Genomic DNA, 57,671 nt, shown 5'->3' with positions numbered 1-57,671 from the left:
TTGACCTTTCATCAAGATTTACTTCCCAATTTAATATTATCTTTATAAGCTCCTCATATGTACTGAAACTTTTAACTAGAAGAGGATATTGGGTTTCAAATTCTCTCACAACTTCAATATCATTTCCGATAAAAGGAGTTCCTAATGATAGTGAATCTATTATTGTTCCTGAAGACCTAGCGTAAAAATCTAGCGAAAAGAAACGCAAAAATGAATCGCTTTCGGAAATTATATTTTCATATTTTGAATCAGGTAAAAAGCCGCTAAAGATTTTTACATAGCCATCATCGTATTCATTTGAATTATCTTTGATAATAATCTTTATGTCATTTTTTTTGAAAATTTTTCTCTTCTCTTCGTCTTCAATTAATTCGTGGACCCACTTTTTCTCGTTTGTTTCGCTTATAGAAACTATTTTTTTGATTTTTCCAACACTACGCTTTATATGCTTTATCTCTCTTGTGATGGGGAGATTCATTAAAAATATGTTTTCTCCTGCAAAATCACTTAATTGAGAAATTAGATATTTTTTTATGAATTCATGAAAAACAATATGTCTACATAGCATGAAAGTTCTGTGATATTTTGCTTTAAAAAAGTAAGTGCCAAATTTCTTAAAATCACGATCAATATCATTATGATGAAAAGCTATCACTTCTGTCCTTTTTGATATTTTATTAATAAAAAACGAAAGACTTCTATACTCATATGACAATAGCAAAACTTTGTCTATTTTTTGTTTTTTAACAATTTTCAAAATTAAAAATGTAGTACAAAGAAACCCTATTATTCTACTAAACTTATTGGATTGTTGGTTGTAATTACTTGTGTTTATTTTTGTACCTTCTATGTAGTCAAATATTCCATACTTATTATCAATGAAAACAAGATCATAATCATTTACTAACCATGAAACTATTTTCTTGTTAAGCACTTTGTGTGCTTTAATAAATTCGGTGTCTACAACTAAAACAGTCGGTTTCATTTGATAGCTATCCTCCGCAAAAAAATTCCTTTTCATTTTTAAAGCAATCAATGTTTTTTGAATTTCTCAACTATATTTTCTTATGATGGGTAAAATTTTGATCGCATCATTCAAGTATCTTTTTATCAATCTATTTGGTTCTTGAGAAATTCTATACATCCATTCAAATCCATGATCACACATCCATTTTGGTGCGCGTTTAACATTTCCAGCTTCAAAATCAATCGTTGCGCCGATTGACATACTTATTGGAACATTTAGCTCATCTAAATAATTATATATAAATTTTTCCCCCTTAGGAGATCCTAGAGAGACAGCCAATATGTCTGGAGAATTACTTTTTATATTTTCAATGATTGCCTCTACTTCTTCCTGATTTTCTTCAAACCCGTATCTTGGAGAATATGTCCCGACAATTTTTAAATCTTTATATTTTGCACAAAGATTTTCACCTGCTTTATCAGCAACACCTTCAGCTGCTCCTAGGATGAAAATAGAGTAGCCCTCTTTCGCTGCCATTTCACAAATCTTTGGAAACAAATCTGATCCAGAAATTTTTTCGATAATTGGATTTTTTTTAAACTTAGAAATCCATATTAGCGGCTTTCCATCAGCTAAAACTAAAGACGCATTCTTATATATGTCACGGAATACATCATCTTCTTCTAATAAAACTATATGATCTAAATTGGGAGTAACCAAATACTTCGCTTCTTTTTTATCTATCAATTTTTTTACTTCTTCAACAGTTTGTTCCAACGTCAAATTATCGATATTAGTATTCAAAAAGTTTATCTTAGGCATTGTTCTCCTCCGCTTCGAAGCTATTTTTCATCGAGATAATACTCATACATTTCTCTCAGAGCATTGAATACAGTATAATTGGGTTGCCAACCTAATTCTTTTTTTATTAAACTTGTATCAGCTTGTATTACAGGGGTGTCTACAACACGAATTCTATCTAAATTTTTTTTAACCGTTATCTTTCTTGAACTCATGCCTATTATAAAGCTTAGTAATTCCTCTAATTCATAAGCTACTCCAGAACCTACGTTATAAATCGTATTAAAATTTTCATTTTCTATAATCAACCTATAAGCTCTAACTATATCCTTTACATGGCTGAAGTCTCTTCTAATAGAAATATTCCCTACTTCAATTACACCGTTTGAATTACTTTTTTCAATTTCAGCTATCTGTTTACAAAAACTTGGTAACACAAAAGTTTCCTTTTGTCCGACACCAGTATGATTAAAGGGGCGTACTTCATATACTTTAATGCCATATTGTTCTCTGTAAAGGGAAATAAAATTGCCTTGAGTAATTTTTGAAATACCGTATGGATTATTTGCATTTAGACGATTTTTCTCTGTTATCGGACCTTCGTTCGCTTCATATTCCTCACTGGATCCAATGAACATTATTTTAGGATTATTATTGCTACTTCTCACAGCCTCAAGTATATTAATAGTCCCCAAAACATTGACTACCACAGTTGTTTGTGGATTATTCCAAGAATAACCCACGCTACTAATTCCCGCTAAATTTACGATCATTTCTGGTTTTATTTGAGTTATCACCTTCAAAACTTCTTTTTGATTTGTAATATCTGCTTCAAAAAACGGAACCGTATCTTGTAACAACCGAGGTCTCTTTAAGTCAGTTCCATATACCGTATATCCAGCATCTAAAAATTCTTGTGTTAAGTACGAACCTACGAAACCACCTATTCCAAATATTAGAATCTTTGCCATTATTTACGCTTCCTCCTTTATACTTGTATTTAGCTCTATGCAAAAATGAACACAAGCTTTTTATGTAATATATAAGAAGGTGAAACTATACTTATTTGTACAGTTTCACCAGCAAAAAAGATATTAAATAGATCTTATTTAAAATGATCTTCAGCTTCTTTTTTTGCAATATTCAAATCATGTTCTGCCATGATACTGCATAATTCCTCATAACTAGTCTGAAGTGGGTTCCATCCTAAAACTGTTTTAGCCTTGTTTGGATCACCCCACAAGTTTACAACATCAGTAGGTCTGAAAAATTCAGGGCTAACACAGACAATCATCTTCCCAGTCTTTTTATCATATCCCTTCTCATCCATTCCAGTACCTTTCCATTCAATTTCTATTCCATTATGTGCAAAAGCTAAAGTAGTAAATTCTCTAACCGTATGTTGAACTCCAGTAGCAATAACAAAATCATCTGGTTTATCTTGTTGTAGCATTAACCACATACATTCTACGTAATCTTTTGCATAGCCCCAGTCACGTAGAGAATCTAGATTCCCTAGTTCAAGATATTCTTGTAGACCTGTAGCAATTCTACCTGCAGCTAAAGTAATTTTTCTCGTAACAAAATTTTCTCCACGCCGTTCAGATTCATGATTAAATAAAATACCATTACATGCATACATGTCATAAGCCTCTCGATACTCTTTCACTATCCAAAAACCATATTGCTTTGCAACAGCATATGGGCTGTATGGATGAAACGGGGTGTCTTCATTCTGAGGACACTCTTCAACTTTCCCATAAAGTTCTGAAGTAGAAGCTTGATAAATTCGACATGATTCAGTTAGATTCAACATACGAACAGCTTCTAAAATACGTAAAACACCTAGTGCGTCTACATCACTAGTATATTCTGCAGCATCGAAACTAACACCCACGTGGCTTTGAGCTGCTAAATTGTAAATTTCATCAGGTTTTACTTCTGCAATAATTCGTATGATACTTGATGAATCAGACAGATCTCCGTCATGAAGAATCACTAAGTTTCTATCGATAAGATGCTGTATACGCTCTGTTGTTGAGACGGATGCTCTTCTAATAATTCCGTGTACCTCGTATCCTTTTTCGATTAGTAACTCAGCTAAGTAAGATCCATCTTGCCCGGTAATTCCAGTAATCAAAGCTCTTTTCATATATCTCATACCCCATTCTTATTAATTTTATTTTTTATAATCTAAGTTCTATACATCATTGTATTCGAGTTTATGTTTTCTTTTGTCCACAACGCTGATTGAGTTACCTAATTGAACTTCAATCAATTCTAAATCGGGACTATTCGCTACTAACGAATGCTTCATCCCTCTAGGTATTTCTAATGTATTTCCCTTTTTAAGGACATATTCAATGCCTTCAACAATTGCCATACCTTCTCCAGAAATAATCGTCCATACCTCATCCCTGTTGTCGTGACTATGGTAACTCATTGATTCGCCACATCGCATTGATATTTTTATAGTCATAGAATCACTTTGCATGTCAATAACCTTATATGTACCCCACGATTTTTCTGCAAACATAGTACCGTGTCTAAGATTTTCAACAAATGGTTTCATATACCCACTTCGTTCTTTATCAGAAACCAATATTCCATCGTTACTTGCAGCTATGACCATATCTTCGCAACCTAAAGCAATAATAGGAACATCTAACTCATTGATTATCTGTGTATTCTTACAATAATCATCCATAACAGCTTCACCTTTTATGTTGTCAGCCATTACTTCTGTCATCATATTCCAAGTTCCGACGTCTTTCCAATCACCGTTGTATCGTATTACTTCAATATTTGTTTCTTTTTCAACAACTCCATAGTCAAAACTTGTCTTTTCAATGGTTTCATATTTATCGTACAATTCTTCATATGTCTTGAAGTCTACTAGTTCATGAGCTATATCAACTAAGTAACCAAGTTTAAACGCAAAAATGCCAGCATTCCATAAAGCATTTTGATTAATATACTTTTCAGCAGTTTTGGTATCTGGTTTTTCTTTGAACTCGTTTACTTTACTTACGGAAGATGGTGAGTTTGGAATTATATATCCATATTTTTCACTTGGATAAGTAGGTTCAATACCTAGCAAAGTTAAGTTCGATTCATTTTTGTTGACATTTTCTTCTATTTTCTTAAAAGCTTCAAAATATGAAATATCTACATATGGATCTACTGGACAAACAATTACATTTTCATCTTTAGGTATTTTTTTCTTCTCCTTCAGATATACCGATGCCAATAATATTGCCGGAAAGGTATCCCGTCGGCATGGTTCCACGCATATTGACACTTTGTCTCCTAATTGATTTTTTATAGCACTTGCTTGAGATTTACTTGTTGCGATAGTTACGTTTGTTTCCGGATTAACTAATTGTATCTGTCTATAGACACGTTGAACCATTGACTCATATTGGTCATTATCATCTTTGAACAATTTGATAAATTGCTTACTCCTTACATCATTCGAGAGAGGCCAAAGCCTTTTTCCACTTCCACCGGAAAGTAAAATAATATTCATTCTATAACCCCACACTTTTTTCTAATTTCTTCATCAGACATTGACGAACACTCTCCAGTTTAACTACAGCGCTATTCTTGTCTGAACTTTTTATGCTATAGTATACCTTGATTTTGGGCTCTGTTCCTGAGGGTCGAATTGCTATCCATGATTCATCCTCTAAGACAAATTTTAGAACATTTGAAGAAGGTAACGCACCAAAAAGAATATCTTCTTCTACCCCAACTAAATAGTCGATCTTTCTCTCAATATCTTTGAACGGTGAAGGTTCGTTTCTAAGTGTATACATCAGCTTATCAATTTGCTCACTGCCTTCTTTTCCTTCAAAGGTAATACTATCTAAAAAATCTAAATAATAGCCAAATTCAGAATATATTTCCTTCAATCTTTCAACTAAAGAAATACCTATATTTTTATAAAAAGCAGCCATTTCACAAATCAGAATACAGGAAACTACTGCATCTTTGTCTCTAGAATGAGAACCAGTAAGGTATCCATATGACTCTTCATATCCAAAAAGGAAGTCGAAATCGTAGTTAGGATTTTTGTTAGTTTTAGCTGTTTCAAATTGTGTGATTTTTTCTCCTATAAATTTAAATCCTGTTAGTGTTGAAAAAACATTTACACCTTTTTTCTTTGCAATTTCAGCTCCCAAATCTGAGGTAACAATTGTTTTTATTACAGCTGGATTAACATAGTCTTCCAAGTTCGTAGTAGACAAAATATAATCCATTAATAGCGCACCAATTTGATTTCCTGATAGTAATTGATATTTATCACTTTCTACCCTTATTGCCACCCCCACACGATCACAATCAGGGTCAGTTCCCAGAACTATGTCTGCATCAACCGATTTAGCAAGATCAATACCTAAAGTTAGTGCAGCTCTATCTTCTGGATTTGGAGAAGAAACTGTCGGAAAATCTCCATTTTCATCAGTTTGTTTTTGAACTACACTCACTTTTTTAAATCCATCTTGCTCTAAACCCACTGTTATTGGGATATAACCAGTACCATGTAAAGGTGTATAAACTATACTCAAATCTTCCTTTGAATTATTTTCACTGAATCTGCTTTGTTTTAAGACAGCATTTACAAACTCTTTAGTATCATCAAAAGTTACTATATTATTTTCATTTGAATCAAATTTTATTGTTCGATAATCTACTACTTCATTTACATATTTAATCACTTCATTTGCGACTTCAGGAACTAATTGACAGCCAAATTCATCATATACTTTGTATCCATTGTATTGTTTAGGGTTATGACTTGCCGTGATGACTATACCAGCCAGGCAATTATTTCTCTTTACAGAGAAACTAACTTGAGGAGTAGGTCTTGGCTCAGAATACAGGTATACTTTGAAACCCATAGCGCTAAATACACCTGCAACAATTTCCCCGTATGTTTTACTATTATTTCTTGTATCATATCCAATTGTTACTCCTCGTTCATTACACTCACTAATTCCAAAAGTATTGATAAGATAATTACCGAGACCTTTTGTTGCTTTTCCAATAGTATACTTATTAATTCTATTTGTACCTGCTCCCATAAGCCCTCTCAGGCCACCGGTACCAAATTCTAACTCTTTGTAGAATCTATCCTCGATCTCAGAAGTCTCTTTTATCCCTAACAACTCCCTTTGTGTATCCGCATCAAAGAAAGAGTCATTTATCCATTGTTCATATTTCTTTAAATATTCCATCCTATATTCTCGCCAAGCTTTCTATAAAATTTATCTATATATATTAATCAAAAAAAACTTAATTAAATAACATAACGCCGGATTATAAGTAATAAAGCACTCTGCGCAACTAAGCTCAAAGCACTTTATAAAAACAGATAAATGTTTCTATCAAATTTTGTTATTACACATCATCTTTTTATGTCTATTAAAGTGCTTAGCCCACATAATCCTTTAATACGCACCATTTGGCTTAACCATCACTTTGACAGTCTTCCAAATAATCGCAATGTCGTTCATCAAACTTTGTTCCTTAATATACTGAATATCCAGCTCTACCATCTCTTCAAAGCCCGTTTCATTTCGACCACTAACTTGCCATAAACCAGAACAACCTGGCTTAACTAATAGCCGCTGCATATCATATCGACTATATTCTTTAACCTCTCTAGGCAGAGGCGGCCTTGGTCCAATCAGGCTCATGTCTCCTCTAAGAACATTTAGTAATTGAGGCAGTTCATCGATACTCTTACGACGAATGTATTTCCCAATCTTTGTTACTCGGGGATCATCTTTCATCTTGAACATGGCACCTTCAATTTCGTTTTTAGATAATAATTCTTCAAGCTTTTCTTCTGCATCGACACACATTGAGCGGAATTTATACATAGTGAACTCTTTGCCATTTTTTCCAACTCTTACTTGATTAAAGAAGATCGGGCCATTAGGCTCTTCTTTCTTCATCAAAATTGCCACAATCAAAAATACCGGACTTAGACACACTAATCCCACTGCACTTAACACAATATCGATTATGCGTTTCACACATTGATAGCCAATACGATTGTTAACCTCATCTACATCTACCCAAACTGTTTTTACTTTGCCAACAGGCGGAACGTCTTCTTTTGCCACATGTTTGTCCATCTTCATTGCTCCTTCACATTAACTCCTAGTAATTAAAAGGTGGATCATTGTTCTTACTTCCCCCAACACATCTGATCCCAATTTTTCTAACAGTTCTTCCCCAAAATGCTTTTTTATGTACTCTATCCTTTAGTTAAAATCCCGAACCTAAAAACGTAAGACCTCATCCTAGCCGTAATAATAGCCGAGCGATTCTGCATTTTTCTTCCCGTTGTAAACAACACCTAGGATATTCGCTTTCGCTCGTGTTAACAGCTCTTTTGCTTTGATTACTTCTTGTTTTTTTGTCTTTCGCTCACGAACTACTAACAGCGTTCCGTCGGTGTGAGCAGCTAAAATCTGTGCGTCAGTCACTGCTGCGACCGGTGGCATATCATAGAGGATCACATCGAATTCTTCTTCCATAAACCGCATAAGATCTATCATGCGCTGTGAACCCAATAACTCGGATGGATTAGGCGGTTTAGGTCCACTGGTCATGACATACAAGTTCTCAATCTCACTTGTTTGATAATAGTCGTCAATCGCTGCTTCACGATTCGTTAATAGATTGCTTAATCCATTTACGTTGGACAAACCAAAGCTAATTGCAATACTTGGCTTTCGTAAGTCTGCGTCCACTAACAGAACTTTGCTTCCGGCTTTTGCAAAAACAATCGCTAAATTCGCTGCGGTTGTCGATTTCCCTTCATCTGGACCTGATGAAGTGATCACAAGCGTCTTGATTGCTTTGTCTGCAGACGAAAAGTTGATATTGGTCCGAATCGTCCGATATTGCTCAGTAGTAGTCGAGAAGCTATTGGTTGCTGCCACAAGCGCAACTGGTAAAATTTCATTTTTCTTCTTTGCCATAGCTTCCTCCTACACTCGACGTCGCGCTTTTCGTCGGTCATACTTCTGGTCAACAGGGATTACTGGTATTTCTACCTGCGAACTTTGAATGCTCCGACTGGCAGTTAATTCTTTCTTGCTCATTTCCATTACTTGTCCCAAGATTGGCAAGTCCAGTGTCTCGGCAACAAAGCGTTCATCTTTAACCGTCTTATCTAAAAGTTCTAGTAAGAAAGCAATTCCTACACCTAACATGATTCCAATTGCCGCTCCAATTAATAAGTTCAACTTATTATTAGGAAAGACTGGATTCGTTGCTGTTTGAGCGTTAGAGGTAATCGTTACTTTACTGACTCCTAAAACTTCTTGGGCTTTTTCTTGAAAAATCTGTGAGACTTTATTTGCGATCACCGCAGCCTCTTGTGGATGTTCCGCCGTTACGACAACTTGAAACATCTGTGAGTTTTGCGATTGTTCGATCGTCACCATATCCTTGAGCTGCCCACTTGTTAGACTATAACTATTTTCTGCCTGTAGCTGATCACGAGCAGTGTCCATGACAAGATCACCCATAATCATATCTTTGTATGTATTAATCAGCAGAACATTTCCATTGATATCATTTTGTAAATTAGTAGTTTGACTCTCACCTACATTTGATTGCACAATCATCTGTGTTGAAGCATTGTATTGAGGCGTAATAATGAAAAACGTGACCATTCCAGCAATTAAAATCCCTGCTAACATAGTCGCTAGAATCATACCCGCACGCTTTTTTAAAATACCGAATATTTCCCCTAAGCTAATTGTTTCTTCCATGCTATTCTCCCTTTAACTGACTAACAATTTTTGCGGTATAAGATTTTACTGCTAAAACTAGTGTGAACACTAAGTAGTAGAAGTTAAACCAAGACCTTCGATTAGCTAGTGATGTAGCGTTGCCTATCTTCAAACATACGCTTTATTCAGTCAATTCCCTCAGTGAACCAGGTGTCCACAGCCCTGTTCGTCTAAGTAATTAGATTCCCATTGGTGTAGTTCACTGTTGTTTCTTGGCTTTCGGTTTCTTTCATGAATAGTTACATCTACAATGCTAAAAGTATTATTAATCCTAACACATATTACAAAGGTTACAATACCACTAGAACAATTAATAACGTATATATGATACTTTCATTTAGAGATCAATATTTCTAATATTTCCACTTTTGGTTAATCCAGCAGAAAACCTTGTCAAAACCTGTTATTTTAAAAAAACTGTTTTTGATGGTTCTTATGATTTGAAAACGGAAGAACTGGCTTTTTTTATGGTTTCTGTATTCCCGCTTAAGTTAATTACCTGCCGCGGTTAACCCTCGTGCTATCTGCTTCAATCAAGCTACTAGCAGCTTTTTTTACAGAACGATCTTTTACTCTAACAAGATTGGGTACTTTAACCTATTTGATGTGCAAAACAACAAAAAATATCAGAATCAACAGTATTTTCATAACGAACCCGCTTGACCGATATCGGGATGTTTTAACTATTGTTTAACTATCATTATTATAAAAAAATAACGTTTTTTAAATAGCGTGTTGAAATCAAACAAATCGTTTTTTTATACAAAAACGGCATATTTAAGGTTAGTCAAATGCCTTTTTGATATATATAATAAAAAAACGAAAAATTTTTTTGCCCTCTTTGGCAAAAATATAGCGAAAATCGTTTTTTATTATTTTCATTACTTTCAGCCTTAGTTTCGAACTCTTGCCTTGTCGTTTTCAGTAAAGTTAGAAGTTCGTTGCATGCTTTCCTACCCTAAATTAGCTCCCGATAATTAAAAGGGTCTACTGGATCGCCGTTCACTACATCTCTGCTCATCTGGTCCATTTGTTCCCAGTGTTTTTCCCCGAAATGTTTGATTATGTATTCGGAAGCTTCCTTCAAATAAAAATCCCGCTGCTTCAAGCGGTGTGCGTCTGAGGCAACCATCTGCACAAGTCCACTTTCAACGAGTTGATGGCTCAGCTTTTGCACAGATTTTCCAAATATTCCTACGATACTTGGTGCGGTTAATTGGGCTAAACAGCCCATATTCAGAAAACTTAATAACTGATTTGGCTCTGCTTGAAAACCAAGATTGCGCTCTGGATGTACAATGATTGGTACGTGCCCCAATTGACATAACTCATACAACACAGACTCTGCATAATAAGGAATCTCTGCTGTTGGAAATTCAATTAGTAAGTATCGATCCGTTACATCCACGAAAAGAATACGATCCTCTTCAATTTCTTGGACCAATTGATCATGTATTCGTACTTCTTGTCCTTCAAACAAAGTCAAAGGAATACCTTGCTCCTCCAAGATGGTTTGTAACTCCTCGACCGCAGGAATTATCTCAGCCTTCGGATTTTGATAACGCCTGTTATGGTGAGGGGTGCAAAGGATGTGGGTGATTCCTTGCTTCACAGCTTTCTTTGCCATTTTGATACTGTCATCCACCGTTTGGGCGCCATCATCGACTCCCGGTAGAATATGACAATGTAAATCCAACATCCTTGTTCCTCCTAGCCGTAATAATAGTAACCAGCCGAATCGCCTTTTTTCTTTCCGTTATACACAACGCCTAAGATATTTGCGTTCGCCCGTGTTAATAATTCCTTTGCTTTGACGATATCTTGCTTTTTCGTTTTGCGTTCGCGAACCACTAGCAAGGTTCCATCGGTGTGAGCTGCCACAATTTGCGCATCGGTAACTGTTACCACCGGCGGCATATCAAAGATAACTACATCGAAGCTTTCCCGCATGGTATTCATCAGGTCCACCATCCGTTGTGAGTCTAGAAGCTCAGAAGGATTTGGCGGTTTAGGACCACTAGTCATCACATACAAATTCTCAACATCACTTGTTTGATAATAGTTGTCAATCGAAGCTTCCCGATTGGTTAATAAATTACTTAACCCCGTTGCGTTTGGTAGACGAAAACTAATCGCTAGACTTGGTTTGCGTAAATCAGCATCTACTAAGAGCACTTTACTTCCGGCTTTAGCGAAGACCACTGCCAAGTTAGCGGACGTTGTTGATTTTCCTTCAGATGGTCCTGAAGAAGTAATCACTAATGTTTGAATATCTTTATCCGCAGAAGAGAAATTGATATTGGTCCGGATGGTCCGATATTGCTCGGTAGTAGTTGAGAAATTATCGGTCGCTGCAATTAGCGCAACTGGTAATATTTCACTTTTTTTCTTTGCCATAACTTCCTCCTACACTCGTCGCCGAGCTTTTCGTCTGCTGGAATCTTGTGGTGCGGGTGCAACATGTTTGGTTACTTGTGGACTTTGAGCCGTCCGGCTGCTGCTTAATTCTTTTTTATTCATTTCAACTACTTGTCCTAATATCGGTAAGTCTAGTGTTTCTACTACGAAGCGTTCGTCTTTCACTGTCTTATCTAATAGTTCCAATAAAAAGGCAATTCCTACACCTAGCATGATTCCGATTGCTGCACCGATTAACAAGTTTAGCTTGTTGTTTGGTGAAACGGGAGCGGTTGGTGTTTGAGCATTAGACGTAATCGTTACTTTGCTTACGCCTAAGACCTCTTGGGCTTTTTCTTGGAAGATTTGTGAGACTTTATTTGAGATTACTGCAGCTTCTTGCGGATGATCCGCTGTTGCGACCACTTCGAACATTTGTGAGTTTTGCGATTGCTCGACTTCCACCATGTCTTTTAGCTGAGCACTAGTTAAGCTGTAGCTATTTTCTGCTTGTAATTGATCCCGGGCGGTGTCCATAACTAGATCACCCTTGATCATATCTTTGTATGTATTAATCAGCAGAACGTTCCCGTTGATATCGTTTTGTAAATTCGTATTTGGATTTTCAACTGCACTTGATTGGACAATCATCTGCGTTGACGCACTATATTTGGGGGTAATGATGAAAAAAGTAACGATACCTGCAATTAAGATACCCGCTAGCGTAGTAACAAGTATCATACCGATTCGTTTCTTTAAGATGTCAAAAATTTCCCCTAAGCTAATTGTTTCTTCCATTCTATTCTCCCTTTAACCGACTAACATTTTTGCGACGTAAAAATTCACTAACTACTATTAAAAGAATAGCGACCACCAGACTGATGATTCCCGCCTTAACAAAGGTTAAATCGAAAGCTTTCAAGTAGCTGGTGATAAAGTGATACATCCCTTCAGACATAATACCTAATCGATCGATGACACCGCTGAAGTAGATATATAGCGGCAAGACCGTCAACATCAATCCAGCACCACCAACCGCGACTGCTGCAAAGCGAACCTTGCGATGCAACCAGCGACTAGTCACCATTAACCCGATAAAGACAAGTAAAAAGGCCACCCCAACAATGATCATTAACAGCGTCAATGTTTGATTGTAAGCCATCACTTTTTGCCCGTATTCTAATAGGTAGGGAATTGCGACATAAGACTCAAAAGCGCCTGCCGCAGTAGCATTCAACTGATCAATATTGGTTTGGGCTGCTTCATCGATATCAATTCCTTGTTCGGCAGCATAACGTTCAACTGCTGTCTGAATATTGCCTTCCAACGTTTCTTGGCCCACGATATTAAACGGAACCCCCGTATAAATGCCGCGAATATAATTATCGACATTTTCAGCTACCACTTCTGCCGGTACGACATCTGCTAACTGTTCAGGTGGAATATTACTTCCTCGTCCATAGTCTTGGATGCGCTGGGTGATATCATTTTGTACTCTCGTAACATAATTGGTCTGATGGATCTGATCCACCATAAACTCTTGGTTAAAAAGGGTTGCCTTTACACAAACAAGGGACAATAGCGAGAATAGTAACAGAGAACTGATGAAAGCTAGTACCCAACGTGCAATTTTTCTTGATGCGTTCATCGATCTCTCCTATTCGTTCTCATTAATTATTGGTCCTGATGTGTATTCAGCGGTAACAAATAACCGTTCATCAGTCATTCCTAAGCTATCGATGGGATAGCAAGTATATAAGAGCGCCACACGTCTATCTCGTTGATAGATTAATTCGTTGACGTTTTGGTCATCTTTATTTGCGACTTCTTTAGTGGAAACAGTAAATACATAATTGCCATAACTTGTCTGGATCTGAATTTCATCACCGACATTAATCATCGCTAGTTTTCCAAAGCCGTCGACATTATGCCCGCCAATTAAGCTTGTCCCCTGTTCACCAGGATAGACAGAACCCATGAATTGTCCGGCACCTAAGCGTAATAGTTCATCAGTATCTCCAAAATACAACGGAACATCCAATCCGATTGGTGAAACAAGTACTCGACCATATTGTTGTCCCCCAACTGGATAAGCCAGTTCACTAGAAGGAAGCTCATTGTTTTCATTCACTTTTGCTTGAACTTCTTCCTCTTTTACCGCCGTGAAGTCTTCTGCTGCTTGCGCATCAAAAGTTGGCGCATCGGTTAGTAAGAATAATTGTATGGTTGATGTCACGAATTGAATGACAGGTTTTCCGATTACGTACATGAGAGAGTATCCGACCACTAAAAAAACAACTGGGGCAACAATTGCCGCCCCAAGTCTCTTTAGCCAAGAAGTTTTCTTAGGCAACACGCTTTTTAGCTACGACAAACGCACCTGCTGCGAGTACCAATAAACTTCCGAATGATGCGAAACTTACAGCGTAATTAGCGCCAGTTTGTTTCACTGCACTACCAGAAGCGTAAACAGTGTTTCCACCTTTAGCTGTAGTAGTTGTACCAGTTCCTGCTGCGTTTTCATAGATACGCACGCTGCCAGGACTAAATGATACAGATAGTCCTAGTACTCTTGCTGCATCAACAACAATGTTTTTCAACTGATTGATCACATCACGTGGGAACGCTTTGATCAAGTCAGTTAATGAACTAATGCCATCAACATTCACGTTTTGACGTGCAGCAATTTCACGTGCTTGTTGGATGTAACCAACAACCGCATCAACATTAGCAGTAGAGACATCGTGTTGTTTCAAGTAGTTCTCTGCTTGAGCACGATCTGAAGCAGTAAAATTAAATGTTTTACCACTTACTGTAACGCCTTTGTCCATCTCTGTTAAAATACGTTGCTCGTCTGCTGTGATCGCGCCATCCGCGTGTGCAGAAGGGACAGCTAGTAAGAATACCGCCATTACTGCTAAAACAACACTAACAAGTTTTTTCATTCGACAGACCTCCTTTTTCTTTTTATTTGGAAAAGAGTCAACTCTTATTCCCTGTCAATTATTAGTAATCGATTAAAAAAACATACGCCTTCCATTTGCTTATAGAACGGAAAGAGCCATTTTAATCAATCACTGTCCACATTATACGTTTATCTTTTGAAAAATACAACGAAAGTGTGATAACCATATAATAAAAAAACATTGAATTCAGATATTTCAACATCGATATTCATTTGATTGCTATAGTTTCACTTGACCGAATATTAAGAATTTTGTTTAATCCATAAGATTATCTTGCTAAAATACAGGAATTCAACTTTTCACACGTTTAAAACGTTAAATAATTTACAATTTCATTTTCATAATCACATTATTTTTTCTTTGATGTTTCCCACGATATTTCCATAAAAAAACACAATCGGAAAGCCTGTCCATCTTTGATCAAGCAATAGTAACATTTTTATATATAAATTTTTTCTAACAATTGATTTATTTTTGTTCGAATAACTGTAAGAATTCTACGGGAATTGAGATTATCTGGTTATTTCCAGTGGGTTTTGGGCACATAAAAAAACCGAAAAGAATACTCTTTCCGGTTTTTCATATTTTAATTTAACTAATAATGGTTACAGTCACAGATCGACGCCCCCACTGGATACATTGCTCTACTGTTGGAAAATGGACATCTACAATATTGCCTTTAATTGCTCCCCCAGTGTCACCGGCAATAGCAATTCCATAGCCTGATACTTCTACCATTGAGCCTAATGGGACGACAGAAGGGTCAACAGCCACAACCTGCGGATTTTGACGCAAGTCAATTCCTAAAGCTGTGTAATAAGTATTCACTGACTCAGCACATGAGTACGCCGTTGACTGCATTTGGATCGTTCGCCCCGATGTAGTTGGTGTACTTGGTGCTGGTATCGGTGCCGGCGCAGGTGCTGCTGGCTGACTTGGCGCCGTTGCCTGTTGTGGTTCGCTTGAGCTTGCTGAAGCAGCGGCACTTTCCTGTGCTTTTGCCTGTGCGGCTGCAGCGGCTTGTTGTTCCTGCTGCGCTTTTTCTGCAGCAGCTTTTTCGGCTTCTGCCTTAGCAGCGGCTTCTTGCGCTTCTTTTTCCGCCTTTTCTTTTTGCGCTTTCTCGGCTGCGATGCGCGCCGTTTCGACTTCTTTGGCTTGGCTGATTTGTTCTAAGCTCGTTTTGTTTGCGGCAAGTTCAGATTTCAGGTTCGCCATTTTTTTATCTAATTGTGCCGATTCATCAGCTAAGCTTTTTTCATTGGCTAACAGCTTCGTCTGAGTCGTCTCTTGCGTTGCTTTTAGTTCAGCTAATTTTTCTTTTGCTTCATTTAAGCTGGTCACTTTTTCTTTTTCCGCCTGTTGAATCACCGACATGGCATAGGCACGATTTAAAAATTCGTTTAAGTTTTCTGCTTCTAACAAAGTCGTAATCGTCCGGTCAGCCGCATTGTTGACTTGGACTTCTTTCATTCGCTGAGCAATTATTTCTTTGCGCTTTTCTATATTTTTTTCGGTTTCCACAATCTCTGCCTTGGTCTTTTTCATCGTTTCTTGATTGGCTTCGATTTTACTGCGGATGTCGTTAACTTCTTGATAGGTCTCATTTACATCATTCAATGCTATTTGTAGTTCTGCACTGATTTTGTCGCTTTGCCGTGCGATCGTTGAAGCTTTTTGATCTAATTGATCCAATGATTCCGCCTGCGCAAACGCTGGTAAAAGCATACTAGCACTCAATAACACGGTTGCGAAGATCCCAAATGTCTTCCCCTTCACTGCATATCCACCTTTCGTTATCCCTTTGGCTATTATACGAAAAAAAAGGAACAGGTATGTTGCAGCCAGATTACAGTTTGTTACAAAAGAGGGCAAAATCGACAAGTAAAGTTTGTTACTTTTGCAACTGTTCTTTCAACCGTGTTTGTACACGGACTAATTCTTCCAACGACAAACGCTGGTAAGAAATCTCATCTTCCATGAAGCCTTCTCCTTGGGCTTGATCGGACTCGATTGTTTCAAAGGCACTTCGATATTTTTTGACCAAAACCTCGATCTCCTTAAATTGAACGTCTGTTTTGATATTATCACCAACACTAGTTAATATTTCTTGATACCCCGCTAACCCATTAACGCTAAGTGCCTTTTTAGTAATTCCCGTGAGCACTTGACGTTGACGTGCTTGCCGACCATAATCTCCTTCTGGATCATCATAGCGCATACGGACATATTTTAATGCGTTACTTCCATCTAAGTGCTGCGTACCTATTGGAAAATCCGTCTCTTCATAGCTAAAACCAAAGGGATTAGCTACCTCTACACCACCGACTGCATCTACAAGTGATTCGATTCCTTCCATATTAATTGTCATATAGTAGTTAATCGGAATGTCTAGCAGCTTCTCCACTGTAGCAATCGTCATAGCAGTCCCGCCAAATGCGTAGGCATGGTTAATTTTGTCCATACTATCATGCCCAACAATCTCCGTATATGTATCCCGTGGCAGGCTAACAAACAAGGTCTTCTTCGTTTGCGGATTAATCGTTGCAACAATAATGGTATCCGAGCGTCCTTCCTCGGTTCGACCCAATGCGCCGGTGTCCACTCCCAGTAGCAGCACACTGAGGGGCTCTTGCTGATTCAGGTCAACTGAAGCGGCAATGTGGTCTCTTTGAATTGGCTCATAGGCTGCATCAGTCGTTTTTTTTACATCATAAAAAACCTTTGCTCCGATTGCGGTAATCATTACTACAATCAATAGTAAAACACCCGTCAAGGTGAGCAAAATTCGTTTTAGTCGTTGTGTTCGTCGGATGAATCGTTTCCGTTTTTTTCCCATTGGTTCACTCCATCAATTCAACTAGCTGCGGATTTTCAAGTGTGGCTTGCTTGCTTTGGAAATGCTGAAATAGAACTTCTAGTATCCGCTGACTAGACTGCCCATCACCATAAGGATTCTTAGCTTGAGCCATTTTTCGGTAAAGCTCCTCATTTTCTAACAACTTCAACGTTTCTCGATAAACAACCTCTTTTTTGGTACCCACCAGCTTTAATGTTCCGGCTTTCACTCCTTCAGGTCGTTCAGTTGTCTCTCGCAATACTAATACCGGTACACCAAGGGATGGCGCTTCTTCTTGCACCCCACCTGAATCAGTCAAAATTAAGTTACAGCGCTGGGCAAAATTATGAAAGTCAAAGATATCCAACGGCTCAATCAGTTGAACATTAGAAAGCTGCCCTAGTTCCTTTTGGGCTAACAGGCGGACTGCCGGATTTTTGTGCATTGGAAAAATGATTTCAAGTGAGTTATTTTCTTGCGCTAGTAATGCCAAGGCTTGGAAGACTTCGGTCATTGGCTTGCCTAGATTTTCACGTCGATGCATGGTTACTAATATCTTCTTTTTGCCATTGTCAGCTAAACAAGGATGCGTATATTCTTGTTGGATCGTGTACTTCATCGCATCAATCGCCGTATTCCCCACGACAAAAATCTGACTAGGCAAATGGTTTTCCTTCATTAAATTATTGGCACTTTCGGGCGTCGGGGCAAAGCATAAATCAGACAACGCATCCACCAATTGGCGATTGGCTTCTTCTGGAAAAGGCGAGTATTTATCCCAGGTCCGTAAGCCTGCCTCCACGTGTCCGATCGGAATTTTTTGGTAATAAGCCGCTAAAGATGCGCCTAAAGTGGTGGCAGTATCTCCATGAACTAACACGATATCTGGACGTTGATCTTCCAGGACTGGAGTCAATCGGCTAATAATACGGACAGTTATATCACTCAGACTTTGACTTTTCTTCATGATATTTAAATCAAAATCCGGGACAATTTCAAAATACGCCAGGACTTGATCCAGCATGTCGCGGTGTTGGCCTGATACCACCACCTGTGACTGGAAACGTCCATCTCTTTCTAATGCTTTAATTACCGGTGCCATCTTGATTGCCTCAGGCCTAGTACCAAAAATCGCCATTACTTTTATCGGCATATGTATCTCCTTTTTTTTAATCGGTCTTTATAAGAAAGGCTTCGCCCTCTTGCTTACACTTCAAAGCGCTAAGTTAGTTGGTAAGTCCAGACCCCGCATGCTTAATAAAGAACCTTGAAGGAGTGCTTTTACACAGCTCCTCCAAGATCCTTCCTGTTTCATACATTGTGCAAGTGGATTGTTCTTCCAACCAATAAAGATCAATTGTACTTTACGAAAAATGGTGAATGAAAAAGCTATTATTGTAATTCCCATGTTTTGAGGGTCTTATCTGACGGAGTATAGGTCAATTGCTGCGGTTTTTCGCCTGGCTCAATCAGATAATACAGCTTGCCTTTCGACGATTCTTCTGGTTCTAATACGCCGCCAAAAGCTTCCATTTCTTCTGTGACACGGTAGGTTTCTTCTTTATCTGTGACTAATTGAAAATCAATCGCACCAATGCCTTTTTCGTCTGTCCCAATATTTTGCGCTTCGACGACAAACGTAACCAGTTGTTTGGCATCTCCGTTTTCATCCACTGATTCACTGGTGGAGACTCCTGAAAGTTTCATCTCGATGCCCTCGGCTGTAAACGGAACTTCTAGCCCATCTTTTACCGCAATCTCAGTAATTGGAGCTGAACCATCTCCACTGCTGCTAGTATTAGCACCCTTCATATCACAGCCAGTAAGCAAGAAACAAATAGCCAGCATACTCAATAATATTTTTTTCATTCAAAATCTCCATTCGCTAATTTACTAAAACTGTTTTTCTATCTAATTCTTTGCCATCAGAACCAAGTGCCACTAAGTAGACACTATCGCCTTGTTTGATCGCATTTCCTACATAATAGTTAAAGCTGCCATTTCGGAAAGTTCCACCAATTGAAACTAGTTTGTTGTTTACATATAAGTGCGCTTGTTTCACATCACCTGCGTAAACTCCGGTAATTTCAATCGCACCGACTGTATAACTATTTGGTGAAATACTTCCAGATGATGAAGTGTTTGTGAAGGATACTTTCACATTTTCTTGCAGTAATACATCATTTTCGCCGTAAGCATTCATCGTAACAACGTCACCATTTTTAATGCTAGTACCCACGTAATAAGTGAATTGTCCATTTTTGAAGGTTCCACCCCAAGAAATGACATTACCGTTGACAGATAGGCGGGCTTTTTTCACATCGCCGGTATACGTACCGGTAATTTCTCCGTTACCTACTGTGTACGCATTTGGTGTGATTGTTCCTTTTAGTGCTGGTGCTTGTCGTACTGTGACTGGATTGTTTTGGGTCAGTAACGAGTTATTTTGATCGTAACCATTGATCAGCACACTATCGCCTGACTTAATTCTTGATGTCCCTACCCAGTAACTGAAACGACCATTAGTAAATGTTCCACCTAGCGATAGAACTGTTCCATTGACAATAACTTTCGCTTTTTTCACATCACCAGTGTATGTCCCAGTAATATATTCATCGCCAACAGTATAAGCATCCGCCACCATCGCACCTGATGTATTGGATTCTACTTGAACTACTTTGCTATCTAACTCTTTATCCTCTGCACTAAATGCCACCAAACGTACATTTGATCCTTTGGAAATCACATTTTGTCCGACATAGTAAGTAAACGTGCCATTACTGAAGGTTCCACCTTGAGAAACTAGCTGGTCATTCACGTACAACCGCGCTTTTTTCACATCACCGGTATAAGTTCCCGTGATTTGCGTTTGACCAACGGTGAATTTATTTGGTGTAATTGTGCCCGCAGCGGCTGGTGCAGCAATAACCGTTACCTTGTTGTTTTGACTCAATACATCGCCGTCTGCGTCATAGCCATTAATTAGAACACTGTCGCCTTGTTTGATACTGTTTTTACCTACCCAGTAGCTGAATTCGCCATTGCTGAAGCTTCCGCCTAATGCTAGGACTTTCCCATTCACAATAACTTTTGCATTCTTTACATCACCAGTGTAAGTGCCCCGAATATATTCATCGCCAACGGTATAGTCGTAAGCTTTGATGGTTCCGCTGTAATTGGATACGATCTTGACGGTTTTCTCGTCTAATTTCTTGTCATTCTTATCATAAGCAATCAACGACACCTTGGAATTTTTCTTGATCAGGCCAGTGTTTACTTCATAGGTGAACTTCCCATCTTTCAATGTGCCACCTTTTGAAACCAGATGCCCATCAACATAAAATTCTAGATAAGAGACATCCCCTTCATACGTACCGGTAATCATTCCTCCGCCAACGGTATAGTCAGCTGGTGTGATTTGATGCAAGGTTTCTTTTACTTCTACTTCAATACTTTTAGTAGTGACCCCACCATGACTATCTTCAACCGCATACGTAATAAAGTATTTGCCAACGATGTTTGTATTGACGGTATTGGAACGAATAGTCACTTTGGCCGTTAAATCGCCATCTTCTTCGTCCTGGGCTGTAATGCCTTCTAATGGATTGAAGGGCGCACCTTTTTCAATCACTTTGTTTTCCGCATTGATTACTGGCAATGTATTTGCCGCAACTGTAACATTAATTGTTTTTGTGGCAGACAAGCCGTGGCTATCTACTACCTTGTAAGTGACTGGGTATACACCTGGAATACCTGATCGTACTTGATTGTCGATAATCTCAACCGACTGGGTAATATCGCCGTCTTCCTTGTCGTTCGCTGAAACGCCACGCATGGCAAACGCACCGCTAAAGTCGTCATTTAGTACAATCTTGCGATCTTCGGCAGTCAACACTGGCTTTTCAGTTCCGTAAGCTGGATCTAATTGCGCATACTCCAAGTAACCGCTCGACTCTTTTCCACCAACAATCGTCCATTCTATTTGGTTCTTATCTTGTGTTAGTGCTGTATTGAAATGATATTTACCATCCAATGAGTTTGGCACACGGATTTCCGTATCGGTCACAAATCCTCCCAAATCAATATTTAACGTACAAATAACCTGCGGTAAAATACCAATAATTGTCACAATACTAGAGTTTTGAATGATTAATGAGCAGTTTTCAGCATCTACTTGAATGTCTGATGGTTTGTAAGTATAGGATTTGTACAAAATTCCTAGATTATATGACTTCATTTCCCCAGACAAATAGTTAATGAAATTCGGATCTTCTAACAAAGGTTTAAATTCATTTGGCAGCTTCACTTGATAATACGTCCGGTCACCAAGACTAATATTAGCAATCTGAGTGACATTTAAGCTAACGGTCAAGACGCCTTCGGTTTTTTTGTCATTGATCACCAATTCTTTTTCAGTCGATGTTTTTAAGCCGATTTTCCCCCAAGAAATAAGTCCAACATCCAATGGCTGAATACCAACAGGCGCTTCTTCAGTCTCTTCAGTAGCTACTGGTTCTTCGGTTACTTCTGTCGGCACTTCCAATGTCGGTACCTCTTGTGAAGGCGCTTGGGTATTTTCCTCGGTCATTATCCCAGTTGGATCTTCGGTGGACAGCCCTTCCGAGTCTGCTGGTGCAACTTCCTCAGTTGGCGAATTTTTTTCTTCGGCCAACGAAACAATCGGTAATAACCCCGAGTTCAGCAGCATCAGACTGCTGGCACCAATTGTTGCTAATTTCTTTTTCTTCACTTCTTTTCCCCCTAAAATAGTTTTTTATTTTCAGATAAAGCTGTTCCTACCCATCAACCACCTCCTTTGCTTTTAGTATTTGTAGTACTTATAGTTTCCGTCTTTAGCCGATTTAGCTGCGTTGTACACTACCCCAATTAACCGAGCATTCGATCGTTCAAGAACGGTTTTACATTTCAACAGGCTGTTTCTTCTGGTTCGATTTTCCCGCACGACTAATACGACGCCATCCACCTTTGAAGCAAAAATTTGAGCATCTGTTACGATTAACAATGGCGGTGAATCAACAATGATAAAATCATATTGTTCTTCCAATAAAGTGAAAATTTCATTTAGCCGTTGAGACTCCAACAGTTCGGATGGATTAGGCGGAATGGGTCCGGCTGGCAGAAAATCTAAATTTTTGACTTGCGTACGCTGAATCATTTCCCCTGGTTCACTTCTTTTGTTGGTTAATAACGTGCTCAAGCCTGCTCCTTTAGAAGCAAATAAATTAAAGTATTTCCCAGCTGTTGCTCGACGCAAGTCCCCATCAATTAATAGCACTCTTTTTTTCGTTTCCGCCATCACCACAGCTAAATTCGAGGCTAAAGTTGTCTTTCCTTCCCCTTGTTCAGTGGAAGTCACCAGTAGAATCTTTAATGAAGCAGAAGAAGCCATAAACTGAATACTCGTTCGAACATTGCGGTACTGCTCGGTAATCGGTGAAAAGCTATTCTCAATGGAAACTAAACGGGTTTCTTGTTCTTTCATTTTTTATAGCCGCTCCTATTTTCTAAACTCTTTTTCTTTGTCTTCGCGATATACGAAGGGAATCTTCGGATAAAGTCTTTTTCAGCAATTCTTTGTCCTTGGCTGACATTTTCATATCGGCATTCGTCGTGTAGGGAATAACGCCTAACGAATTAATGCCAAAAATTTCATATATCATTTGTTCCGATTTGACAGTTTGGTCAAAGCCAGACCGCAGTAGAACAAATAGCAGGCCAATCATGCCCCCGATAAACAAACTAAGAACTAAATTTAATTTGTGGTTAGGAGAAACCGGGGCACGACTGGCGATTGCTTCAGTAGTAATTGATATTTCACCTGGAATTTGACTTTCTGCCAACACCGCTTGAAATATTTGTGACGTGGTATTGGCTATATAGGCCGCTACTCTAGGACGATCACTCACCGCACGGATCGAAAAAAAAAGCGACTCCTGCTGCTGTTCTAAGGTGATTGATTCTCTTAACTGATGCACCGAAACATTGGACTGATACTCCGTTGCCAGCCGTTCTTGAACCTGCCCTAAGACTAAATCACTTAATACCAACTCTTTATAGGTCTTTACCAATTGAAGATTCGCTGTGATATCACTGGAAAGGTGCTCTTCACTGGTTTTTGTCGCTGCGATCATCTGAGTTTGGGCGCTGTATTGTGGCGTAATCCAAAAAAAAGAAATGTAGCCACCAATGAGCACTCCAACAATGCTGCAAAGTATAATGACTAGCAGTCTTTCCTTGATTATTCGCATTAAAAAAGAGAAATTGACTGTTTCATTCATAATGATTTGTTGCCTCCGATAGTTTGTATGCTGGCTTAATAGGCGCCGTCCCGTGTAATAATTACCAATAGTGTTTTAAACATGATTTTTACATCTAGGAATAGACGGGCCTGTTTTATGTAAAACAAATCCAGATTGACCATTTCCTCAAAGTGTAAGTTGTTGCGCCCACTGACCTGCCAAATTCCAGTACACCCAGGTTTCACCAACAGTCTCAACCGATGGTGATTGGAGTACTGTTCGACTTCATGAAGCAACGCTGGTCTAGGTCCAACAATTGACATGTTCCCTTTTACGACATTGATCAGCTGTGGAAATTCATCAATGCTAAACTTTCGCAAAAAACGACCGATTCGTGTAATGCGCGGATCATTCTTCATTTTGAACATCGGTCCTTGAATTTCATTTTGTGCAAGCAGCTCCCCTAGTTGCTCTTCTGCACCTACTGACATCGTTCGTAGTTTGTACAAGGTAAAGCTTTCTCCATTCAAGCCCACACGTTTCTGAGTAAAAAATACCGGACCAGCGGGATCTTCAATTTTTATCAGCAATGCAATCATAGCCAGCGGGACAAACAAGACCACCAAGCCAAAAACACTGATGAGAACATCCAGCAGACGTTTTCCCCAGCCGAATAAGTAGCGACAACTTTCCGAATGAGCGTGTAGAAATACCCCGTCTATTTCTGCATGTGGGCGATCATCGTATAAATTATTCATTTTTTCACATCCAGCAGATCGGCAGCTTTCCGATCTATTTTTTTGTTTCTAAAATTTCCTTTCACTCTTAAGAATCATTACAACCAACAGTGTAATAATAGAACACAACGGCTTGGCTGAACCGTCAATCCATTGTCTGTTTTGGTACTTTTTTTCACCCAAAGCCTCACTTTTCGGCGAAATATGAGACAGCAGAGTAGATTCCTTTCTTTTTTTGTTCTATTCTTTTCACTTTCTGACATTTCATTCTTTCTCAACAAAGATGAGAGCTTATACACCATTAAGACTATGTTTCTATTCTGATGATCTCGCAAAACTCATCCGAAATCTGATATCCTAGTCCCCAAACAGTCACAATCGGATTGCACTTCACGCCACATTTTTTTACCTTTATTTTGATATTATGAACACAGGTTGATAAGGCGGACATTTGGGAATTGGTCACTAATTCTTTGTCCCGCCAGATTTTCTTACATAGTTCTTCACGGGATAAATAATTGCCGCGGTATTCATATAAGCACATCAGTAAGGTATTCTCCCGTTTCGAAAGCCCAAAGTTATAAAAGTGATACTGCTTCTTTACAGCTGTATATTTTTCACCGCTCATGATCGGTCTTAGCTGCTTGTCTGGGTCATATTTCATTTTTAGTCGGTTCACTGCTTGGCAAAGCTCCCGAATTTCTTCTAGTGAAGCGCTCCCTTCAATCCACTGATCAATCGCATATTCCGTTTGCTCCTCTTCGTAGCTTTTAGTAAAATCACTTTCATATTTCCTAACAATAGCCGTTACTTGTTTGCGGATCTTGGGCATAATTTCGATTATTTCTTGATAAGAGATCGTTTCACTTAAAATGATGAAATCGAAATAGGAAAGAAATGTTCCTGTTTCCTGTCCTTTCAAGCAGCAATCATCTAATAAGCAGGTACTGCAAAACACCTCATTGTTTAATTGCTGGAGTTTGCTTTGAAAACTCATTTCCGCTAACAGATTTTTGGTCAAGATCAGTACTTCCATCGTCATTCTCCTTCTACTACTATTGGTTGCTCTTTTCTGGCTGTCAGATTCTCAATACTACAAACAAATTCTTGATAGTACCTTGCTTGCGAATGCCGCTCCCGCCTAATTAAGGCTTCTTGACTCAGTTGCTTCCGAAACTGCTGGTCATGAATCAAGCGATCTAACCCTTTGGCAAAATGTTCTACATGGCGTTGATCATAGTCAATTAGCATCGCACTTTTACTGCTGATATATTCTGGAATACCACCAATCTTGGTAGCAATTACTGGAATTCCCATCGCCTGGGCTTCAACTGCAGATAAACAGCAGGTCTCGTGAAAAATTGATGGAACCGCACAAATATCTGCAGCCTTTAAATAGTAAGGAATCTTAGCTTTTTCCACGTAACCAGTAAATACCACCTCTATTGGCAGCTTTTCCGCCTGAGCTATTACTTGATTGAAATACGCATCCTTTTGAGTTGAGCTATAAGTCATTCCACCTAGAACAAACACTTTCACCTTTTCCAGTGAATCCAGCTGACTTAATGCATCAAAAAGCAGATGCAGTCCCTTTGTCTTGGTAATCCGTCCAGAAAAAACAATCACGCACTCCTCTGCGTCTATTTGTAAGTCTGCCCGTATTTTTGCTCGTTCGGTCGGATCAATTGGCCCGTAGTCAGCTAACTGAATGCCATTGTTCACACGATAAAGTGCCGGTCGATCTTTAAACCTAGCGATCTTTTTTACTTGATCATTGAGAAAGTCGCAAACAGACAGCACGCCATCTAACTGTTGGAGAAGTTGTTGGCTATTGGCGGTTCGGGGATTTAAATAGTCATTGTGCAAGTAAACCGCCAAGCAGCCCGAAAAAAATTGTCTCAGATAAGGGATGCGCTCGGGGCAGTTCAAATCGATACAGCAATCCACTGAATGCTCCTTCAAATAGCGCTCAGCAGCACTAATCAGTTCAGGATAAGGGATCAAGTTCTTTTTCTTTCCGGTCAGTAAAGCGGCTAGTTTTCCCCCACACTTTTGGAAAAACCAGCGAAACGGACGTTCCTTCGTTTTTACGGGGATCACTTGCGTATGTTCATGCGTTTGATTAAAAGGTATAATTGCTGGATGCTCGCTCGAAATCACCACCAACTCGAGGCGTTGCTTCTTTTCATTTTCTTCAATTAACGAGTCCAGCAAGGTCTCAATGGCTCCACCTTTAACTGCTGGAACTGGTAGTTTTCCATAAGTGAGTAATAAAACCCGCAGCTTTTTCATTTGAACTTCTCCAGAAGCATGAGATAGACAAAGTATAAATTTTCAAAAATATAGCGTTTGTATAGCCGTTGCGGTTCCTTCATAAAACGGTGAAGCCACTCGAGACCGCTGCGCTGCATCCAAGCTGGTGCTCGTGAAATCTCTCCTGCCAACACATCAAAGCTGCCGCCGACTCCCATGATCAGATTGGCATTTAACGCTCGTTTGTATTTACTCACAAATTCCTCCTTATAGGGTGACGTCATCCCGATAAATAACATATTGGGCTGACATGCAGCAATCGCTTCAACCACTGCTTGTTCGTCTTTGAAGAAGCCATGCTGCGCGCCAGCAATTTTCAAATTAGGATACTGCTCCTTCATTACTTGCAGCAGCTGATTTAAGATAGCTTCTTTAGTGCCTAGAAAATAAACGCTCAAGCCTTCTTCCTCTGCTCGCTTCAACAGTTCAATCATCGTATCAATACCTGTTACTCGTTCAATTTTTTTCTTTTTAATCCACTGACAAGCCCTCACTACCGAATAACCATCGGCACTTACCATATCCGCTTGTTGGATAATTTGCTTTATTTCAGTATTGCGATGACTTAAAACAACTTTGTTGGAATTCACCCCCACATGTTCAATCACTTCATCTTGCTTAATACGTCTAAGCATCTCAGCGACCGTTTCTTTTAAGCTGCCATCATCTATCTGCAAATCGAACAGTTCGATTTTATTCATTTCAACACACCTTTCTCTTGGGACTACTGTGGAAGACATCAATTAGAACGATCAACACCAGTAATACACTTTGTCCTCCCCACTGAATCGGCTTAGGAACGCTTCCCCATTGAATGAATCCAATTTGTAAAACCAATAAACAAAACTGCAAAGTCATTTGACGGGTGGATAGTTGACTTTTCATCAAGTTCTTGGTCTGTTGTTTACGTAAATAAAACATCAGAAAAAAACCGCCACAAGAGGCTAAAGAGGCTCCATTAACCCCGATCAAAGGAATCAGTAAGAAGCTGCCCACTAGATTAACTGCCGCTCCAGCCAATGAAGTTGTCAGCACTCCTTTGGTTTTTTTTACCACTACATAGCTAGTACCAAAAAAACCGGACATACAGGAAAAGAAATTACTCAATAAAAGAAGAGGAATATAGGCTTTAGCAAAATAAAAGTCTTTTGAAAGCAGAACAGAAGCTAGTGGATCTAAAAACAACAGAATGAAACCAGAGAATAGCAGCAACAAGGTACTATAGTGATTGAATACTTGTTGATAGAAGGCTCCGACATTCTTTTTCCGATAATTTTCAACCGCGGACAACTGCCAAGCCTGTAAAAAAATGGAGCCTAGCACTGAGAGTAAGTTAGGAATCTTGCTGGCAGCAGCGTACATCCCACTACTAGCTACCCCTAAGAAAAAAGTCATGATAAAGCGACTAGAGGTGGTCAATATCCACCACATCGCTGCATTTGGAATCAACGGCAAACTGTAGGCAATTAGCTGTTTTGCTTGCGTCCTAGTCAACCGATTTTCTTTAGTAGGCCACGTGTTCATTGACGCATGGACCAATAAAAACAACAATGACAGACTATTAGCTAGGACCAGCGATAGAAAATAAGCGGTTAGCTTATCAGCCAATTGGCGGAAAAAAAAAGCACCAAAAATCAAGGTCAACAACGATAGCAAGATGCCGTTTAATGCGTAAATTTTTAGTTTTCCAATCGCTTTTATATATTGCATAAAAATTAATTGAAAGGATTGAACCGTCAGTAAAACAAAACTTAGCACCAAGCTAGTGGTGGTGAGTCCCAACTGAGGAATCAGCCAATACACGCCTAAAAGCAAACAACCTACCAAGCAGAGTCCAATAAAATTGATCAGAATAGCTGTATTTACTAGTTTTACTTTTTCGCGGCGCCCTTTACTATCTAAGACAAAGCGCAGTACTCCTTCAGAAATACTCAGACTGACAACTGGCAGCAGTAAATTAATGCTGTTTAACAGTAAATCCGCCGTTCCGTATTCACTGGTGGTTAGATAGTAAGTATAAAAACCGACTAAAAAGAACGTAATAAGCTTGCTGCCAAAACTACCGATCGCAAAAATCACCGAATCATTTAAAAGCTTTCTAGCCTGACTCATACATCCGCCAACTTTTGTTGCAAATCAGACATAATTTGTTGGTTGATAGCAAAGGCGCCCTGCATGCTTTCTTTGCATTGCTTTATCTTGTACATCTCTTGTTTATTATTCACCAGTTTTTCTTCTACTTTCTTTACTAGCGTTACCATTTCTTGTTCGAGCGCCTCAATAGCTAGTACTTCTTCTTCCAGACCTAAGTTTTTGAACATTTCCACTACTTTTTGCTGCCACGATAGCCCGATAATTGGCACGTATTGAGAGACCGCCACAATCATAGAATGCATGCGCGTGCCCACTACTAAATTCAAGGTTTGATATAATTCCAATAACTCCTCTTTGTCTCTAATCACGGCAACATTGATTTGCGGATGAAGTAGAAACTCTTGATAAATAGTTTCGATCGTTTCATAATCTTGTACTTCAGAGGAATATAAGATTATTTCCCTTTGCGATCGAGCCAATTGGCGGATGAAACATTTCATCTGCTGCAAATAGCTTTCGTATGCTCTTTTCGAACATCCAGTGATTCGATAGTCAATAAGACAAATACCAATGCGCTGCTGCAAACTTCTCTGCGCTTTTAATTGTTCAAACGAGCCGATCGCTGGCAAAAGAAATACCGGATCCACCGACGCATAGGCAGCTGGGTGTTGAACCTGTGCTAAATAATCTAAAGATCGCTGATCGCGAAAAGTTACATAATCACATTTTTTCAAGGTTTCAATCGCAGCGTTTTGTTGCTTATCTGTACAAAAGGGACCAATACCAATTGAACTAACGAAAATCGGCACCTGATGTTTACAAGCCAAGGTAACTACTTGGTCAAAACGTTGCGCCGACAAAGTTGCTGGCGACAAATCGAAGATGGCATTCCCACCACCGATGACTAACAAATCGGCTTGTTGCAATGCATTTTCAAATTGCAAAATGGCTGCTGGATCATACATTTTTTTGCGAGAACGCGACCATTTCTTTTTGCTGACAATATTCTTTACCCCTGGAAGCTCCCGTAAATAGCGATAATAAAACTCTTGAATAATCGAACGGCGCTCCAAGAACTTGTTGACGTTAATCTGGGACTCCTCTACCAATTTGTAGCTGTATTTTATTACTTCGGTATCTAGTAATAATTGCTGGGCTAACATTTCTGCAATCAATCGATCCCCTATATTTGAACTGTCGATAAAACTGACTAATAGTGTTTTCACTTCCTACACTTCTCTTTCACTTGTTTTCGATCATTTATAAAAAGTAACCACACCGATCACCTCTACACCAACATCATCTGCAGCTGCCTCGGGTGTACACAAAATTCTTCTTTCACGGGAAGAAACCCAAAGAAAACTACAAGAAGTTGCAAAAATAAGACTGATAATCAACGAACTAAACAAAATTTTTTGTACACTTGGCGTTCGAAGAGGGATCGATGCAGGTGTCGTAATCACATAAACATCTCTAGGAAGTTGACTATCGACCACTTGCTGCGGGTAACATGCACCTAAGTTTTCAGCTATTTTTTGACTCTGCTCTGGACTGGTTGCTGTTACCTCTACAGTAAAAATTTGTGAATTAATACTGCTGTTGACTCTCACCGTCTTAGTAAACATTTCTTTAGTTAACGTTGGATCAGCAGCCTGCATCGCTTGAAAAACTGAATCGCTTTTTACCATTTCTTTATAGGTTTCTACCAGCTTGATATTACTGGCAATCACCTGATTTTCTACTTCTTGTTCGTCTCGGTCTTCTTCTGTTGCATCAGCCTTTTCTTCTGTCACTGGTAAAAGAAAAGAGAGCTGACTAGTATAGCGAAAGCCTCCTATGTAAATAAAACCGCTACTTACAACAAACATCGCACCGATAGTCAGTAGCAAGACAGCTATTTTTCGCTGCCACAGGAAAAATAAAAAATCTCTAAACGTGTACATGAAGGACTCCTTTTTACTGCATCAAAATTGCGTAAACCTGTTGCCAAGCTTGGTGATACTCTTCAATGGAGAAATGATCCACTATTTTAGCTCTCGCATGAGCGGAAAACTGGCTCCGTTTTTCTGGCTCAGAAAAAAAGTCTACTAGGGCTTGTTCCATCTGATCGATGTCTCCTGGCTGAACTAAATAGCCATTCACCTGATCCTCCACTACTTGTTTTACCCCACCGATATCCGTTGCTAAATTAGGAATGCCATGAGCCATCGTCTCCAGAATGGCCATCGGAAGCCCTTCATGATAAGAAGGCAATAAATGCAAGGCACACTCTTTTAATAATTCAGCCTGATTGGTTGTCCAGCCGTGTAATTCCACATTTTTACAGCCTAAGCTCTCCATTTGCTGAACAATCTTAGCGGTCGTACCATCCGTATCCCCGTATAGATGAAATTTCAACTCGGGGAATCGCTCCTGTATTCGTCTTGCCAGCGTTAGGATATCGTGACTGCCTTTACGTTCACAGATGCGACCAAATGTCATAATATTCGTTGCACTTTTTTGATAAGTATTCTCCTTTGGTATAAATACGGCGTTGGTGATTACCTTCACTTCGCTGGTTGTCAATGTTTGATAGTACTTCGCCCACTCATCACTTAAAGCAACAATTAAGTCCACTTGATTTAATACTTTTCTTATAGTATTTTTTCTTTTAGTCGATGCTTCAGCGTAAAATTGATCGAAATGCGGTGCATGAAGGTGAAAAATAACCTTCGTACCTTTTTTTATCGCTTTAAGCAGCCCCGCTTTCCGGTAAAAACTAGCATCCTGTGAAACATGTATGTGTACGATTGCAACCTCTTGACGATGCGTACAATAAAATAATTGCCACCAAGCCCTTACCGCATAAAACAGCTTGGCTCTTTCGCACCAAGAAACGATGTAATTAATCTGCCATTGCTGCTCCTTAGGAAAATACTGAATAAAATTGCGTATTACAGTTGATATACCACCTTTTCCTGCACTTTCTGGTCCCACCATCACTATTTTTGCCATATCTGCTCCTTATTTTCTTGAATAAATAGGCACACTACCCCAAATACTGTTGCGGATAAGGCCGAAAAAAAGACATGCCCCACTATGAAACTATAGACAATCGTAAAAATTAGCAGAAACAGACAAAACCTGCGATTGTCCTGTTGTGCAGCTGTATTTAGAAAGTAACCCATCACTACCAAAAGGACGAATGTCCCGATGATTCCGTAAGAAAAAAACATATCGAAGAAATCCATTTCGATCAGCCCACCTTTTCTGCCATACCAAGTCCAGCGGTTCTCAAATCCCGAACCGAAAAAGAAAATAACTTGATTATTCGCTGTCTGTAAAAACTTGTCCACAGCGTCTTGCAAGTAAATATTCCTCGAACTCAGCAATAGCCGCGGCCAATCATCTTGGTACAGAATTCGGAAATAAGAAAATCTCCTAATCACCCCAGATAGCGCTTGTAGTAATAGGTCTTTTCCTTTTAACACCATCAAGACAATGCCTGCCAATATAAATTCGAATACTAAAAATTGCTCAAATAAAAACGGACTTTTGTAAGCAAATAAAAAGTAGCAAAGTAAATAAATAGAATACAGTGCACCTACTACCAAGCCTGATTTCGTTCCTAAAATTAGCAGACAATACATATTAAAAAAATAGAGAATGATTGATAGATATGCAGGAACTGCGAATTGCTTACGTTGGATAAGGTACCACCCCATTAGAAACAACATGATCAAAAAAGCGTAAGCAATATCGTTTGTAGCAAAGTAAAAACCTTTAAACCCCGCCGTATTATCGTAAGTACTACTTCCTAAATTGAACAGATAGGGAACAACCAACCCCGTAATTAAAAGCATATCTAATACAACAGTTAGTTTGATTACTTTGTCCAAGGATACTTGCTCTTGAAATTGCTCTGCAAAAAAAGGAATCAATAAACACAAGCAAAAGCGAATAATATAGGAGGACTCTTTTACCAACACAGAGATACCCGTATTAAAAAAAAGTGTTTGAACAATACAAACTGCTACTAAGGAAAAGGTAGACAGAAGCAATAACTGATAAAGCTTGGTGCTGCGAATACCTCTGATAGACACTTCCAGAAGAATATACGCAATGAATAACAACCGATAAACAGTTCCAATCGGTAGGTTGTAGCCGTAAAATAAAAAAACACCATTTAGAACATCTATCATTGGAAATATCATTATTAACAATAAAAATATGTCGACTTTTAATCGGTCTACCAATCAACTACTCCTTTCTCTTAAATATTAAATAACCTCACAATAGAACTAACATATTGCAAAATATAATTAATGATACTTCAACACCTTATCAACGAAACATCTTTTTTTGCTAAAAGATTGCCCTTTTTTGACAGATTGAATACGTCAATAACGTATATAATGATATGAAAATAAAAAAAAGTCTTTTTCTTAGTTGAAGAAGATTGGAAACAGTAAATATATTTGAAAAAGATTTGTTTTATTCTTGTTCAATTTTTTACTTTCCTGGTATTTATCACTTTTTAAAGAATTTAATGAATAGAATGCTATAGAAAGGAGTTATACAACAGAGGATGTTTCTAGTTAATCAGTTGGCTGAGTTATTTGATAAAGAAACGATAACAAAGATCAAAATTATCAATTTACTTCATGAACAAAATACTTGGTTAAACATCGAGGAGTTATCGTCAAATTTACAAATAAATTCACGAACTATTTCGAAATATCTTACATTTATTGAAAAAGATATTGCAAGCTTTTCACCAAATAAAGACATCATATTGAAGTGTAGAGGGAAGAAAGAATATGCTTTACACTATGATTTTGAGCCGATTTTAGAAGATTTAATTTTCCACATGATCGAAAACACTATTAATTATCAAATCTTAATAGGAATTTTTTTCTCTGAAATGCCTTCAATTATTCAGCTATCTCATAAATATTACATTAGCGAATCTTCCCTATGGCGTATGATTAATAAATTCCGAAAACAATTACTACTTCATGGGATTTCGATTGAGCGCCGGTCTTTGGAGCTTATGGGAAATGAACTTCAGATTCGTAAATTAAGTTTGTTCATACTACACAATTCTTATATAAGAGGCACTTGGCTCTATAAAGGAAGAACAAGGTTAGTTGCTGAAAAGATCATCGACAAAATTGCCGACTTTTTTCATCTATGTTTATCTGAATTTGAATACAAAGAACTTTTTTGTGTAATCGCCTTGTGTATTGAACGGACAAATCGAAAAAAATATATCTGTTTATCTAAAGAATCGTGGGAAAATCTCGAAAAAAATCAGCTGTTTGATCATTTTTTTTCCGAGCTGGGAAGTGTTTTACCCAAAGAAATGCACCGAAGGGAGGAAGTAGGGTTTCTCTTTTTATTTCTCTTTACTAAAGATGGCGTTTTCGACAACACTTACATATGGACACGTTTCAGCAAATTTCATCATCAACAGAAAACACAACTTTTTCAATCAGTGGAGGTCTTTAAAACGCTCTGCTTTAATAAGAAGCACCTTTTTATTTCTAAAGAAGACATGCAGCTGCTTGAAAAAAGCCTCTATAGTGCTCACTTGTATTGTCAGTTATTTCAGAATAAGGAACAATCAGGTACTAACGAGGTTCATTCGTCGGTGTATTCCACTATGGTCTACTCCCAAAACCTGAAAGAAAAGACCAAAGAATTGGTTCATTCACTTTATAAGAAGACAAGATTTCCACTATTTAAGGAAACCGATTACTTAGTATCGACTTATTCACTGCTTTTTGAAATAATCACGCCTCTATTACAAATAGAAGAGCCCATACAAATCTTTTTCGTATCTAATCTATCGAAACTAGAGGAACAACGATTAATTCAAATGATTAAAAATGAATTTGCTGGACGCTTCAAAGTTGAAATCTATACCCATCATGATTGCTTATGCAACTTTGAGTGTCTTGATCTTTTACTTTCAACCAGAAGAATGACCTTGGCTGAACAACCGTTGCTTCCAAACATTGTTATTCCCAAAAAGCCGACTAAACTTGATTTTCATAAGCTTGAAGAAAAGATCAGTACGTATGTCTGCGGGTAGTATATTCAAGTGCCCTTTCAGACTTTTTGGGATATATAAAAATACTCGTCAAAAATCAGTCAACTGATTTTCAGCGAGTATTTTTTTTATCTTAATTAAGCAAAGCCCTTTTTCTGAGTAGCAGTTTATCTTAAAAAGAAACGTTTTTTGACTTTCTGGTACGCAGGTCGTTGAACAGGATCACCATTTAACAAATCTTTGGCCATTTGCTGCATAGCGTTAGTATAACTTGCCCCAAATTCTTTCGTGATTTCTTGATAGGCTTCCATCAAATAAAACCCTCGTTGGTCTACACTGTGAGCATCCGAAGCAACCATAAAGCCCAACTGATGGTCCAGCATTATTTTTGCTGTTTTTTGAATTTTTTTGCCAAAAAAACCTACAATACTAGGTGCTGTTAACTGGGTCAGTACGCCCATATCCAGAAATGGAAGCAACCGATTCGGATCGTTTCCAAAGATGGCATTACGTTCTGGATGAACAATCACCGGGGTATGACCTTGTCCAATCAGTTGAAAAAACAATTGTTCCGCATAAGCAGGGACCTCCATAGTAGGAAATTCGATCAACAAATACTGATTATCCAAGTCGGTAAATAGAATTTCCTGACGTTGAATCGCCTCTACCATTTGCCCACTTAATCGAACCTCTTGCCCTTCATACAAAGACAACGCTAATCCTCTTTGATCCAATTCGCGCTGCAGATTCTGAACTACTGGAATTATCTTGTCAGCCGGATTGATGTAACGGCCATTATTATGATGTGGGGTACACAAAATATGAGAAATTCCCTGACGAATGGCCATACGAGCCATCGCAAGACTCTCTTCAACCGTCTCAGGTCCGTCGTCCATTCCCGGAAGAATATGACAATGTAAGTCAATCATCTCTCTCACTCCAAGCAAATTAATCTCTTTTCCGCATTTCCTTCACTACCTTGCGAATTTCTTCAATTGAACTAGTGATTTCTTTTGGCTTCATTCGCGGGAAGCTGGACAGTAGGCGCCGTTCCTGTAGACTCAAGCGGGGCAATCGGCTTTTTAAGTCCTTTTGCTCCAGCAACTCACCTAACCAGTCATAACGATCCGTAACCTGTTGCCTGATTTCGGATAAGCGTTGCGTCGAGGCGTCTTTGTTTTCCTCCATTGCCAATTGCAGTTGTTCTTTCTTTTCCTGAATGGCATTACTAATTTCATTAAGACCACGACGGAAGGAATGAACACTGCTTAAAGTAAAGCCTAAGTCAAAGCTGATCGCCATCAACAGTATCAGCGGCAGGAAGATCCCAAAACGATCCGCCCAGCTAGTGACCACTTCCATTAATCGTGGATTGAGCACTTCGATAATAAATAAGCAACATAGTCCCCAAAAGATCGAGACTGGCACAGCTACCCGACCATTGATGTTTAAAGGCACATCTTTGTAATCCCACAAGCTTGCTTGAAAAAGCTCCTCCAGTAAAAAGCTGGTGACGTATTCTAATAAAGTCACTAACGCAAAGGCCAGACCAAACACGACAATTTCACTATTTTGATAAGGAGCGATAAAATACAGCACCCCAAGTACCCCAAAGCCATAAATCGGTGTGATGGGGCCTAATAAAAAGCCGCGATACACAAACTTTTTGGCCCTAAAGGAGCAGTAAATCGTCTCCCAAATCCAACCAATAAACGAATAGCAGAAAAATAATAGCACAATAATTGAAAATTCTCGTTCCATCTCTTCCCCCCTCTTGTTTGATTTTACCAGATATCACAAATCTTCCGTATCAAAATTCGTCCGTTTTTCCACAAAATAAGCTACAATGGATGAGAACCCTAGTTTAAGGAGGGAAACATTTTATGGTTCGGCTATTACGTTACGCCAAAGAATATCGCAAACAAATTATTCTTGGGCCCTTTTTTAAATTTTTAGAGGCAGTCTTTGAACTCGTCCTGCCTTTGTTTATGGCGCGTTTAGTGGATGAAGGAATTGCTAAAAACAACCCGGAAAAAGTAATTGAGATGGCTGTATGGATGTTCGGTCTGTCTATTCTGGGCTTATTGTGCGCTTTGGTCTGTCAGTATTACGCCTCGATTGCCTCACAGGGCTTTGGTACAGTGCTGCGGAATCAAATGATGACTCACATTAATCGCTTTGCCCACAAGGAATTGAACCGCTTTGGCACAGATACCTTAATTACTCGGATGACCAACGATATCAACCAAATGCAGCAAGCGTTAGCGATGCTGATTCGGCTAGTCGTGCGGGCGCCATTTTTAAGTATCGGTTCAGTCATTATGGCCTTTTACATTGATTGGGAAATGGGCTTGATTTTCTTGATTTTGCTGCCTTTTTTCTGTTTGATCTTGTATTTCATTATTCACTATTCCGTACCCTTATACCGCAAAGTTCAGCACCAGCTGGATCAGCTGAATCAGCTGGTGACCCAGAATTTAAGTGGCGTACGGGTAATCCGTGCCTTCGCTCGGACGAAAACGGAGACGGATCATTTCGAAGAAAAAACCGTTGAGCTGTCGGACTTGAATCAAAAAGTGGCAAACATTTCGGCGTTATTGTCCCCCAGCACCACCTTGATTATGAATGTCGGTGTTGTAGCTTTGCTTTACTTTGGTGGCTTTAAGGTCAACGTAGGGAATTTGGAGCAAGGACAAGTGTTAGCACTTATTAACTACATGAACCAAATGCTATTGGCTTTGATTGTGGTTTCCAATCTCGTCGTTCTCTTTACCCGAGCAGCAGCTTCAGCTAACCGAATCAATGAAGTATTCGATACAGAACCTTCTTTAATAGAAGAGGAAAAACAAGTACAGCCGGATGCTGCGGCTCCACTAGTTCGTTTTGATCACGTGGATTTCCGTTATACGGAGGATTCTGGTCTGGCATTGGAAGATATTACGTTTGATCTGCCGGAAAATGAGATTCTGGGGATTACAGGAGCAACTGGTAGCGGGAAATCTACCTTGATTCAACTGATTCCTCGCTTTTACGATACCTCAAATGGCAGTATCTTTGTGGAAGGTGCCAACGTAAACGAGTGGCCTTTAAGACAGCTGCGTTATGAGATTGCAATGGTTCCACAAACAGCGGTCTTATTTACGGGAACTATTCGTGAGAACCTGCAATGGGGCAAACCAGATGCTACTGATGAAGAATGCTGGCAAGCCCTCGATACGGCTCAGGCAACGGAATTCGTTAAAGGCCTCCCCGATGGTTTGGATACGCCTATTTTCGAAAACGGTAAAAACTTTTCTGGTGGTCAACGGCAACGACTAACGATTGCTCGTGCCTTGATTCGTAAACCGAAGCTGTTAATTTTGGATGATTCCTTGTCTGCCTTGGATTATCAAACCGACTTGGATTTACGAACCGCCATGAAAAAAGACCTAAATGCGTCAATTATCATCATTTCCCAACGTCTACGCTCAATCCAAGATTCCCCAACGATTTTATTGATGGATAATGGGAAACTAGCAGCCAAGGGCAGTCACGAAGAATTGATGCAAACATCGGAAATGTATCGTGAACTGGCCGCATCTCAAGCAGAAGGAGGTGCGCCTCATGAATAAAAAGAAAAATTTCTTTCGGTCCTTTAAATTGTTCATTCCTTATTTAGCTGCGTATCCTAAACAGCTGACAGCAGCCGTTATTCTAGGAATTGCCAGCGGGGTGACTTCGGTCATGATGACCTACTACATCGGGGTCGGAGTCGATCAGATGGTGGCACAAGGACAAGTTGATTTTGCGCATCTATTTTCTATTTTGCGTTTATTTGTCGGACTATTCTTAGTAACCGTCGTCAGTCAGTACTTGATTCAGCGGATTGGGAACAAGGTTGCTTTTGATTCGGTAGCTAGTCTGCGGGATAAAACCTTCCGGCATTTAAATAAATTGCCGTTAAGCTATTACGATCAATCCTCTCAAGGAGATATCGTCAGCCGCTTTACCAATGACATGGATAATATTTCTACTGCGGTTTCAGCCGTCTTTAACCAAGTCTTTTCGGGAATGTCGGTTGTTCTAGTAGCATTAGTCTTTATGCTGTACTTAAGTCCGTTGTTAACACTTGTTGTATTAGTAGCTACACCGATCATATTTCTAATCACATATGTTGTAGCACGGACTTCGCAAAAATATTTTACTAGTCAACAACGAATCGTCGGGCAGATTTCTGGATTCATTACCGAAATGGTCGGCAATCAAAAAATTGTCAAAGCCTTCCAACGTGAAGATGTCAATCAGCACAACTTTGAAGCGATTAATCAAGAGTTGTACGTCCGAGGACAAAAAGCGCAATTTGCTTCTTCCTTAACCAATCCATCATCGCGCTTTGTCGATCATCTCGGTTACTTAATGGTTGGTTTAGTCGGTGGCCTTTTAGCTTTGAGAAGTTCGGGGGATATTACGATTGGGATGATATCTAGCTTTACGATTTATTCCAGCCAGTTTACTAAACCCTTTATTGAGCTTTCGGGGATTACGATTCAACTGCAAACCGCGATTGCTGGTTTGGATCGGTCCTTTGATCTATTGAGCCAACCGGTAGAAAAAGCTGATTCAGCCGATGCGCTGCGCTTGGATCAGGTAAAAGGGGCAGTCGTTTTCGATCATGTCTATTTCAGCTATCGCCCTGGACAAAAGTTAATTGAAGACTTCAACTTACAAGTTAAACCCGGTGAAACCATTGCGATTGTTGGGAAAACCGGCGCTGGTAAATCAACGCTGGTTAATCTGTTGATGCGCTTTTACGAAGTGGATCAAGGCAGCATTCGGATTGATGGCACCGATATTCGTGAAATTAAACGGGAAAGTCTTCGCAAGCATTTCGGTATGGTGCTGCAGGAAACTTGGTTAATGGACAGCAGCTTGCGTTCCAACCTGCGTTATGGTCGCAAAGAAGCCACTGACGAAGAAATTTATGCCGCATTAAAAGATGCTTACATGTATGAATTTGTCATGCGTTTACCGAAGAAACTTGATACGGTAATCGGTGAAGCCGGCTTGAAACTTTCTGACGGTCAACGTCAGCTATTAACCATCGCCCGTACTATGATTAGTCGTCCGCCGATGTTGATATTGGATGAAGCGACCAGTTCGGTGGATACCTTGACCGAGAAAAATATTCAAAATGCCTTCTTGAAAATGATGGAAGGTCATACCAGCTTTGTGATTGCCCATCGCTTGTCCACCATTCAAAATGCCGATCAGATTTTGGTCTTGGATCAAGGACAAATTGTTGAAGTTGGTACGCATGAGGAGCTTTTGAAAAAAGGCGGTTATTACAAACGATTGTATGATGCGCAATTTTCAAATCAAGGAGTCTGAACAAGGCTTCATAAACTAAATAAAAAGCTGTTCGATCCGCAGAATTTTGGATCGAACAGCTTTTTTTACTTTTTAAACAATCCTAATTCTAGTTTCCACTTCAAAACTCGTTCGACTGATTGGTTCAACTGTTCTTCGCTATACTTGCCTTCTTGAATTGCCTGTAAAATATAAGGAATTTGGGTGCTGTAGCTAGACGATAGTATTAAATCATTCCCTGCCTGCAATGCCTGCAGCCCGGCTTCTTCTTGTGAAGTAAACTCAGCTAAACCAGCCATATCCATATCATCTGTCATGACCACACCGTCAAAGCCTAATTCCTGACGGATGACTTCATGTACCTTCGCCGAGATCGATGCGGGTCGTTGCGGATCAATCGCAGTAACAATATTATGAGATACCATGATGCTATCCGTCCCCGCTTGAATCCCCGCTTGAAACGGTAGAAAGTCATTCCCCCGTAACTCTTCTAATGATCGATCATCTGTTACGATCTCGATATGGGAATCGCGATTATTGCCATAGCCAGGAAAATGCTTCAAGGTTGAACCAATTTTTGCTTCCTTCATCGTTTGAACACTTCTGGTAACATACTCACTGGTTCCTGCCGCATCCATCCCAATCGTCCGATCATAAATAAATGATTCAGGATCTGTCGATACATCTGCATCCGGCGCCATCCCCACTTGTATTCCAAGTTCATGGAACACCTCAGCCTTGCGAGTAATATCATCTGCAATCGCCTGCCAGCCATTTTCTTGATAGAGTGTCTGAGGACCAGCAAATGGCGGATCGACTAGCTGATTATGGCTCAAGCGACTAACCAATCCACCTTCTTCATCAGAAGCGATCAGCATCGGATAATTGCTCTCAGCTTGGTAGCTAGCAATCTTCTGCTTCAAGGAATCTTGTGTTTCACCTTCCATGTCACGGTCAAATAATAAATAGCCTCCTAAATGATAGGTTTGAATATCCTCTAATTGATTTTCTTCAGGCACGCGGACTAAAAACAATTGCCCAACCTTTTCTTCCAAGGTCATTTGATCCATTGTCTGTTTCACCTTTTGATCTCCCGTCATTTCAGGTGCTTTGGATATTGCAGTTGAAGACGACTGACTCACATTCGTACTCTCAGTTTCCGAATGGGTGCTGCAAGCACTTAAAAGAAGTGCCAATAAAATAGCGGCCCCTGCATATACTTTTTTCTTTACCATAAGCGGCCTCCTTCAATCGCTCCATTCTATCATGAGTACTTCAAATTTTCCGTAAGAAAGACCTAGCTAAAGAAAAAAAGCCCAATTCTAAGAATTGAACTTTTTTCTAGGTAAAAGAACCTATAATTTTTAAAGCTAGCAAGCCTTTACAGTAATATCAACTATACGTTTATTGTTTTAAAATATACCCTTTACGCCAAACAGTCTGAATAAGTTCCCCATCAATATCGTTGGCTTCAAATTTAATTCGCATGTTTTTGACTAGCGAAGACAATTGAACCATTCTTGATTGCGTCACTTCATTCCATAGCAATTGGCAAAGTTCCTCGCGGGCAACCGTATGTCCTCGTTCTTGTTTTAGCTTTTGGAAAACTTTGAATTCGCTTGCTGAGAAGGAAGCCAAGACATTTTCCATTTGCTTGTTATCGATTTTCGAGAATTGCCCTTGAGTGAATGGATGATACGACATATTGCCTAATTCCAAATTATAAAATGGGGAAGCAATTAATTCACGGATTTCTTCTGCTGAAGCATCGGAATGTATCCACTCAGTAATTTGTTCCTGACCTAAAATATTTTTTTCTTCCTCAACAAATGAACGATCGGCTTTACGGAAAATCAGACGGCCTTCCTTAACAATGTGCGGTAAAATTTCTTGAACTTCTCGGCATGAAATGGTTTCACTTAAGATAATCACGGAAAAATAATCTGCTAACCCAGCACTACTTTCAGATACGATCAATGAGTGAAGTGTACTCGAAGACGAAAATACTTCGAAGTTTAATCGTTGGAGCTTTTGCAACAATTCTTGTTCAGATAACACGTTTTTGGTAAGCAATAGTATTCTAATCATATCGTCCCTCTTCTTACTTATTAATTTCATAAAATTAAACTTTCTATTACTATACAATAAAACATTATTATAGTCTCGCTTTTTTAGAAAAATCTTTTTCTTTCATAGTTTGTTATTAAAGAAGAGGAATGCCCGTGTTTACTGGTCTCGTTTATTCTTTTTTCACATTTTTTACAAAATAGAAAATAATTAATCAATTTTATTCAGAATAAATTAAAAAATCGCAGTAAAAACTGCGATTAGGCGACCATTTTTTTAATATTGCTCTCATGTTTAATTGCTTTATCAAATATTGGCAGATTGAAATGTTTATAAAGCGTGCCAGCAACAAAGTAGGCGATATTGTAGTCTACTAAGCTATGAATCACACCGCCGATTCCCATTAAGATAAATACAGTATAGATATATCCTTGCGAATAATACGTATCTGGCATATTTCCCATGAAATAGAATACGCTGACGACAATCATCTCTGCAGCTGAGTGGATCAAGCCGATTACTAAATTGAATACTTGAAACTTCCCGTTTGCTAAAGTGAATTGTCCATTTTTAAAAACAATCTCTGGATGTTTTTGCAAATAGTGTGCGCCAATTACCGCAAAAAGTACGTGAGATAATGCCCGCAGTGCGATAATTGGTGAAGTCGAGATGAAAAAGCCAAATGCTGTTCCCAGCACAACGGCCACGGCCATCCCTGGTGAAAAGAACATTGCAATGAATACTGGTACGTGGCTCGCCAAGGTAAAGGATGCTGGCGGAATCACCACCTTGGGCATAACCATAGGGATTAAAACCCCTAGTCCGATTAGTAACGCTGAAATCGTTAAATGTTTTACAGAATTAGTTTTCATAATTGCCTCCCAAATGTGTCTTGACATGTATAACTGTTTTCCAGTTTAGTTGAAGTTCTCTAATGTGTCAAGACACAAAAAAGAAGAAGCATGATACGATGCTTCTAACGAGGGGCTATTTGAGCTAAACGTTGTTGCTTTTCAGTTGCTGAAATTCCATGATCAATTATATAGCGATTGCGTTCATGGCTCGCACATTCGTAAGTACAAGCGCCTAAATAGCGAGCTTCATTTTCTTCTGATACTAAGATTTGACGATTGCATTCTGGGTTGCTGCAGTTAATGTAGCGTTCACAAGGTGTGCCGTCAAACCACTCTTTACCGACAATTTGTTTATCCACCTGATTAATTTCAACGCTGATCCGCTCGTCAAAGACATACATTTTACCATCCCAAAGTTCTCCTTTAGTCGCTGGATCTTTGCCATAATTGGCAATCCCACCATGTAATTGCGCAACATCCTCAAAACCTTCTCGCAGCATCCAGCCAGAAAATTTTTCACAGCGAATCCCACCAGTACAATAGGTAACGATTCTTTTATCCATAAACTGCTCTTTATTGGCCCGAATCCATTCAGGCAACTCTCGAAATGAACGAATCGCCGGACGAACCGCCCCACGAAAATGACCTAAGTCATATTCATAATCATTACGGGCATCAATTACAACAGTGTTCTCATCTAAAAGTGCTTCCTTAAATTCTTTAGGCTCCAGATAATTACCGGTTAATTCCTTGGGATCGATATCTTCTTCCAGATTTAACGCAACCAATTCTTTACGCGGACGGACAAACATTTTCTTGAAAGCTTGTTCTTCACTTTCGTCTATCTTGAAGAAAATATCTTTAAAGCGTTCATCTTGTTGCATGTGTGCCATGTAGCGATCCGTGGCTTCTTTGGTGCCAGACAAGGTCCCATTAATCCCCTCTTCTGCCACTAAAATACGACCTTTCAAATCCAGCTCACGACAAAAAGCCAAATGCTCTTTCGCAAACTGTACCGGATCAGCAATTGGTGTGTATTGATAATATAATAAAACACGATAATTCATAATGATTCCCCACTTTCTTTATTCACTATACGGAAAGTTGAAGAAAATGACGACTCCTTTGCTTGCTCGTTTATGTACAAATAAAGAATATCTTTGAACATCCTCATAATTTATTATCAGCTAGATTCGAATTTCAGATAGTGGTAACTCCACAGCAGCAGACTTAGAGAACTAAGCAAGAAAGATAGTCACCTAGGTAAAAAAACTGACCCAAGCATCCTCGCTGGGTCAGTCAAATCATTTATTGCACAACTTCCTCTGCCACTGGTTCTTCCGCAGGGACAGCTTCAGGATGAGCCGCTAAGTATTGGGTCACCCGATTTTCAGCATTTTGCTGCAGGCTGTAATAATAGAAGCTGATATCATTATTATGGAAAGATCCTTCAGGGAAAATCTTGCGCGCACTTTCGGGCATCCCGTAACGGCTGACATCGGCAGTCGAGCAAATGACTAAGCCGCGCGCTGTATCCACTCGTGCATCAGCTACGCCCATTGTTTTCACGTAGTTCCCTTCTTCATTCCGCACGTAAGAGCCTAGGTTCGCCTCTACCGGTGCAGGCGTCTCATCTCTGGTCCATGAAATTGGATTAATTGCCACAGCCCCAGGTGCGCTAGTAGACAGCTCTCCTTCGAAGGTAGGTGAAACGGTATTATAGGAGATAATCACGCCCGTATCATCTGGTCCGGTTGCAAATGAGGTTTGCGGATTCGCATTCAGTTCAGCTTGAGTAACTGATTGCCCTAAAACATATGCTGCAATCATCCGCTCATTTACTTCTGGGCGATTCTTCAAATAATCAAACAAAATTTCTTTAACCATTGAAGCTCCTTGAGAATGACCAACCAAAATAAATGGTCGTCCATTGTTGTAATGTTCAATATAATAGTCGAAGGCTGCCATCACATCGGCTTTTGGTACGCCGTTAACATATTCTGACTGCTTTTCTGCTGATTGTGTAAGCAACCAGTTCGCATCCAACTGACGATAATACGGAGCAAATACATTGCCGCTGCTTTCAAAAGCTGAACCTTGGTTAGCCAGGAACACTTGAGCACCGGCCTGCATACTTAAATTATCAATCTTTGATAAAGGTGATTGATTGCCCTGCTTCTGATACGCAGTCGGGTATAAGATAAACACGTCAGCCGGTTCAGTTGGATCAGTCGTTTTAGCAAGCCAATTATCCACATCATTATAATCAGATGCTTCAATGACATCGCCTGTCTTAGCCGGTGTCTCCACTGCCGCTGATGATTCCTTCGTTTCCGTCTTTTTTTCTTTTTGGTCACAGGCGGAAAGAAACACGAGTGCTGCTATTCCGATCATTGCGCCATAAATCAATTTTTTCATGAGAATCCTCCTTGCAACTCAGTATAAATAAATTTTACATATTATAACGGAGTTGTCGGTTCATTTTAACAAAAAATACGAAAAGAATTAATCTTCTCGTATTGGTTTATTGGCTTCTAAGGCATTTGATAATGCGGCAAATTCCGTTAAGGACAAGGTTTCACCACGACGCTTAGGATCGATTTCAGCTTGTTGCAAACTTTTTTCCAACCATGCACGGGTTTCTTCGTCTTTACCATAACTGTGCAGCAAGTTGTTCCAAAGGGTCTTTCGTCGCAAGGCAAAACCGGCTTTAGTCAAACGGAAAAATTCTTTTTCGTTAGTGACTGTTACTGCGGGCTGCTTGCGGCGCACAAGACGTAAAATCGCCGAATCCACATTCGGTTGTGGAATAAAGACCGTTTTCGGTACAATAAAAGCAGTCGTTGCTTCCATATAATATTGCACGGCAATAGTCAACGAACCATAAGCTTTAGTGCCAGGTTTTGCTGAAACCCGATCAGCTACTTCTCGCTGCATCATGACCACCATTTCGTCTACTTCTAAAGCTGAATCCAAGAGGTGCATCATGATAGGCGTAGTGATGTAATAAGGTAAGTTGGCCACGACTTTAATCGGATCTGCCTGATCAAAATATTCGGCTTCTTTGACCAGATCAGCCTTCAAGATATCCTCGTGCACTACTTTGACATTGTCATAAGGGCTAAGCGTATCCGCCAATACAGGAATCAAGCGATCATCAATCTCAAATGCCAATACTTGATGAGCCGCTCTAGCTAAGTGCTCCGTTAAAGCACCAATCCCAGGACCTACTTCAATGACATTTGTCTGGGCATCAATGCCGGCTGTTTCCACAATCTTTTGTAAAATATTCGGTTCGGTCAGGAAATTCTGACCAAGGCTTTTTTTAAAGGAAAAGCCGTGCTTTTTCATAATTTCTTTGGTTCTCGATGGGGTTGCTATATCTTTGTTCACAAGGTCTCCTCGACTTTCTTCATGGCCGCGTGTAATTCTTCTTCAGTAATTCGAAACATGGCTAAGCGTTTTTCCAACTGCTTGGCATTGGTGTAGCCGATCCGCAGCTCTTCACCTAAACGTTCCCGTTTTTCACGGGCTTGAGCTCCCGCTATTAAACCATATTCCATCAAGGTTTGTCTAGGGATAGTCGTACTTTTTGTTTGCTTGGGGGTAACCACTTGCTTCAAGGCTTCGATGATCGCCTCGTCGCTAGCATGCTCAACCCCCAGACTGGCACCTCGTTTAGCGGGAGTCGCCATACGTCGTGACAAAAAGGCATGCTTGGCTTCGGGAATTTCCGCCATAATCGTTTTGCGAATTTTCTCACCGGAAAAATCCGGATCAGTAAAGACGATCACACCCCGAGTATCTTGGGCATGTTCGATTTGTTCTAAAATCTCTTCATTAATAGCTGAGCCCCGCGTCTCAATCGTATCGACTTCACCAAAGACTTCTTTTAAGCGTTTGGTATCATCTTTGCCTTCAACAACAATAATTTCTTCTATACTGTGCTCAGTCATGGGCCGCAATCCTAAATAAGCGATGAGCATTTTCAGTCGTATGCTTCGCAATTTCTTCTAAAGGCATCTCCCGCAGCTCGGCAACTTTTTCTGCTACATAGCGCGTATAGCCCGGTTCATTACGCTTGCCGCGATAAGGCATCGGTGCTAGATAAGGCGCATCCGTCTCCACCAAAATTTTGTCCAGCGGTACTATTTTGGCAGCTGCTTGAACATTCGGCGCATTTTTAAAAGTCACCACACCTGAAAAAGAAATGTGCATTCCAAGATCTAAGAAGCGCTTCGCCCATTCGTCATCACCACTGAAGCTATGCATGATGCCACCGATTTCGCGAATATCTTCTTCCTTCAAGACTTTGTACGTATCCTCTATCGCATCCCGCGTATGAATGCTAATAGGCAGGTTCATTTCTTTGGCAATCGCAATTTGGCGACGAAACACCTTGTCTTGAACCTCTTTTGGATCTTCCATCCAATGATAGTCCAAACCGATTTCTCCCAATGCCACTACCTTTGGCAAGGTTAATTGCTTAATTAGCTTTTCTTCTACTGCTTTCGTGTAGCTGCCGGCTTCAGTCGGATGCCAGCCGATAATCGAATAAATCCCGTCATAGGTTTGGCTCAACTCTAAGCTTTTTTCAATCGTAGGCTCTTCAAAGCCAACGACTGCCATCTCAGTTACTCCTAGTTCTTTTGCCCGTTCGACAGTTTCAGAAATTTCATCTTTAAATTGTTCTGCATTCAAATGCGTATGTGAATCAAAAAGCATTCTTTAATCGCTCCTTATATCTTCAATCAGTTTAAGTTTCCTCACGCTTTCTATTCTACTACAATCTGGCTTGAAATGCAGAGTTCACCGGTTTCTATAGCGACTCTTAAACTTATCGCGAGAAAAGCTTCGCAAACTCACCTCCGCTTTGGAGCATTGCGACTATGAGAGAAGCTGTCAAGAAACACAGCGAGCGCAGAAGCTGATGTTGTTTGGTACTTACTTAGTGTTCGTCAAGTTTAACTTAATGCCGTCAAAGCTAAACCCTTAATGCGGAAACTTACATCTTTAGTCGGATGTAAGTCAAGCGAAAACTTTCTATAATAGCTTAATGTCGATAACTTATTGACTCAATTTAACTAGATGGAGGATTTCTATGAATAACTTTCAAAAAGAATATCCCAATGCAGCAAAAGCGTTAAAACAAAAATTTCCCGAAAAGGCACCTTTATCCAGTCTTTGGCACTGGGTGGTCCTAGTGCTTTTTAGTTTTTTAACTATCACTAGTATTCAAAACCAGTTGTGGACGATCGGCGGATTAATCCTGTTGACCGCACTGGTCAAAGGTCCAGGCTTATTGATCTGGGGGATTGTTTACTCCTTTTTAGTCAGCTTGTTTCCACCTTTGGGTATCGTCTTATCAGCGATTTTCTTTTTGCTGAATATTCGGCTGCTAACTCGCAGTTGGCGCGTGAATTTGATCACCACGCTGTTTTACTTTTATCCATTGGGGATTAGTATTTTACAGCACTTTACCGATTGGACAGCCACTTGGCAAACAGCTTTACTACTGTTGCCTGGTCTGATTCTTTTGCATTTTGGCCTGATTAAGGTATACACTTACCACCCGAATGCTCGCCAAGTCGCTTGGACTGTTTTAGCTACCCCGTTTGAACTAATGTCCTTGCTGCTGCCGAAGCGCTTCAAGAATCACTTCAACGGACCGGACTATCGCAAAAAACCAACGATTCATAAAACGAACCGCTTCTAAGCGATTTGAGCATAAAAATGACTTTATGCACTCGCTAATCTATGATCCACCCAGCTAGTTTGCGAAACCAATCACCATGGATATTGTTGTGGAAGACTTACTACACAACAAAAAAACCGCTAACCTAATTAGCGGTTTTTCATTTTCCTAGTGAATCTAAGCTACTTCTCCTAGCTAAGAGTCCTTGCTTTTTCTACAAAGCTTCTACCCATGCTTCGTTCAAAGTCTTAAATGATCACGTCACCATTGCCTTATTGAAGATCCAATCGTTCTTGAGCGTGCATCTCTCTTTTTAACTTTTTCGCTGCTCCGATGTACAATGTGCCAGTCAATAACACGGACACAGCATCAGAAAACGGTGCGGAATACAAGATACCTTCCAAGCCCCAAATATTGGAGAATACGAAAATCGCAGGTAGCAACAATAAAAACTGACGAGTTAACGTCAAAATAATTGCAATGGTCGTTTTACCGGTCGCTTGGAAATAATTGGACGCCACGATTTGGAAGCCAATGACTGGCAAACAAGTAAACCAAGCTTTTAAAGCAAATGAGCTAAAAGACATTAACTCGGGATCACGGTTAAACATCGAAACCAGTAGTTCCGGTGCTACGCGAGTAACGATCCAGCCGATCACGACGATTGTTGTTGCAGCCATGATAGCAATTTTTTGCGCCTGCCACACGCGGTTGAATTTCTTCGCCCCATGGTTGAAACTGATAATTGGCTGCGTTCCTTGCACAAGTCCTGTAATCGGCATTAAAAGGATCGTTTGAATACTGTTTACAATTCCCATACCAGAAACTGCGATATCACCGCCATAAGCCGTTAAATTCACGTTCAACACAACATTTAGTAAACTGTTGGCCAATTGAATGAAAAACGAAGGCAGACCTAGTCCAGTTAAACGAGTAGCAGTACGCCATTTTAGCCGCATGTTCCTAACATGAATCTTGTGACGGCTGCGTTTGCCTTTGAAATACGCTAAGATCCAAATCATCGAAATAAATTGTGAAAGAATGGTTGCCCAAGCAGCCCCGGCCATCCCCATATCAAAAAGATAGATAAATACCGGGTCCAACACAATATTAACACCTGCTCCCATGAACATTGTGATCATAGCAAGCTTTGGTTGGCCATCCGCCCGCATGAAGTTATTCATCCCTAGACTAACAATTTGAAAGACAGCTCCAAAGAAAATGATCCGCATGTACTCCATTGAATAAGGCAGTACCGTTGCGCTTGCACCAAATAAAGTTAGTACCCGTGTTAAAAATAATTGCCCCAGCAGCATGAAAGCTAATCCGCTGATAATTAATAGTGTAAAAGCATTCCCTAGCGCTTCTTCAGCTTCGTCGGGTTTTCCTTCGCCTAGTTTGATTGAAAATAGTGTTGCTCCCCCGACGCCAAACAGCAAGCCAATTGCAATTAAAATAATCATAATCGGAAAGCCGATCGTAATTCCTGCCAGACCATTTTGGCCTAAGCCTGGTGCATTCCCAATATAAATCCGGTCGACTACATTGTACAAAGCATTAATGACCATACCAATAATTGCTGGAATTGAAAATTGAATAATTAATTTTGATACCTTCTCGATCCCTAATGGATTTTTACTTTCTTCCATTGCTTCACCCCTCATGTTTTTCGACTTTTTCAACAATATCTAACAAACTATTGTAAATAAATTCCTGTTGCTCTGCATCGAAATCTTCTAATAAAAATTGATTCCACTCCTGCAGTCTTTCCATAATCGTCGGCTTAATTGCTGCTCCCTTTTCGGTAACTGACACTAGGTTATACCGTTTGTCTGCGGCATCTTTTTCCTTGATTACATAATCTTTTTTCATTAACGATTGTAGCGTTCGAGTGATCGATGCCTTATCTAATTGCAGGTAGTGAGCAATTTCATCTTGAGTAACCTGATTGTTTTTGTATAGATACATCAAAACGGCTTGTTCACTGGCTGTCAGATCGTAAGTCGTTAACGCTTCATTTAAGTACGCCTGATTTTTACGATACAGAATCGAAATCAATCGCCCTAAGCTTTTTGCCATAAGAACACCTCCATCTTCATACTATGAACAATTAGTTGCGTTGTCAACTATTTTTTAGCGGATAAGCATTAATTTTGTCGCAATTTTGACTATTTGTTAGTATGGGGCTGAGGAAGACTTAATTGAAATTATTATCGAAAGGAAGTGAGAACAATGACAGCCGTACGAGCGCCTTTTCTTAAAACTATTATGCCTTACAAGGAAGCCGAAGAACTAACCTTTTACTGTGCTTCATCAATGGTGAGTACCCACCGAATCACTCCCTATCAGAAGGCAAATGGTTCTTTATTTTACATAGCTGAATATTTATATGGCACACCGGCTACTATGTGGTGTGAGCAAGACTTCATCATTGCCTGTGCTTATTTAAACACACAAGATCTCGAAATGTACTTCCAATTACCTAATAATCGGTTCGAAAAAATCGTTTTTGAACGGAAACTTTCAGCTTTGTAAGGTTACCGATCCGCTTTGTAAGTAGTTTCTCTTGGGTTCTCTTGGTATGATAGATACAACAAGAAGGACAAAGGAGATTGATGAAAATGGATCAAGTATTAGTAACAGCAGCAGCAGTAAGTGCGATGTTAATCGTTAGTTTAATTCGTAGAAGACGCAACCTAAATAAATAAAATCGTTTAGGAGGTTGTGACAGAAGTGTTCAGCTCCGAGAAATAAGCCGCATAATCGCAAAAATATGAGAAGCTATTTTTGCGATTATGCGGCTTATTTCGTAAAAGAGCTACTTCAGTCACATCGATTATTCGGTTTTCAGCGGCTGTGACGTTTTATGTCACAGCCACTTTTTTGTTATAATAGCCTGTAAAAACGATGGTTGTTGGGAGGCCTGTCATGGATCAAACTTACTGGTGGAACACTCACGAACAGCTTGAAAAAAAACAATTACCGACCGCCCCCAAAATTAAACTATTAGATGATCCGCAGCTACGCCTCCAATTGGAAGTAACTCTAGAGCAACTTCCCCATGCATTAATCGCTGAGTGGTCAATTCAACAGGCGCTGCTTTACTTGCGCTATTTAGAACCACCTTTACAAAAAGATCCAAGAATTCAGCGAGGGATTGGAACACTGCAGCGGCGAATCAGTTGGCACAAGAATCCTCATCGGAACTTAGCAAATACGCTGCACGCATCTTCGCTCAAGCTGTTGCTACCGATCACATGCGGGGACATGCCTTAGTCTCAGCAGACTACGGAATTAAAGTCATCAATCTACTTTTTCCTATGGACTTATTACAGGTGACACAGCAGCGAGAAATGCAGCTAGCTAGCGCTCGTCATTTTTTAGCCCACAAAAAATAGCGTGAGTAACAGCAACGGGGGCTGCTGCTGCTCACGCTATTTGTACTAACTAATTGCTTAAATCTTGTCCATTGGTTTCGATCACTTTTTTGTACCAATCGAAGGATTTTTTCTTGCTACGTTTCAAGGTTCCGTTGCCTTCGTTATCGCGGTCAACATAGATGAAACCATAGCGTTTTTTCATTTCACCAGTTCCCGCTGATACTAAATCGATACAGCCCCAAGTTGTGTAGCCTAAAAGCTCTACGCCATCTTCATCCACTGCATCACGCATTGCTTGAATATGGGCCGCAAGATACTCGATACGATAATCATCTTCTACATAACCATTTTCATCAGGCGTATCGACAGCACCTAAGCCGTTTTCTACTACGAATAATGGTTTTTGGTAACGATCATAAAGGTCATTCATCGTAATACGTAGACCTAATGGATCAATTTGCCAGCCCCACTCGCTTGCTTCCAAGTAAGGGTTCTTCACAGAAGCGAAGATGTTGCCTTCGGTTTGGTCCAACAATTCTGCATCAGTAGTTGAAACACGAGAAGAATAGTAAGAGAAAGAAATGAAGTCAACTGTATGAGCCTTCAACAATTCTTTATCGCCTTCCTCCATTTTGATTTCGATGCCTTTGCGTTCCATTTCTTTTAATGCGTATGCAGGATATTCACCGCGAGATTGTACATCGATGAAGAAGTAGTTTTCTCGGTCATCCGAGCGTGACGCCCAAACGTCCTCTGGTTTTGGTGAATACGGATAGTAAGCACCAGCTGCTAACATACAGCCGACTTGGTTCTCTGGGTCAACTTCGTGAGCAATTTTAGTTGCCACTGCCGAAGCCAATAATTCATGGTGTGCGGCTTGATATTTGATTTGCTCTACATCATCGCCTTCTTCGAAATAAAGACCTGCGCCCATAAATGGTGCATGCAAGATCATGTTGATTTCATTAAAAGTCAACCAGTATTTTACTAACCCTTTGTAACGAGTGAAAATCGCTTTACACAAGTTTTCGTAGAAGCCGACTAATTCACGGCTGCGCCATGCGCCATATTTTTCCACTAAATGCATTGGGCAGTCAAAGTGCGTAATCGTTACTAAAGGTTCGATGCCGTGTTTTTTACATTCTTTGAACATGTCTTCATAGAATTTCAGACCTTCTTCATTTGGCTCCGTTTCGTCGCCTTTCGGGAAGATACGGCTCCAAGCGATTGACAGACGGTAAGTTTTAAAGCCCATTTCAGCAAATAGAGCAATGTCTTCTTTGTAATGAGTGTACATATCAATGGCTTCTTTAGCTGGATAGAAATGCTCGTCATCAAATTCAAACATTTTCTTTTGTCCGCTGATAACTGGGAAACGATCCTTACCGATTGGTACAACGTCCACATTTGCTAAACCGCGTCCGCCTTTGTCATAGCCGCCTTCACATTGATTGGCAGCTGTTGCGCCGCCCCATAAAAAGTCTTTTCTAAATCCCATGTTTTATCTTCTCGCTTTCTGTTTATACTTCTCGTAATGATTTTGCTACTTCGTCTTGTACTTCGATGCCTTCGTTTTCTAGGCGTTCGATGGTTTCTTTGAAGTTTGGTAAATGTTTCTTGTGGGCAATAAATAATTCATCCATGATTCGTTTGGCAGTTTTACCCGAGCGAACCATTGGGTTGATCGTAAATGCTTGTAATGCCGTATTGTAATCACCAGTTACAGCAGCTTCCAGCGTTAATAATTCCATGGCTTTCATTACTTGCAGCCACCCGCGTTCGGCAGTTGGCAATGAACCAAAGGCAACATTGCGAGCACCCTGTCCGCCGATGTAAGCTGATACTTCTACTACGCAATCGGCTGGCAGGTCAGGAACCGCCCCGTTATTTTTAGTTGAAACAACTAATTGCGTATTTTTATTAGCATAGATTGAAGCAATGGTTTCACAAGCTGCATCTGAGTAATAAGCGCCGCCGCGTTGTTGTAATTGTTCAGGCTTGTAATCCAACTCCGGATCTTTGTACAGCTCAAACAATTCAGCTTCAGTTTGTTTGACTTGCTGTGCTCGTGTACCTGTTGGACTATCGTACTCTTCCAAGGCATGCTCCAGCATTTCTTCTTCTAAATAGTAGTAACGGTGATAGCCGCAAGGAATCATTTTCATTTGTTCTAACAATTCACGTTGGAACGGAATGTCATGGATGTTCTTTGGCAGGCCAGTTTCGCCTTCGTACATTTTATCGACAATTTCCATTGTTACATCTTTGCCATGGTTGTCGGTCACTTTATGCCAGTGGAAGTGGTTTAAGCCGGCAAACTTGTAAATCAGTTCTTCTGGCTTTCTACCTAATAATTCGGGCTCCACCATCGTTGCCATAACAGGTACGTTACATAAACCGATAACTTTGTCCCATTTCCCATAACGAACAACCGCTTCAGTTACCATACCGCTTGGGTTGGCAAAGTTAACCAGCCACGCATCTGGACATAGACGCTTCATGTCTTCAACGATCTCCAAGATAATCGGAACAGTTCGGAAGGCTTTAAACATACCACCAGCACCATTGGTTTCTTGTCCCAGCATGCCGTAATAAGCTGGAATGCGTTCATCTTTGATCCGAGCTTCTAATAAGCCAACCCGGAATTGAGTCGTAACAAAATCCGCATCCTTTAAGGCTTCTTCCCGGTCTAAAGTCATGTAGATCTTCACGTTGTAAGGAGAAGCATCCCACATCCGTTGAGCCATTGCACCGACGATTTCCAGTTTTTCTTTACCTGCCTCAATATCTACTAACCAAATTTCACGAATTGGTAATTCGTCGTAGCGTTTGATGAAGCCTTCCATTAATTCTGGGGTATAGCTGCTGCCGCCACCGATTGTCGCAATTTTCACACCTTGGGTCATTGAATTCTCTCCTTTGTTTTTATTTACAATATGATTATCAACCATGTAAATTATCCGCACAATAGAAAACGCTTCGATTGCATCGCTGTTTACAAACATTCACGAAAATCCGAATCTATTTGTAAATATCGTTTATACATCGGTGAAAAATCCTGACTTACACTGTTCAAACCTCGAAATATCATTTACAATAATTATACAATTTTTGTAAAAACCGGAGGTGACCCACATGTTACTTAGTGAAAAAATGAAACAAACCGATTTTTCAACGGCTGAATCAGCTTTAGTGAACTATATTTTGGGACAAGGTATACTAATTGAAGAGAAAACGATCAAAGAAATTGCTCAAGCAACGTTTGTACATCCCTCTACCCTAATTCGAGTGTCGAAGAAGCTGGGGTTCGATGGCTGGGTAGAGTTGAAGGGAGCCTTCTTAGAAGAATTAACTTATTTTCAAACCTACTTCGACACCGTGGATGCTAACCTGCCCTTTGATCCCAACGATGGTTTAATGACGATTTCCAATAAGGTAGCGACCTTGGAACGCACAACCATTGATGACACATTGAGTCTGCTGAATCATGACAATCTTCAAAAGGCAAAACAGCTATTGCTGAAAGCTAATCAAATTAAGATTTTCGGCAGCAATGCCAATACCTTGATTGCTCAAGATTTCGCCCTGAAAATGCGCCGAATCAAAAAGAATGTGACCATTTCTCAAACCATGGGAGAAAATGCCTATGAAGCCTACAATTGTCACCCCAAAGATTGCTGTATTTTAATTTCTTATACCGGCGAAAATGAAATGATCGTCCAGACTGCTGAAATTTTACAAAAACAGCAGATTCCCATCATCGGTTTAACTAGTATCGGTGAAAATTCACTAGCGGCTGCCAGCGATGCAGCTTTGCGATTAACCACTCGTGAACGTTTGTATTCCAAAATTGGCAACTACACAATTAATACTTCTATTTGTTACTTGTTGGATGTGTTGTACAGTTGTTGCTTTGCTGAGAACTATTCTTTGAACCTCAATCATTTGATCAAAATCGGTGAACACGTGGATACCCGCAAGTCCAGTTCTTCTATTATGGAAGAATCTACGGAAGCGCGGATCCACTTCACAGAATCTTTTCGCCCGAATTAAAGGAGGGGAATTCCCCTCCTACTTTTTATACTAAGACCGTCAACAGATCATCGTCATTGCAAACATCTTTTTTATCAGAATCAATGATATCTAAGTAGTCTGCCGAGTTGGTAACAATGACAGGTGTTTCCACACTGTACCCTGCTGCTTCAATCGCTTCTTTATCAAAGCTGACTAATTTTTGACCTTTTTTCACTTTGTCCCCTTGTTTTACATGGGCAGTGAAATGTTTACCGTCCAATTGAACGGTATCTAGACCGATGTGAATCAATAATTCTAGACCATTTTCAGAGACTAAGCCAATAGCATGTTTTGTTGGGAATAAGGTCATCACTGTGCCATCAAATGGTGCAACAACTTCCCCTTTAGTCGGATGAATCAATACACCTTTTCCTAAAATACCTTCAGCAAATGCTTGATCTTTTGCAGTAGATAAAGGCATCATTTGCCCTTCTACGGGTGATTGGATTGTTTCTTTACGAACACTTAAGCCTTCACTTTTTTCTGGCTCATCAACAACAACTGCATCGTCTTTCCAGAAAAGCATGGTTACAACGAAACTAAATACCATCGCAATACCAACAGCGACAAATTGACCGATCATATGACCTACTTCATTGGTTTCAGTGTTGATGTGGTTAACAAAGCCGAATACGCCTAAACCACCCATAACATAGCTTTTCGCACCAAACAATGCGGTAACTAATCCACCAATCGCCGCACCAATCATTGAAATGATGAATGGTTTCTTTTTAGGTAAAGTCAAGCCATAGATCGCTGGTTCGGTTACCCCGAAGAATCCTGAAATAACTGCTGGGATACATAATTCTTTTAATTTTTTCTCTTTCAGCTTGAAGTACATTGCCATAACAACGGCTGTTTGGGCAAAGCTGGCAGAAAATGATGCTGCTAAGATAATATCAGAGCCTAATGTTTGAATATTGATCATTGCTAATGGAATCAAGCTCCAATGCAAACCGAAGATAACCAATGGCTGCCAGAAGAACCCTACCACGACACTCATTACAATTGGCGAGAAATCATACAAGGCAGT

54 protein-coding genes (2 of these 54 only partly in view) are annotated in these 57,671 nt (G+C 39.7%); 8 read left to right on the top strand and 46 right to left on the bottom strand.

Going from position 1 to position 57,671, the window contains the following annotated elements; all coding sequences use genetic code 11:
- From IGI42_RS12080 to IGI42_RS11930, 31 genes are all read right to left on the bottom strand, one after another.
- A protein-coding gene (locus tag IGI42_RS12080; RefSeq protein ID WP_438716107.1) for a hypothetical protein crosses the window boundary here: on the bottom strand, nt 1–985 show its 5' portion. 89 nt of this gene lie to the left of the window's left edge; 985 of the gene's 1,074 nt are visible here — the first part of the coding sequence; the start codon lies at nt 983–985; its stop codon lies beyond the left edge, outside the window.
- 66 nt (nt 986–1,051) lie between these two features.
- On the bottom strand, nt 1,052–1,789 hold the full coding sequence (locus IGI42_RS12075; RefSeq protein ID WP_438716106.1) for a WecB/TagA/CpsF family glycosyltransferase: 738 nt from the start codon (nt 1,787–1,789) through the stop codon (nt 1,052–1,054).
- 20 nt (nt 1,790–1,809) lie between these two features.
- A complete protein-coding gene (locus tag IGI42_RS12070; protein WP_438716105.1) occupies nt 1,810–2,739 on the bottom strand; it encodes a GDP-mannose 4,6-dehydratase in 930 nt (309 codons plus the stop codon).
- Nucleotides 2,740–2,873: 134 nt separating this feature from the next.
- Nucleotides 2,874–3,920, bottom strand: coding sequence for a GDP-mannose 4,6-dehydratase (gene gmd, locus IGI42_RS12065; protein WP_438716104.1), 1,047 nt, complete (start codon nt 3,918–3,920; stop codon nt 2,874–2,876).
- A 48-nt stretch (nt 3,921–3,968) separates the two neighbouring features.
- Nucleotides 3,969–5,297, bottom strand: a complete 1,329-nt coding sequence (locus IGI42_RS12060; protein ID WP_438716103.1) for a sugar phosphate nucleotidyltransferase — start codon at nt 5,295–5,297, stop codon at nt 3,969–3,971.
- A gap of 1 nt (nt 5,298) precedes the next feature.
- Entirely contained in the window at nt 5,299–7,008 is a 1,710-nt protein-coding gene (locus tag IGI42_RS12055) for a phospho-sugar mutase (protein WP_438716102.1), read from the bottom strand.
- A gap of 213 nt (nt 7,009–7,221) precedes the next feature.
- On the bottom strand, nt 7,222–7,914 hold the full coding sequence (locus IGI42_RS12050; protein WP_438716101.1) for a sugar transferase: 693 nt from the start codon (nt 7,912–7,914) through the stop codon (nt 7,222–7,224).
- Between the two features lie 168 nt (nt 7,915–8,082).
- Nucleotides 8,083–8,766 carry a CpsD/CapB family tyrosine-protein kinase gene (locus IGI42_RS12045; protein ID WP_438716100.1) on the bottom strand — a complete coding sequence of 228 codons (684 nt, stop codon included), beginning with the start codon at nt 8,764–8,766 and terminating at the stop codon, nt 8,083–8,085.
- Nucleotides 8,767–8,775: 9 nt separating this feature from the next.
- The gene (locus IGI42_RS12040) at nt 8,776–9,564 is read right to left on the bottom strand and encodes a YveK family protein (protein WP_438716099.1); all 789 of its coding nucleotides are present in this window, start codon (nt 9,562–9,564) and stop codon (nt 8,776–8,778) included.
- Between the two features lie 979 nt (nt 9,565–10,543).
- Entirely contained in the window at nt 10,544–11,284 is a 741-nt protein-coding gene (locus IGI42_RS12035) for a tyrosine-protein phosphatase (RefSeq protein ID WP_438716098.1), read from the bottom strand.
- Between the two features lie 11 nt (nt 11,285–11,295).
- Nucleotides 11,296–11,982: a CpsD/CapB family tyrosine-protein kinase gene (locus IGI42_RS12030; RefSeq protein WP_438716097.1), complete on the bottom strand. Its 687-nt coding sequence runs from the start codon at nt 11,980–11,982 to the stop codon at nt 11,296–11,298.
- Between the two features lie 9 nt (nt 11,983–11,991).
- On the bottom strand, nt 11,992–12,780 hold the full coding sequence (locus tag IGI42_RS12025; RefSeq protein WP_438716095.1) for a YveK family protein: 789 nt from the start codon (nt 12,778–12,780) through the stop codon (nt 11,992–11,994).
- Between the two features lies 1 nt (nt 12,781).
- Complete coding sequence (locus IGI42_RS12020; RefSeq protein WP_438716093.1) at nt 12,782–13,630, bottom strand: hypothetical protein; 849 nt, start codon at nt 13,628–13,630, stop codon at nt 12,782–12,784.
- Nucleotides 13,631–13,639: 9 nt separating this feature from the next.
- Nucleotides 13,640–14,251, bottom strand: a complete 612-nt coding sequence (locus IGI42_RS12015) for a class D sortase (RefSeq protein WP_438716091.1) — start codon at nt 14,249–14,251, stop codon at nt 13,640–13,642.
- 76 nt (nt 14,252–14,327) lie between these two features.
- Nucleotides 14,328–14,927 carry a hypothetical protein gene (locus IGI42_RS12010; RefSeq protein WP_438716090.1) on the bottom strand — a complete coding sequence of 200 codons (600 nt, stop codon included), beginning with the start codon at nt 14,925–14,927 and terminating at the stop codon, nt 14,328–14,330.
- Between the two features lie 612 nt (nt 14,928–15,539).
- Nucleotides 15,540–16,724, bottom strand: a complete 1,185-nt coding sequence (locus tag IGI42_RS12005; protein ID WP_438716089.1) for a 3D domain-containing protein — start codon at nt 16,722–16,724, stop codon at nt 15,540–15,542.
- A gap of 115 nt (nt 16,725–16,839) precedes the next feature.
- Nucleotides 16,840–17,784: an LCP family glycopolymer transferase gene (locus tag IGI42_RS12000; protein WP_438716088.1), complete on the bottom strand. Its 945-nt coding sequence runs from the start codon at nt 17,782–17,784 to the stop codon at nt 16,840–16,842.
- A gap of 4 nt (nt 17,785–17,788) precedes the next feature.
- Nucleotides 17,789–18,937, bottom strand: coding sequence for a non-hydrolyzing UDP-N-acetylglucosamine 2-epimerase (gene wecB, locus IGI42_RS11995; protein WP_438716087.1), 1,149 nt, complete (start codon nt 18,935–18,937; stop codon nt 17,789–17,791).
- 239 nt (nt 18,938–19,176) lie between these two features.
- Entirely contained in the window at nt 19,177–19,653 is a 477-nt protein-coding gene (locus IGI42_RS11990; protein WP_438716086.1) for a DUF4352 domain-containing protein, read from the bottom strand.
- Between the two features lie 16 nt (nt 19,654–19,669).
- Nucleotides 19,670–22,534, bottom strand: coding sequence for an immunoglobulin-like domain-containing protein (locus tag IGI42_RS11985; protein ID WP_438716085.1), 2,865 nt, complete (start codon nt 22,532–22,534; stop codon nt 19,670–19,672).
- Between the two features lie 72 nt (nt 22,535–22,606).
- On the bottom strand, nt 22,607–23,287 hold the full coding sequence (locus IGI42_RS11980) for a CpsD/CapB family tyrosine-protein kinase (RefSeq protein ID WP_438716084.1): 681 nt from the start codon (nt 23,285–23,287) through the stop codon (nt 22,607–22,609).
- A gap of 22 nt (nt 23,288–23,309) precedes the next feature.
- A complete protein-coding gene (locus tag IGI42_RS11975; RefSeq protein ID WP_438716083.1) occupies nt 23,310–24,083 on the bottom strand; it encodes a YveK family protein in 774 nt (257 codons plus the stop codon).
- Nucleotides 24,084–24,118: 35 nt separating this feature from the next.
- Nucleotides 24,119–24,802, bottom strand: a complete 684-nt coding sequence (locus tag IGI42_RS11970; protein WP_438716082.1) for a sugar transferase — start codon at nt 24,800–24,802, stop codon at nt 24,119–24,121.
- A gap of 286 nt (nt 24,803–25,088) precedes the next feature.
- Nucleotides 25,089–25,817, bottom strand: coding sequence for a winged helix-turn-helix domain-containing protein (locus IGI42_RS11965; protein WP_438716081.1), 729 nt, complete (start codon nt 25,815–25,817; stop codon nt 25,089–25,091).
- Between the two features lie 2 nt (nt 25,818–25,819).
- Nucleotides 25,820–27,073, bottom strand: a complete 1,254-nt coding sequence (locus IGI42_RS11960; protein ID WP_438716080.1) for a glycosyltransferase family 4 protein — start codon at nt 27,071–27,073, stop codon at nt 25,820–25,822.
- A complete protein-coding gene (locus IGI42_RS11955; RefSeq protein ID WP_438716079.1) occupies nt 27,070–27,795 on the bottom strand; it encodes a WecB/TagA/CpsF family glycosyltransferase in 726 nt (241 codons plus the stop codon). The genes IGI42_RS11960 and IGI42_RS11955 overlap by 4 nt, the downstream gene beginning before the upstream one ends.
- Nucleotide 27,796: 1 nt before the next feature.
- Nucleotides 27,797–29,206, bottom strand: a complete 1,410-nt coding sequence (locus IGI42_RS11950) for an oligosaccharide flippase family protein (protein WP_438716077.1) — start codon at nt 29,204–29,206, stop codon at nt 27,797–27,799.
- Complete coding sequence (locus IGI42_RS11945) at nt 29,203–30,414, bottom strand: polysaccharide pyruvyl transferase family protein (protein WP_438716075.1); 1,212 nt, start codon at nt 30,412–30,414, stop codon at nt 29,203–29,205. The genes IGI42_RS11950 and IGI42_RS11945 overlap by 4 nt, the downstream gene beginning before the upstream one ends.
- A gap of 30 nt (nt 30,415–30,444) precedes the next feature.
- On the bottom strand, nt 30,445–31,131 hold the full coding sequence (locus IGI42_RS11940; RefSeq protein ID WP_438716073.1) for a YveK family protein: 687 nt from the start codon (nt 31,129–31,131) through the stop codon (nt 30,445–30,447).
- Nucleotides 31,132–31,144: 13 nt separating this feature from the next.
- The gene (locus IGI42_RS11935) at nt 31,145–32,182 is read right to left on the bottom strand and encodes a glycosyltransferase family 4 protein (RefSeq protein WP_438716072.1); all 1,038 of its coding nucleotides are present in this window, start codon (nt 32,180–32,182) and stop codon (nt 31,145–31,147) included.
- A complete protein-coding gene (locus tag IGI42_RS11930; protein WP_438716070.1) occupies nt 32,170–33,423 on the bottom strand; it encodes an O-antigen ligase family protein in 1,254 nt (417 codons plus the stop codon). The genes IGI42_RS11935 and IGI42_RS11930 overlap by 13 nt, the downstream gene beginning before the upstream one ends.
- 332 nt (nt 33,424–33,755) lie before the next feature.
- Here IGI42_RS11930 and IGI42_RS11925 point away from each other — a divergent pair, with 332 nt between their 5' ends.
- Nucleotides 33,756–35,264, top strand: coding sequence for a helix-turn-helix domain-containing protein (locus IGI42_RS11925; RefSeq protein ID WP_438716068.1), 1,509 nt, complete (start codon nt 33,756–33,758; stop codon nt 35,262–35,264).
- Nucleotides 35,265–35,389: 125 nt separating this feature from the next.
- Here the strand turns inward: IGI42_RS11925 and IGI42_RS11920 are convergent, their stop codons facing one another.
- Both IGI42_RS11920 and IGI42_RS11915 read right to left on the bottom strand, forming a co-directional pair.
- A complete protein-coding gene (locus IGI42_RS11920; protein WP_438716066.1) occupies nt 35,390–36,151 on the bottom strand; it encodes a tyrosine-protein phosphatase in 762 nt (253 codons plus the stop codon).
- A 19-nt stretch (nt 36,152–36,170) separates the two neighbouring features.
- Nucleotides 36,171–36,983, bottom strand: a complete 813-nt coding sequence (locus tag IGI42_RS11915) for a putative ABC transporter permease (RefSeq protein WP_438716065.1) — start codon at nt 36,981–36,983, stop codon at nt 36,171–36,173.
- Between the two features lie 122 nt (nt 36,984–37,105).
- Here IGI42_RS11915 and IGI42_RS11910 point away from each other — a divergent pair, with 122 nt between their 5' ends.
- Both IGI42_RS11910 and IGI42_RS11905 read left to right on the top strand, forming a co-directional pair.
- Nucleotides 37,106–38,833, top strand: coding sequence for an ABC transporter ATP-binding protein (locus IGI42_RS11910; RefSeq protein WP_438716064.1), 1,728 nt, complete (start codon nt 37,106–37,108; stop codon nt 38,831–38,833).
- The gene (locus tag IGI42_RS11905; RefSeq protein ID WP_438716063.1) at nt 38,826–40,589 is read left to right on the top strand and encodes an ABC transporter ATP-binding protein; all 1,764 of its coding nucleotides are present in this window, start codon (nt 38,826–38,828) and stop codon (nt 40,587–40,589) included. The genes IGI42_RS11910 and IGI42_RS11905 overlap by 8 nt, the downstream gene beginning before the upstream one ends.
- A 65-nt stretch (nt 40,590–40,654) precedes the next feature.
- Here IGI42_RS11905 and IGI42_RS11900 read toward each other — a convergent pair whose 3' ends face one another.
- From IGI42_RS11900 to IGI42_RS11865, 8 genes are all read right to left on the bottom strand, one after another.
- A complete protein-coding gene (locus IGI42_RS11900) occupies nt 40,655–41,803 on the bottom strand; it encodes a glycoside hydrolase family 3 protein (RefSeq protein WP_438716062.1) in 1,149 nt (382 codons plus the stop codon).
- Nucleotides 41,804–41,972: 169 nt separating this feature from the next.
- Nucleotides 41,973–42,656, bottom strand: a complete 684-nt coding sequence (locus IGI42_RS11895; RefSeq protein ID WP_438716061.1) for a helix-turn-helix domain-containing protein — start codon at nt 42,654–42,656, stop codon at nt 41,973–41,975.
- A gap of 239 nt (nt 42,657–42,895) precedes the next feature.
- Nucleotides 42,896–43,507 carry a hypothetical protein gene (locus IGI42_RS11890; protein WP_438716060.1) on the bottom strand — a complete coding sequence of 204 codons (612 nt, stop codon included), beginning with the start codon at nt 43,505–43,507 and terminating at the stop codon, nt 42,896–42,898.
- A 104-nt stretch (nt 43,508–43,611) separates the two neighbouring features.
- Nucleotides 43,612–44,556 carry an oxygen-dependent tRNA uridine(34) hydroxylase TrhO gene (gene trhO, locus IGI42_RS11885; protein ID WP_438716059.1) on the bottom strand — a complete coding sequence of 315 codons (945 nt, stop codon included), beginning with the start codon at nt 44,554–44,556 and terminating at the stop codon, nt 43,612–43,614.
- A gap of 241 nt (nt 44,557–44,797) precedes the next feature.
- Complete coding sequence (locus IGI42_RS11880) at nt 44,798–45,907, bottom strand: DUF3089 domain-containing protein (RefSeq protein ID WP_438716058.1); 1,110 nt, start codon at nt 45,905–45,907, stop codon at nt 44,798–44,800.
- An 87-nt stretch (nt 45,908–45,994) separates the two neighbouring features.
- Entirely contained in the window at nt 45,995–46,840 is an 846-nt protein-coding gene (gene rsmA, locus IGI42_RS11875; protein WP_438717044.1) for a 16S rRNA (adenine(1518)-N(6)/adenine(1519)-N(6))-dimethyltransferase RsmA, read from the bottom strand.
- A 38-nt stretch (nt 46,841–46,878) separates the two neighbouring features.
- Complete coding sequence (rnmV, locus tag IGI42_RS11870; protein WP_438716057.1) at nt 46,879–47,445, bottom strand: ribonuclease M5; 567 nt, start codon at nt 47,443–47,445, stop codon at nt 46,879–46,881.
- A complete protein-coding gene (locus IGI42_RS11865; protein ID WP_438716056.1) occupies nt 47,438–48,214 on the bottom strand; it encodes a TatD family hydrolase in 777 nt (258 codons plus the stop codon). Before IGI42_RS11865 ends, rnmV begins: the two co-directional genes overlap by 8 nt.
- Nucleotides 48,215–48,590: 376 nt before the next feature.
- Here IGI42_RS11865 and IGI42_RS11860 point away from each other — a divergent pair, with 376 nt between their 5' ends.
- Nucleotides 48,591–49,205 (top strand): hypothetical protein, encoded by a 615-nt coding sequence (locus IGI42_RS11860; RefSeq protein WP_438716055.1) that lies wholly within the window; start codon nt 48,591–48,593, stop codon nt 49,203–49,205.
- Nucleotides 49,206–49,456: 251 nt separating this feature from the next.
- On the opposite strand, the gene IGI42_RS11855 is transcribed toward IGI42_RS11860, so the two are convergent.
- Both IGI42_RS11855 and IGI42_RS11850 read right to left on the bottom strand, forming a co-directional pair.
- Nucleotides 49,457–50,833, bottom strand: a complete 1,377-nt coding sequence (locus tag IGI42_RS11855) for an MATE family efflux transporter (RefSeq protein ID WP_438716054.1) — start codon at nt 50,831–50,833, stop codon at nt 49,457–49,459.
- Nucleotides 50,834–50,837: 4 nt separating this feature from the next.
- Nucleotides 50,838–51,263, bottom strand: a complete 426-nt coding sequence (locus IGI42_RS11850) for a MarR family winged helix-turn-helix transcriptional regulator (RefSeq protein ID WP_438716053.1) — start codon at nt 51,261–51,263, stop codon at nt 50,838–50,840.
- 153 nt (nt 51,264–51,416) lie between these two features.
- On the opposite strand from IGI42_RS11850, the gene IGI42_RS11845 reads away from it, so the two are divergent.
- From IGI42_RS11845 to IGI42_RS11835, 3 genes are all read left to right on the top strand, one after another.
- Complete coding sequence (locus IGI42_RS11845; RefSeq protein ID WP_438716052.1) at nt 51,417–51,719, top strand: hypothetical protein; 303 nt, start codon at nt 51,417–51,419, stop codon at nt 51,717–51,719.
- Between the two features lie 393 nt (nt 51,720–52,112).
- A complete protein-coding gene (locus tag IGI42_RS11840; protein WP_438717070.1) occupies nt 52,113–52,460 on the top strand; it encodes a hypothetical protein in 348 nt (115 codons plus the stop codon).
- Nucleotides 52,367–52,582, top strand: a complete 216-nt coding sequence (locus tag IGI42_RS11835; protein ID WP_438716051.1) for a putative immunity protein — start codon at nt 52,367–52,369, stop codon at nt 52,580–52,582. The genes IGI42_RS11840 and IGI42_RS11835 overlap by 94 nt, the downstream gene beginning before the upstream one ends.
- A gap of 49 nt (nt 52,583–52,631) precedes the next feature.
- On the opposite strand, the gene IGI42_RS11830 is transcribed toward IGI42_RS11835, so the two are convergent.
- Nucleotides 52,632–54,062, bottom strand: coding sequence for a 6-phospho-beta-glucosidase (locus tag IGI42_RS11830; protein WP_438716050.1), 1,431 nt, complete (start codon nt 54,060–54,062; stop codon nt 52,632–52,634).
- A gap of 22 nt (nt 54,063–54,084) precedes the next feature.
- Nucleotides 54,085–55,470: a 6-phospho-beta-glucosidase gene (locus IGI42_RS11825; RefSeq protein ID WP_438716049.1), complete on the bottom strand. Its 1,386-nt coding sequence runs from the start codon at nt 55,468–55,470 to the stop codon at nt 54,085–54,087.
- Between the two features lie 229 nt (nt 55,471–55,699).
- Between IGI42_RS11825 and IGI42_RS11820 the strand changes: the two genes are divergently transcribed.
- Nucleotides 55,700–56,617, top strand: a complete 918-nt coding sequence (locus IGI42_RS11820) for a MurR/RpiR family transcriptional regulator (protein ID WP_438716048.1) — start codon at nt 55,700–55,702, stop codon at nt 56,615–56,617.
- 25 nt (nt 56,618–56,642) lie between these two features.
- Here the strand turns inward: IGI42_RS11820 and IGI42_RS11815 are convergent, their stop codons facing one another.
- Nucleotides 56,643–57,671, bottom strand: the 3' portion of a protein-coding gene (locus IGI42_RS11815) for a beta-glucoside-specific PTS transporter subunit IIABC (protein ID WP_438716047.1). Its footprint extends 873 nt past the window's final position; 1,029 of the gene's 1,902 nt are visible here — the last part of the coding sequence; its start codon lies off the right edge, out of view; it ends in the stop codon at nt 56,643–56,645.

This window comes from Enterococcus sp. AZ109 (genome assembly GCF_051714625.1).
Classification (GTDB): Bacteria; Bacillota; Bacilli; order Lactobacillales; family Enterococcaceae; genus Enterococcus_A.
Note: the sequence above shows the minus strand (reverse complement) of the source record. Positions and strands in the feature narration are given on the sequence as shown.

What these genes read in the sequence shown, in the direction of transcription:
- IGI42_RS12075 (WP_438716106.1), bottom strand. Translation starts at nt 1,789, where the DNA reads ATGCCTAAGATAAACTTTTTGAATACTAATATCGATAATTTGACGTTG.
- IGI42_RS12070 (WP_438716105.1), bottom strand. Translation starts at nt 2,739, where the DNA reads ATGGCAAAGATTCTAATATTTGGAATAGGTGGTTTCGTAGGTTCGTAC.
- gmd (WP_438716104.1), bottom strand. Translation starts at nt 3,920, where the DNA reads ATGAAAAGAGCTTTGATTACTGGAATTACCGGGCAAGATGGATCTTAC.
- IGI42_RS12060 (WP_438716103.1), bottom strand. Translation starts at nt 5,297, where the DNA reads ATGAATATTATTTTACTTTCCGGTGGAAGTGGAAAAAGGCTTTGGCCT.
- IGI42_RS12055 (WP_438716102.1), bottom strand. Translation starts at nt 7,008, where the DNA reads ATGGAATATTTAAAGAAATATGAACAATGGATAAATGACTCTTTCTTT.
- IGI42_RS12050 (WP_438716101.1), bottom strand. Translation starts at nt 7,914, where the DNA reads ATGGACAAACATGTGGCAAAAGAAGACGTTCCGCCTGTTGGCAAAGTA.
- IGI42_RS12045 (WP_438716100.1), bottom strand. Translation starts at nt 8,766, where the DNA reads ATGGCAAAGAAGAAAAATGAAATTTTACCAGTTGCGCTTGTGGCAGCA.
- IGI42_RS12040 (WP_438716099.1), bottom strand. Translation starts at nt 9,564, where the DNA reads ATGGAAGAAACAATTAGCTTAGGGGAAATATTCGGTATTTTAAAAAAG.
- IGI42_RS12035 (WP_438716098.1), bottom strand. Translation starts at nt 11,284, where the DNA reads ATGTTGGATTTACATTGTCATATTCTACCGGGAGTCGATGATGGCGCC.
- IGI42_RS12030 (WP_438716097.1), bottom strand. Translation starts at nt 11,982, where the DNA reads ATGGCAAAGAAAAAAAGTGAAATATTACCAGTTGCGCTAATTGCAGCG.
- IGI42_RS12025 (WP_438716095.1), bottom strand. Translation starts at nt 12,780, where the DNA reads ATGGAAGAAACAATTAGCTTAGGGGAAATTTTTGACATCTTAAAGAAA.
- IGI42_RS12020 (WP_438716093.1), bottom strand. Translation starts at nt 13,630, where the DNA reads ATGAACGCATCAAGAAAAATTGCACGTTGGGTACTAGCTTTCATCAGT.
- IGI42_RS12015 (WP_438716091.1), bottom strand. Translation starts at nt 14,251, where the DNA reads ATGTACGTAATCGGAAAACCTGTCATTCAATTCGTGACATCAACCATA.
- IGI42_RS12010 (WP_438716090.1), bottom strand. Translation starts at nt 14,927, where the DNA reads ATGAAAAAACTTGTTAGTGTTGTTTTAGCAGTAATGGCGGTATTCTTA.
- IGI42_RS12000 (WP_438716088.1), bottom strand. Translation starts at nt 17,784, where the DNA reads ATGGGAAAAAAACGGAAACGATTCATCCGACGAACACAACGACTAAAA.
- wecB (WP_438716087.1), bottom strand. Translation starts at nt 18,937, where the DNA reads ATGCCGATAAAAGTAATGGCGATTTTTGGTACTAGGCCTGAGGCAATC.
- IGI42_RS11990 (WP_438716086.1), bottom strand. Translation starts at nt 19,653, where the DNA reads ATGAAAAAAATATTATTGAGTATGCTGGCTATTTGTTTCTTGCTTACT.
- IGI42_RS11980 (WP_438716084.1), bottom strand. Translation starts at nt 23,287, where the DNA reads ATGAAAGAACAAGAAACCCGTTTAGTTTCCATTGAGAATAGCTTTTCA.
- IGI42_RS11975 (WP_438716083.1), bottom strand. Translation starts at nt 24,083, where the DNA reads ATGAATGAAACAGTCAATTTCTCTTTTTTAATGCGAATAATCAAGGAA.
- IGI42_RS11970 (WP_438716082.1), bottom strand. Translation starts at nt 24,802, where the DNA reads ATGAATAATTTATACGATGATCGCCCACATGCAGAAATAGACGGGGTA.
- IGI42_RS11965 (WP_438716081.1), bottom strand. Translation starts at nt 25,817, where the DNA reads ATGGAAGTACTGATCTTGACCAAAAATCTGTTAGCGGAAATGAGTTTT.
- IGI42_RS11960 (WP_438716080.1), bottom strand. Translation starts at nt 27,073, where the DNA reads ATGAAAAAGCTGCGGGTTTTATTACTCACTTATGGAAAACTACCAGTT.
- IGI42_RS11955 (WP_438716079.1), bottom strand. Translation starts at nt 27,795, where the DNA reads ATGAATAAAATCGAACTGTTCGATTTGCAGATAGATGATGGCAGCTTA.
- IGI42_RS11950 (WP_438716077.1), bottom strand. Translation starts at nt 29,206, where the DNA reads ATGAGTCAGGCTAGAAAGCTTTTAAATGATTCGGTGATTTTTGCGATC.
- IGI42_RS11940 (WP_438716073.1), bottom strand. Translation starts at nt 31,131, where the DNA reads ATGTACACGTTTAGAGATTTTTTATTTTTCCTGTGGCAGCGAAAAATA.
- IGI42_RS11935 (WP_438716072.1), bottom strand. Translation starts at nt 32,182, where the DNA reads ATGGCAAAAATAGTGATGGTGGGACCAGAAAGTGCAGGAAAAGGTGGT.
- IGI42_RS11925 (WP_438716068.1), top strand. Translation starts at nt 33,756, where the DNA reads ATGTTTCTAGTTAATCAGTTGGCTGAGTTATTTGATAAAGAAACGATA.
- IGI42_RS11920 (WP_438716066.1), bottom strand. Translation starts at nt 36,151, where the DNA reads ATGATTGACTTACATTGTCATATTCTTCCGGGAATGGACGACGGACCT.
- IGI42_RS11915 (WP_438716065.1), bottom strand. Translation starts at nt 36,983, where the DNA reads ATGGAACGAGAATTTTCAATTATTGTGCTATTATTTTTCTGCTATTCG.
- IGI42_RS11910 (WP_438716064.1), top strand. Translation starts at nt 37,106, where the DNA reads ATGGTTCGGCTATTACGTTACGCCAAAGAATATCGCAAACAAATTATT.
- IGI42_RS11905 (WP_438716063.1), top strand. Translation starts at nt 38,826, where the DNA reads ATGAATAAAAAGAAAAATTTCTTTCGGTCCTTTAAATTGTTCATTCCT.
- IGI42_RS11900 (WP_438716062.1), bottom strand. Translation starts at nt 41,803, where the DNA reads ATGGTAAAGAAAAAAGTATATGCAGGGGCCGCTATTTTATTGGCACTT.
- IGI42_RS11895 (WP_438716061.1), bottom strand. Translation starts at nt 42,656, where the DNA reads ATGATTAGAATACTATTGCTTACCAAAAACGTGTTATCTGAACAAGAA.
- IGI42_RS11890 (WP_438716060.1), bottom strand. Translation starts at nt 43,507, where the DNA reads ATGAAAACTAATTCTGTAAAACATTTAACGATTTCAGCGTTACTAATC.
- trhO (WP_438716059.1), bottom strand. Translation starts at nt 44,556, where the DNA reads ATGAATTATCGTGTTTTATTATATTATCAATACACACCAATTGCTGAT.
- IGI42_RS11880 (WP_438716058.1), bottom strand. Translation starts at nt 45,907, where the DNA reads ATGAAAAAATTGATTTATGGCGCAATGATCGGAATAGCAGCACTCGTG.
- rsmA (WP_438717044.1), bottom strand. Translation starts at nt 46,840, where the DNA reads ATGAAAAAGCACGGCTTTTCCTTTAAAAAAAGCCTTGGTCAGAATTTC.
- rnmV (WP_438716057.1), bottom strand. Translation starts at nt 47,445, where the DNA reads ATGACTGAGCACAGTATAGAAGAAATTATTGTTGTTGAAGGCAAAGAT.
- IGI42_RS11865 (WP_438716056.1), bottom strand. Translation starts at nt 48,214, where the DNA reads ATGCTTTTTGATTCACATACGCATTTGAATGCAGAACAATTTAAAGAT.
- IGI42_RS11860 (WP_438716055.1), top strand. Translation starts at nt 48,591, where the DNA reads ATGAATAACTTTCAAAAAGAATATCCCAATGCAGCAAAAGCGTTAAAA.
- IGI42_RS11855 (WP_438716054.1), bottom strand. Translation starts at nt 50,833, where the DNA reads ATGGAAGAAAGTAAAAATCCATTAGGGATCGAGAAGGTATCAAAATTA.
- IGI42_RS11850 (WP_438716053.1), bottom strand. Translation starts at nt 51,263, where the DNA reads ATGGCAAAAAGCTTAGGGCGATTGATTTCGATTCTGTATCGTAAAAAT.
- IGI42_RS11845 (WP_438716052.1), top strand. Translation starts at nt 51,417, where the DNA reads ATGACAGCCGTACGAGCGCCTTTTCTTAAAACTATTATGCCTTACAAG.
- IGI42_RS11840 (WP_438717070.1), top strand. Translation starts at nt 52,113, where the DNA reads ATGGATCAAACTTACTGGTGGAACACTCACGAACAGCTTGAAAAAAAA.
- IGI42_RS11830 (WP_438716050.1), bottom strand. Translation starts at nt 54,062, where the DNA reads ATGGGATTTAGAAAAGACTTTTTATGGGGCGGCGCAACAGCTGCCAAT.
- IGI42_RS11825 (WP_438716049.1), bottom strand. Translation starts at nt 55,470, where the DNA reads ATGACCCAAGGTGTGAAAATTGCGACAATCGGTGGCGGCAGCAGCTAT.
- IGI42_RS11820 (WP_438716048.1), top strand. Translation starts at nt 55,700, where the DNA reads ATGTTACTTAGTGAAAAAATGAAACAAACCGATTTTTCAACGGCTGAA.